Consider the following 57152-nt stretch of genomic DNA (forward strand, 5'->3'; position numbering starts at 1 on the left):
ATTTGTGATGCATGAAGTTCCACTGGAACATGCGCGGATGCGGCACGACTTCGAAGACGAGGTCGGTTTCCTGGTGCTGGGGCTCAAGGCCGAACACGGCGGCAAAGGTGAACTCCGCCTTGATGCCCGCAGCCTGGATGCGGGCGCGTGCGTCACGCATGGCGTTGCCGCCAGCGACGCTGTCGTCGATCACCAGCACCTTGCGCATCTCGGAAACCTTGCGGTCGAGAGCGGCACGGCGCTTGGTGACGCCAGACGTATAGATACGCCCTTCCAGGAAGCTGTCGAGATCGGTCATCGGGATGTTCGCGGCAAGGCTGACCAGCGTCGCTGCCAAAACGCCGCTTCTCGGCACACCGACCACCAGGTCGATGTCGCGTGGCAGCCGGTGCAGGCCCCTGACAATGGCGTCGTTCATATCGGAGATCGATCGGTAGTGCATGGTTCAGACCTGGTCCTGGAGGAGATGTCCGTAGCAGTCGAAGACGCCCAAATTATTGCGCTTCGCGCGCCGCCGCCGCAGGCAGCCTTGCCGGCAGCATCTTGAGGGCCTCGCGCAAGGCTTCGCGGCCGGAGGCGAATGCCAGTGCGATGACGATGGTGATGAGGTAGGCGAGCACGGCGCCGCTGGCCAGGGCGACGACATGCTGCTGCGGCAGCGCTGGCTTGATGAACCAGATGCCGGCCAGTGCCAGATGGGCGCCAAGCACGAACGGCGTTGCCGCGCGAAGTACATGGTGCGCCTGAAGCGGCCCGCTCTTGCCGACATAGAGCCACAGGAACGGCGTCCGCAGATATTCGCTGATCGCATAGGCGATCGCCACGCCCAGCGCGCCATAGGGCAGGCCGAGCATGAAGGCCAGCACCGACGTCACGGCCGTTATGATGCCCCAGCGCATGAAATCGCCGGAGCGGCCCTGGCTGACGAAAAGCCACCCCGCCGGATTGTTGAGCGGCTGCAGCAGCCCGGCAAAGCCGAGCGCCAGGAAAATCGAGGCGCTTGCGCGCCATTGCTCGCCGAGCACGAAGGGGATCAGCACATCCGACATCGCCGTGGCGAAGGCGACGCCGGGAAGCGCCACCAGCAGGATCAGCGGCATGACGCGCAGGTAGGCGCTGCGGTAGCGATCCGGCTCATCCTTCAGCCTCGAAAGCGCCGGAACCATCACCTTCGACAGCGGGTTGGTGATCTGGCTCAGCGGAAACAGAAGCAGCTTGTAGGCGCGGTCATAGAGGCCGAGTTGCGCCTCGCCCCAATATTTGCCGATCAGCACATTGTCGAGGTTGCGGGCAAAGAAATTGGCGAAGTTGAAGCCGGTGATGCCGGCGCCGAAATTGATCAGCTCGCCGATGCCGGCGACCTTGCGCGGCAGGCCCGGACGCCAGCGCGAGCTCGCCCAATAGCAGAGCGTCGGCAAAACGGCACCGGTCAGCGTGCCGGCAAACAGGGCCCAATAGGAGCGATCGATAAAGGTCCAGGCGATCGACACCGCAAGCCCGGCAATGGCGCTGGCGACGTCGATGACGGCCAGCCGGCCGAACTGCATGCGGCGTGTCAAGAGCGCCAGATGCTGGGCGCCCAGCCCATAGGCCATGATCTGCAGCCCGAACGCAGCCACCAGGCCCGTCACGCGCGGCTCGCCGTAGAAGGCGGCAACCAGCGGCGCCGCACCCGCAAGCACGCAAGCCAGGATCGCGCTGACCGCGACATTGATCCAGAAGAGGTAGTTCACCTCCTCATGCCGGATGCCCGACTTCTGGATCGTCGCCTGGGTCAGGCCGAAATCCTGGAACAGGGCGATAAAGGCAAGCACCGGCGCGCACATCGCCACGACGCCGAAATCCTGTGGCGACAACAACCGCGACAAGACGATAACGGACAGGATCTGTGTCGCGACCCGCACCGATTGCGCCATGGCCGTGACAACCGCGCCGCGCCCAACCGATTTGCGCAAGGAGCCTTCTGGCGGATCGAATGCATTGGCTTCCAAATTCAGGATTCCTGATTTTTTACGTTGATTTCCGAGCCCGAAAATCCACGACCGCCGCCGACCACAAACTACGGCAATAATTTTGCAGTGCAACAGAAAACGTGGACCGCCGCACCAAAAATGTTGCGATGCAGCAAGACCTGTACTAGCATTCCCTCGGGTGGGCCAACAGCGGTCGAGTTTTTATGCTGCATGTCTTGTACCTTGTGCACGACGTTTCCGACCCGGCGGTGCGCCGGCGGATCACGATGCTCAGGGCAGGTGGGGCCCAGGTCACTTTGGCCGGCTTCCGTCGCACCGCGAATCCGATTGCGGATATCGAGGGACTGCGGCCGATCGACCTCGGCGCGACGCGTGACGGGCGATTCGGCCAACGCCTCGCGGCCGTCGCCAAAGCAGCCGTTTCGATAGGCTCGAAGCTTGGCGGTATGCCAAAACCGGATCTCATCATCGCACGCAACCTGGAAATGCTGGCGCTTGCCCGCCGCGCCAGGTCAGCCTTCGGTGCATCGGTTCCGATCGTATACGAGTGCCTCGACATTCATCGGCTTGTGCTGCGCAACGATGTCCTGGGCAAGGCGCTGCGCGCCACCGAGCGCTTTCTGGCCAGGGATGTGAAGCTGCTGGTGACCAGTTCTCCTGCCTTTATCGCCAATTATTTCAAGCCGTTCGGCCAGGTTGCGGCACCCATCGAGCTGGTCGAAAACAAATATTTCGAGGCCGCGACGATCTTGCCCGGCGCTCCGGAGACTGAAGAGAGCCCGGTCGGTCCGCCATGGCGGATCGGCTGGTTCGGTGCGCTGCGCTGCCGACGCTCACTCGAGCTGCTGGCCGATTTCTCCCGCCGCATGGAGGGCCGCTTCGAGATCGTGCTGCGCGGACGTCCGGCTTTGTCGGAATTCCCTGACTTTCACGGCTTTGTCGAAGCCGAGCCGTGGCTGTCGTTTCTCGGGCCCTACCGCAATCCGGAAGACATGGCGGCGATCTACAACGATGTCCATTTTTCGTGGGCGATCGATTTCTTCGAGGCGGGGCAGAACTCCGAATGGCTTCTGCCCAACCGGCTCTATGAAGGCTGCCGTTTCGGAGCGGTGCCGATCTCGATGGGCAACACCGAGACCGGGCGGTTCCTCAAACAGCAGGATATCGGCGTGCTGTTGCCGCAGGCGTCGCCCGAAGCCCTCGAAGCCGTGCTCGGCAAGATGGAAGAGCATCGCTTCGCCAGGCTGAAGGAGCGCGTTCTGGCCCGCAATCCGAGGACCTGGAGCTACGATCGCAGCGATTGCCGGGCGCTTGTCGAGCGGCTGCGCAGCCTGACGGCCGTGCCCGGCTCCTTTGCCGCCGAGGCATTGGCATAGGATGGCCAAGGATGGACAGAGGCAAGATGGACAGAGATTGATGACGCAGACGGACAAACCCTCATCCAGCCTGATCGTCATTCCGTGCCTGAATGAAGCCGCCCATATCGGTGCGCTGCTCGATCAATTGCGGCCCGCGGCCGCCCGGCTTGGCGCCCGGATCATCGTCGCCGATGGCGGCAGCACCGACGGCACGCTTTCCATCGTCGAGGATGTGATTGCCAAGGACCCGCGGGTTATCCTGCTCCACAACAAGCGGCGCATCCAGAGCGCGGCGATCAATCTCGCCGTCGGTACCTTCGGCGATGGTGCCGACTATCTCATCCGCATCGATGCGCATGGCGGTTATCCCGACGATTATTGCGACCGGCTGGTCGAGGAAGCCTTGGCCACGGGCGCGGATTCGGTTGTCGTTTCGATGCTGACCAGAGGCAGCGGTGCCGTGCAGAAGGCGGCCGCCGCGGCGCAGAACTCCAAGCTCGGCACCGGCGGCTCGAAGCATCGGCATCTTTCGCAGGGACAGTGGATCGATCACGGCCATCATGCACTGATGCGGATATCGGCATTCGGCGCCGTCGGCGGCTACGACGAAGCGTTCAGCCATAACGAGGACGCCGAGCTCGATTATCGCCTGCGCAAGGCGGGCTACAAGATCTGGATGAGTGGCAAGACGCAGATGGTCTACTATCCGCGCGCCTCGCTCTCAGGCCTCTATTTCCAGTATCTCGGCTACGGTCGCGGGCGTGCCAAGAATGTGCTGAAGCACCGCGTCATCCCAAAGATCCGGCAGATGGTGCCGCTGGCGGTCTTCCCGGTGGTTCTTCTTGCGGCCTTCTCATTCGTGCATTGGATTGCGGCAGTGCCTTTGTTGCTGTGGGTGTCGGTGTGCCTGGGCTACGGACTGGTGACGGCTATCCGCCAGCGCAAGGCTGACGTTGCGCTGGCCGGTGTCTCGGCCATGGTCATGCATCTTGGCTGGTCGGTTGGCTTCTGGCTGCAGCTTCTCGGCCTCGGCTCGCGACGCGGAGTGGCCTGATGGCGGTGTCGGCAAAGAACCGCAGCATCGACATCGGCGTCTGCACGTTCCGCCGGCCGGAGCTGGCTGACACGCTGCGCTCGCTCGACGCCATGGAGATGCCGGCGGGATTCGATATCCGCATTATCGTCGCCGACAATGACGACACCCCGACGGCCCGTGACCTGGTGGCGGCGCTGTCGCGGGAATTGACGGTGCCGATCCACTATCGGCATGCCCCGGCGCGCAACATCTCGATCGCCCGCAATGCCTGCCTCGATGCGAGCACAGCGGATTTCGTCGCCTTCATTGATGATGACGAAACGGCCACGCCTCAATGGCTCGCTGAATTGGTCGCGATGGCGCAGCAAAGCGGTGTCGCCGTCGTGCTCGGCCCGGTCAGGGCGCGCTATCGCCCGGATGCGCCGGACTGGATGCGGCGCGGCGATTTCCATTCGACCTTGCCCATCTGGGTGCGCGGCGAGATCCGCACCGGCTACACCTGCAATGTTCTGCTGCGGATGGGCTCGGACAGCCTGCGCGGCCGCCGCTTCAGCCTGGCGCGTGGCCAGACCGGCGGCGAGGACACCGAATTCTTCGACCAGATGCACAAGGCCGGCGGCCGCATCGCCTTCGCGCCCAAGGCGTGGGTCGACGAGGTGGTGCCGCGCTCAAGGGCGGCATTCGAATGGCTCGGCCGCCGCCGCTTTCGCGTCGGCCAGACGCATGGCCATCTCCTGGGCAGTAGCGCCAGCAGCATCGGCCTGGTCAAGCAGGTCGGCCTGGCCTCGGCAAAGGCCATCTATTGCTTCGCCTCGGCACTTCCGGTCGTCGTCAGTCCAGTCCGCAGGAACCGCAGCGTGCTGCGCGGCATTATGCATGTTGGTGTCGTCAGCGGCCTCGTCGGCATCCGCGAAATTCGCCTCTATGGCCAGCCGTCGCCACAGGAGGGAGGCAAGCGTGCAGCCTGACGTCAGCTCTGTCCCGGATGTTTCCTTCGTTATTGCCGCCTACAACGCCGAGGCGACCCTTGATCGGGCGATTGCCAGCGCCATCGCCCAGAAGGGTGTCAGCGTCGAAATCATCGTCGTCGACGACAAGTCGCGCGATGCGACGCTCGACGTGGCGCGGGCCTACCCCGGGGATATCGTCCGTGTCGTCGCCCTGGCCAGCAACCGCGGCCCTGGCGGCGCCAGGAATGCCGGCCTCGACGCCGCCCGCGGCAGATGGATCGCGGTTCTCGATTCCGACGACGCGGTCTTTCCCGGCCGGCTCGCGGCCATGATCGCTCGTGCCGAAAGCGCGGATGCCCAGATCGCCGTCGACAATCTGCAGGTCGTTCGCGAGGACGGCGTCATCGAGGACGCGATGTTTCCGCGGCAATATCTGGAAGGCTTGCGCGAGATTTCGCTGGCCACCTACATCGCCGGCAACGTCGTCTTCGAATCCAAGTTCAACCTCGGCTATCTCAAGCCGATCTTCCAGCGCGAGTTCCTGAACGAACACCGGCTTCGCTATGACGAAAAGCTGAGGATCGGCGAAGACTACATCCTGTTTGCCGGCGCCCTGGCCAAGGGCGGAAAATGCGTCGTCGAGCCCGATATCGGCTATGCCTATCATATCCGCAGCGGCTCCATCTCGCGCGTGCTCGAGCTTCACCACGTCGAAGCGATGCGCAGGGCGGATGCCGTGTTCGCTCAAACCCATCGGATGGATGAGGCCGCGCAGGCCGCGTTTGCACGGCGCGGCCGCAGCCTGCGCAAGGCGGCATCGTTTCTGTCACTGGTACAGCACATCAAGGCGCGGTCCCCGCTCAAGGCGATCCGGACTGCGCTCAGCGACCCGGCGGCGGTCAGGCATATGGGCATGCCGATCGCCGTGCGGTTGCGAAGAATGGCGGCACAATTTGCCGTTGGGGCGGGGAGGTGAAGATGCAGGCACATGGAGGGATTTTTCGTGGCCTGTGAATGGACTGAAGTCGATCTCCTCAGAAGGAATTTGCGATGAAGAAAATCAGGAAGGCCGTGATACCGGTGGCGGGGCTTGGAACAAGATTCCTGCCGGCGACCAAGTCGATGCCAAAGGAAATGCTTCCCGTGGTCGACAGGCCTGTCGTGCAATATGCGGTGGACGAGGCCTTCGAGGCGGGCATCGAGCACATCGTCTTCGTGACTGGCCGCAACAAGGCGGTGATCGAGGACTATTTCGACCTGCATCCGGAATTGATCGGCACCCTGGAGCAGACCGGCAAGAAGACCCAGTTGGAGGCGCTCGAAAGCATGCTGCCTGTGGCCGGTGCCACCAGCTTCATCCGCCAGCAATCGCCGCAAGGCCTCGGCCATGCCGTCTGGTGCGCGCGCGAGGTTATCGGCAACGAGCCCTTCGCCTTGCTGCTGCCGGACATGGTGTCCTTCGGCGGGCGCGGATGCCTCGCCGAAACCGTCGAGCTTTATGAGCGCACGGGTGGCAACGTGATCGCCGTCGAGCGTTGCGAACCGAGCGAGACCAACAAATACGGCATCGTTGGCCGTGGCGCCGAGATCGGTGGCGGTTTCGAGGTGACGGCCATGGTCGAGAAGCCGGCGCCGGCCAATGCGCCGTCGAACTTCTACATCAACGGCCGCTACATCCTGCAGCCCGAGATTTTCGCGCTTCTGGGCAATCAGCAGCGCGGCGCCGGCAACGAGATTCAATTGACGGACGCCATGGTTCGTCTGTCGAAGGATCAGTCGTTCTTCGCCCAGCCTTTTAAGGGTCGCATGTTCGACTGCGGTTCCAAGGAAGGGTTCATCCAGGCCAACATCGCCTTCGCGCTGGCGCGCGACGACATGAAGGGTCCGGTTTTCGAGATGCTTCAGGAGTTCGTCCGGTCGCATGAACGCCAGGAAGAAGCCGCATAATGCCCATCTTTCGGGAGCATGGTCAGATGGCCGGCGAAGAGGGGCCGGCAGGTTCTCGCCGTCTGGCACGACGCTTGCTTCGCTTCTGGCGATGCTCCCGATCTTCGAGGCGCCTGCAAGCCAAGGCATGATCCCGGAAAGTGGGTCCCGGTTTCCGGAAAAGATCATGTTGAAACAGTGAGATAGAGTCCATTGCGATGGACCGGCTCTAGAATTGGACCGAAGATGAATTATGCCAACTTTCCTCTCGACAAGAGGATGCCATTGCCGAATTCGGACGCAGGAGACGGCGAAGACTTCATCGATATCGAGCGGCTGCTTGGCATGGCCGCACGGCAGGCCAAGGTGGTTGCCGTGTGTGCCGTCATCGGTCTCTTCCTGGGCTTGCTCTATTTGCAGACGACGCCGCCTAAATATCAGTCGGTCGCCAGCGTGCTGATCGATGAGGGCTTGAACAAAATCGTCGACGACATTTCGGCGACGTCGACAACCATGCAGACCGATTCGGCGATCCTGAGCCAGATCGAGATCCTGACCTCGACGCGGCTTGCCGCCGTGGTCGTCGACAAGCTGAAGCTCGACCAGAACGACACATTCATGAATCCGCCCCAGTCGGCGCTTGCCCAAGGCATAGGCCTCATCCGCGGCCTGATCCAGTATGTCCGCCCCAGCTCTTCCATGCCGGGTGGCACTGACTTCAGCAAGCTCGACCCGGCCGCCCGCGATGCGCTGATCGCCACGTCGCGCCGCGACTACGCGATCCTCAAGCTGCAGAGCGAGGTGCGGGCAACGCGCATCGGGCGAAGCTACGTCATCGCGCTCGGCTATCAGGCGACGGACCCGGCCTTGGCAAACGCCATCACCAAGGCCTACGCCGATGCCTATCTCGCCGATCAGCTCGATGCCAGCTTCGATGCCACCGAGCGGGCTGCGGTCTGGCTCCAGGGCCGGTTGACGGAGCTGCGCCAGAGCTCGCAGGCAGCTTCGCTTGCGGTTGAGAAATTCAGGGCCGAACACGGGCTGGCCGCCAACAGCGACGGCCAGCTGATGAGCGACAAGCAGCTTTCCGACCTCAACGCCCAGCTTATCGTGGCGCAGGCCGACACCGCGCGCGCCAGCGCCCGCTACCAGCAGTACAAAGCCATTGTCGACAGCGGCTCCGAAAACGCCTTCAAGGATGCCGCCATATCGAGCGACCAGCCGAGCAGCTCGGTCATATCGGCGCTCAAGACCCGCTATCTCACGGTGGCCAAGCGTCTGCAGGACGTCGAGGCGAATTTCGGCCCCGAGCACCCGCAGGCGGTGGCTCTCTCCAAGGAGAAGGCCGACATATCGACGCAGATTTTCGGCGAGCTGAAGCAGCTGACCGAAAGCTATCGCAACGAATATGAGGTGGCGCAGGCACGCGAGACCGCGCTCAGGGCCAACGTCGCGGCCGCACAGGGCAAGAGTTCCGTCGACAACCAGACGCAAGTCAAGCTGCGTGAACTCGATCAGCAGGCGACGGCGCTCACCACGCTCTACCAGACATTCCTCGGCCGCTATGAGGAAGCCGCGCAACAGCAATCCTTCCCTGTCGGCAAGATCCGCATCATCTCCGACGCTTCGATGCCGATGGCGGCCTCGAGCCCGCGCACAATCGTCGTGCTCGGGCTTTCGCTGGTGCTTGGCCTGCTGATGGGCGCCGGCTTTGGTGGCCTGAACGAGTTCAACGAACGCTTCTTCAGGACCGGCGAGGACGTGCGCGACCGCGTCAACCTGAAATTCCTCGGCTATCTCCCCACGATCGGCGGCAAGCTCGGCAAGGAAGAAAAGCCGGGCGAGACCCAGGTAGACGCCAAGACCACCCAATCGCTGTCGGCGGCCGAAAGGCGGGCGCGCATGCGGGTCAGCATCGATTCTCCAGCCTCGATGTTCTCCGAAACGCTGCGAAGCGCCAAGATCGCCTTCGACGTCGTGATGGAAGGGCAAGGCAGCCGCGTCATCGGCGTCATCTCGGTGCTTCCCGGCGAAGGCAAGTCGACGGTCGCGGCAAATCTCGCCGGCTTGCTCGCCGCCAATGGCTCCAAGACGCTGCTGATCGACGGCGACTTGCGCAATCCCGGCCTCAGCCGGGGCCTTGGCATGGAAACCGAGCAGGGCTTGATGGAAGCGGTGGTCAGTGGCCAGACCTGGCAGTCCGTCGGCAAGATCGACAGGCAGACGAAGCTGGCGATCATCCCGGCGGTGCTGCGCGGTCATTTCTCGCATACCAGCGAACTTCTCTCCTCGGCCGGCATGCGACGCTTCATCGAGAACGCCAAGGAGACGTTCGAATACATCGTCGTCGATCTGCCGCCGCTCGGACCGGTGGTCGACGCCAAGGCCTTCGCGCCGTTGGTCGACGGTTTTGTACTGGTCACCGAGTGGGGGCGCACCCCACGCGCGATGGTCAGGTCGATGCTGGAATCCGAACCCTATGTCGCCAACAAGATCGTCGGCGCGGTGCTGAACAAGGTCGATTTGAAGAAACTGGCCAAATACGGATCGTTCGGCGGGTCGGAAAAATTCTTTGATAAATATTCGAGCTACTATCTGGAAAAGTCGGAAGTGCGCGGCAAGGCGCCGGTGTGACGTCGACCGTTGCGCGAGTGGACCCTCTCTGAAGTGTATCGATCTTCAGGTCAGCACACCTGAATATCGATGCGCGTCAGGAGAAGATCAGCCTGCCTTGCTTGTCGGCGATCCTGACGGCGGTCAGGCGTCCGCTCTGGAAGGCGGCTGTGTCGATGCCGAGCCGGCGCCCTTCGAGCTTCGGGACGTCCACCGGAGTATGCCCGTGCACCACCCAGCGGTCGAGCAGGTGCGTTGCCTCGAAGAAGTCCGAACGGATGTTGGCCAGGTCGTGGTCGGTTTGCGCCGCAAGGTCGACGCCGGGCCTGATGCCGGCGTGGACGAACACGAACTTCCGCGAACGGACCATGATCGGCAGCCCGCGCAGGAAGCTGACGTGATCGTCTGGAATGATCTCCCTTATGCGTCGGTCGATCTGCGCGCTGCTCCCGTAGAGGCTGGCGAGGCGCGCCGGATCGATGCCATAGGAAAACAGGGTTTGCAGGCCGCCCGTCGCCAGCCAGGGCTTGCGGGACAGATTTCCGTCGAGATAGTTCAGCATCGCCACTTCGTGGTTGCCGGCAAGACAAATGCGCTGAAACCCTTTCGGCGGCGGCGCCACGAGGTGATCCAGCACCCGGGCCGACTGAAGCCCCCGGTCGATGTAGTCGCCAAGCATGACGATGATCTTGCGGCTCTGGAAGCGCAGCGAATCGAGCAGGATCTTCTGCTCCAGGGCACGGAGTTCCTTGTAGCAGCCATGCACGTCACCGATCGCATAGACGACGGCGTCCTGCATGTCGATATCGAGGCGCGCACGCGCCGCGATCCGGGGTTTTCGCTGGAACAGGGTCACGTGCGGGGCGTCTCGAGGCAAGCTCTCATACGGAAGGCATAAGTGCCTGTTATCATGCCCGAAACGGAGAATTCCGCAATCGTGGAAAATGCAGCCCCGCCGGGTCGGGACCGCAAATGCATGTTGCTCAGAAATGAGCTCGGTTTTGGGAGAACGATCTGTGGAAACAAAGGCCTGAAGCGGGCCTGAATCCGCTCAGGCGCGACATGCTTTAGGTCGGCAGCCGGCCCGGTCTGCCGGATCGTCGTCAGGCTGCCTTGAGCCGATAGCGGAAAACGGTGTGGTCGAGCAGCAGCCGGATGCGTGGTTCGGCCTCGATCGCCACCAGCCAGCTTGCCGCGATCATCGTCGCGCCGACGACCGCCATCGAGAACAGATGTGGCAGACCGGCGCGAACCAGGATGCCGAGCAGGGCCGCGCCGACGACATCGTGCAGCAGGTAGAGCGGGTAGGTCATCAGCCCGATCCGGCGCCAGCCGCTCCAAGAGAGGTTGAGCCGCAGAGACCATGCCATCAGCGCGATGCCAATGAGGAAGATGAGGATCGGCGGCGCGAACGGCATATCCCGCCCGACCTTCAGGATATGAACGTCGACCGAACTGGCGATCTGCAGCACACCACCGGCCAGGAACAGGGCGCAGAAGGCAAGTCGGGCGCCTGTCACCGCCTTGAAGCGCATCAGCCACAGCATGACGCCGGTGGCGAAGAAAACGCCGTGATGCACCAGCAGCAGGTCGAGTGTGCGTGTTTCGGCAAGATCGGCCCAGCCGAGCGGGTAGTAGAGGCACCAGAACAACGTGCTGACCAAGCCGATGGCGACGGCCACAATCTCCATCAGATGGAAGCGGCCAAAGCTGAGCAGGATCCAGACGATGGCATAGAAGGCGATCTCGATGCCCAGCGTCCAGTAGACGCTGTCCACCCAAGGCGCGTACGGAACGAACAGGCCGGTGCGTAGGAGCCTGATGACGGCATCGGTCGGCCAACTGAGGCCGACAAGCAGCAGCACCACCGCGGTGACCGGGGCGCAGATCCAAACCGCCGGCGCCAGCCGTTTCACCCTTGCTTCGAAAAACTGCAGGGGTGTCGACCTTTCGGCGCTGAAGGCGATGACGAAACCGCTGATGACGAAGAAGATCTGGACGCCGACCCAGCCGGATTCGACCCAGGCGCCTATTGCCGGCTGCGGGGGAACGCCGCCCGTGGCGCGCGCCGAAACACCGTCCGGATACGCCCACACCCAGAAGCCATAGTGGTAGACCATGACCATGACGGCGGCGAGAAAGCGCAGGATGTCTACGCCACCAAATGTAATCTTCTGCTGAGCCATGCGACCTTTGTCGATGTCCCCCCGCGAACGACTTTAGGGTGCATTGCTGCGTCGCACAATAAAAGTATTGCTTGCCGATCGAAAAGGTCGTCCGCGGCCCACCCTTCAGTGGCTCAAAGTCCGATTCCGCGTTCCTTCAGGGCCTTGGTGATCTCGTCGAGGACGACCGGATCGTCGATCGTCGCCGGCATGGTCCATTCTTCCTTGTCGGCGATCTTCTGCATGGTGCCGCGCAGGATCTTGCCCGAACGCGTCTTGGGCAGGCGCTTGATCGTCACCACCGTCTTGAAGGCGGCGACCGGGCCAATGCGTTCGCGCACCAGACCGACCACCTCGTTCTCGATAGAGCCGATATCGCGGGTCACACCCGCATTCAACACCACGAAGCCCAGCGGAACCTGGCCTTTCATGGCGTCGGCAATGCCGATCACCGCGCATTCGGCGACATCGGGATGGGCCGAAAGCACCTCTTCCATGGCGCCGGTCGACAGCCGGTGGCCGGCGACGTTGATGATGTCATCGGTGCGAGCCATGACGTAGAGATAGCCGTCCTCGTCGACCATGCCGGCATCCGCCGTCTTGTAGAAGCCGGGGAACTCGTCGAGATAGGCCTGGCGGAACCGTTGATCGGCATTCCACAGCGTCGGCAGGCAGCCGGCCGGCAGCGGCAGTTTGATCACCACATTGCCCAGCGTGCCCCGCTGCACCTCATGGCCAGCATCGTCGAGCACGCGGATGTCGTAGCCGGGCATCGGCACGCCGGGCGAGCCGTATTTCACCGGCAGCAGGCCAAGGCCGGCGGGATTGATCGTCATCGGCGAGCCGGTCTCGGTCTGCCACCAATGGTCGACCACAGGCACATTCAGCTTCTGCTCCGCCCATTTGATGGTTTCCGGGTCGGCGCGCTCGCCGGCAAGAAACAGCGTGCGGAACTTCGAGAGGTCGTATTTCGCAATGAACTCGCCCTTCGGGTCCTGCCCCTTGATGGCGCGGAACGCGGTCGGTGCGGTGAAAAGGGCTACGACACCATGCTCCGCTATCACCCGCCAGTAGGTGCCGGCATCGGGCGTGCCCACAGGCTTGCCTTCGAACAGGATGCTTGTGCAGCCATGCAGCAGCGGTCCGTAGACGATGTAGGAATGGCCGACCACCCAGCCGACATCGGACGCCGCCCAGAACACCTCGCCCGGCTTGACGCCGAACTCGTTTTCCATCGTCCATTTCAGCGCGACCATATGGCCGCCATTGTCGCGCACGATGCCCTTGGGCTGGCCGGTCGTGCCCGATGTGTAGATGATGTAGAGCGGATCGGTGGCCAGCACCGGCACGCAATCGACATTGGCGCCCGCTGCCCGTTCGCGGGCGACGGCATCGGCGTAGTCGATGTCGAAATGCTCCTTCAGCTCGCAGCGCAATTGGTCGCGCTGCAGGATCAGGCAGGCGTCCGGCTTGTGGCGGGAAATCTCTATCGCCTTGTCGAGCAACGGCTTGTAGGCGACGACGCGGCCTGGCTCCAGGCCGCAGGATGCCGAAATGATCAGCTTCGGCCTGGCGTCGTCGATGCGGGTGGCAAGCTCATGCGAGGCAAAGCCGCCGAAGACCACCGAATGCACGGCGCCGATGCGGGCACAGGCCAGCATGGCGATGGCCGCCTCGGCCACCATCGGCATGTAGATGATGACGCGGTCACCCTTACGAATACCACGGTTCTTCAGCACCGAGGTGAGTGCAACCACCTCGCGCTTCAACTCGGCATAGGTGAACTTCCTGATCGTTCCTGTGATCGCGCTGTCATGGATCAGCGCGATCTGGTCGGCGCGCCCGCCCGCGACATGGCGGTCGATGGCGTTGTAGCAGGTGTTGCAGGTGGCGCCGGTGAACCAGCGGCCATAGACGCCAGCCGTGGCGTCGAACACCTTGTCCCAGGGCGAATACCAGTCGATGGCGCCGGCTGCGTCCGCCCAGAAGCGTTCCGGGTCGCGTTTCCAGCCTTCATAGACCTCGTGATAGCGTGAAGCCATCCATACCTCCCCAGGAATGATTTTCTTCCCTCCAGATAGCGCGCTCTACCCTTGGCCGCAAATGCACGCCATTGTACGGCCGATATCGACCTGGCGCTTGGGGGCAAGCAGCTATGAAATTGCGATTCCAGATTGGAGTGGGGATGTTTGCTGCTGTGCGGATCATCGGGCGCCTTGCGCTCCCATTGGTCATGGGTGTCGTGCTCGCGATCTCCGCTGGAACCGCTCAGGCTGGCGATGCCGCGGCACGGCACATCATCGGCTTTTCGCCGGATGGCGCTTATTTCGCCTTCGAGCAATATGAACGCTCGACGCCGGCGCCTCGGACTCTGGCTGGTCGCAGATAGACATCATCGATACCCGCACGGATCAGCTCGTTGGCGGTAAGCCGATCCTCGTCGTCGACGAGACGGAGGAGGCGACACTGACGCTGGAGCAGGCGAGGGCGCAGGCCGCCGCTCAGGCGGCGCCCATTCTCGCCCAATATGCCATCACATCCCCAGCCGAGCAGGCGGCTTCCGACAAGTTCACCTTTCCGGGCGAAATGGTTGCCTACAACGACATTTCTCACCTCGAGCAGGTGTCGCAGAAATGGCTGGCGCCGCTCCATGGCGAAACAGGCATTTCGACCATCCAGCTCGACGAAATCCTGGCGGCCAGCACGAGCGATTGTTCGGCGAGTTTCGATGTGACGCGGCAAGGCGACCAGCTACTTCAAGAGGAAAAGCCACTTCAGGGTGAGAAGGCGGGCAAGGCCCTCGGCTTCCGGCTGACGCTGCAAGGCCAGGATGGCAAGCCGTTCAAAATCCTGCACGAGGACAAGACCGTGCCGGGCTCAAGAAACTGCCCGACCTCCTACAGCCTGTCGGAATCCTACGAACTCACCCCGGCCGGCAAGCCGGCGGTGATCGTTGTGCTGGTGCAGCGTTTCAGCCAGGGTTTCGAGGGGCGCGATCGCCGCTTCCTCGCGGTGGCCGGGCAGCCACGCTGAGAGGTTACGCCCAGGCGCCGGCAGCCGCTGTGTCTGAAGGTTGTTTCTAGATCGGCAGGGCCACAAGCATGAGGCCAATGCCGCCAGCGATCAAAATGGCTGTGGCCAGCGCTTTTCTGTGACGTTCGAAGCTCGTCGGAGCCCGCTCCCAATTGTAACGCATACGCTATCTCCCCAATACCCAGACAGGTTTTACCTTACTTAGGGGAAGAAATGCAACGTCCGCTGCCGGCAGGCCCGCTGCTTGTCACATTTCATCGATGACTATTTCTGGGACGAATGCGGCCGGGAAGACGCAACCGAGCAGGTTCTAACGCGACTGGCGCGGAGAATCCGTCAGCAAAGCCGTTGGTCCGTGCACTGGGCTCCCATGATCGGCTGATAGACAGCGCTCCACCTCCGCGCTATCTGATTTCCGGGATGAGCGTGGCTTGGAGGGGCGTGGTGGAAATAGTCTCTGGAACCGTTCTGCGGCTGGCCGAGGATGCCTCGGTGCAGCATGTGGGCGATGGCGCAGTCGTGCTTTTGGCGCGCAGCGGCCAGCTTTATACATGCAACGGCACGACCGAAGCCTTTCTCGGCAAGGTGGACGGCGCGCGCAACCTCGACCAGATCGTCGATCTGCTTTGCGAGGAGTTCGAGGTCGACAAGGGGACGCTCGATCAGGACATGGCGGCACTGGCCGCGGATCTGATCTCTGAAGGTATCCTCGCCGCGCCAGGTGCTTGATGACTGACGGCCCGCTCCTGCGCGCTCTGTTTCGCTGCCATCTCTGGGCAAGCGCGCGGCTGATGCCGGTCTTGGTCATCAACCGGAGCTTCGAGGAGGTGCTCGAATGGGCGCCGCTCGCCTCGTCGACGCCCTATCGCGGTCTGCCGTCCGCCTACATAGTCGCCAGCGTCAACCGCGCCGTCCGCCGTCCCTGGCTGATGCGTGACCGCAGGTGCCTGAGGGAGGGTCTGCTAGGTCATCGTTTCCTGCGCCTGGCCGGCTTCGATCCAGACCTGCGCTTCGGCATCGATCCGCAGTCGATGCAAGCGCAGCGCCTGGCAGCGCATTGCTGGGTCTGCCTCGATGGCAGGCCGGTGGTCAGCGACAAGCTTCCCGGCATGGTCGAAATCTATCGTCATCATGCCGATGCCATAAAGGCGCGTCCCGCTTGACCAGACCTTCAGCCTGCTATGGCCTCAACGGCCTGATCCTTGGCATATCGGCCGAGCGCCCGGAGCTGTGGCAGGATTTCGACCGGATGCTGGGCAGCCTGCGTATCGCGGAACCCGTCGAGCCGGACTTTCGTCTCGAAATCGCCGAGACAGACACCTTGGACGAGGCACCCAACGGATCCCTCGTCTTCGATGGCGAGGTGCCGGAGGATGGTCCCTGCCGGATGTTCGAGGATAGTGGTATCATCCATCTGGTCTTTCCCGAGCGTCAGACCGTTGCCATCAACGGCGTGGCGGGCTGGGCCGAACTCCGGATCCGCCCTGGCGCGAAAGCCGCGTGGACACCGGCAATGCTGGTGCTCGACGCCGCGCTCGACGCCGGTGGCCAGCATATGCTGCACACTGCCGGCTTGACGTTGCCGGACAGCGATGCGGTGGTGCTGATCCATGCTCCGAGCGGCACCGGCAAGACCACGACGTCACTCGCGCTGGCAATACAGGGCTTTGGCCTCTGCTCCGACGACGCCATGATCGTGCATGCCACTTCGGGCAAGGTCGTCGCCTGGGGTCTGCCGCGCGCCGTCAAGATCCATCGGAAGACCGCGGAGATGATCCCGCAGGTGGCGCCCTGCCTTGGCCAGACCTGGGATCGCAATGGCGAACAGCCCATCTCGCTAGAACGGCTGGAGGATATCATCCGGGTGGAAAACGCGTCCGCCCGGCCGGTGGCGGCCCTTCTGCACCTGGCGCGTTCCGCCGGAAGCCAGAGCCGGCTCGTCGCCATGGCCGGCACCGACGCAATGGTGGCACTGGCGGTGGACAACGTCCGCACCGGTATGACCGGGCTGCTGCCGATGCAGAAACGCCGGCTGGCGACCATCGCCGGGGTGGTCAATGCGGTGCCGACCTTCCGGTTGGAGGTGGGCGCGCGCCCGGCTGACGCTGCGGCACTGATCAGCGCCGCTCTGACGACTCGGGACTGAATACCCCAGGCAACGTGGGGCCGCTATTCCTTGTTCCCAAGGGCGTGGGGATAGCGTGTTTCGGAGTGCTTCTACTTCGCAGTTTTGCGCAAAAACAACGATTTCAGCGCAGCGCCGCCTCGTTATCCTTGCTGCGCGAGGTACGGAAGAGCAAGGGTCCGGGAAAACTCGAATGGCGCTACAAAGGTCAGGTTTGGCAGGGCACACCCGAAGCCGCTCATCTCATGGGCCCGACAGCTCCGCCCGCAGTAAGCAACGAGGCAAACATGCGCGCGTAGTTCTCCGCCTGCACGCCCCAATCCCACTCTTGGATCGTCTCGATCATGCGGGCGGCCATCCTCGACCGGAGCGATGGCGTGTCCCGCAACAAGGCTAGCTTGTTCGCAAGCCCCTCCGCAGTTCCATCGAAGAACAGCCCGTTGTCGCCATCCCGAATCAGCTCGGGCATGTTTCCCACACGGGTGGTCACCAAAGGGACACCGCACGCCGCCGCCTCCAAGCAAGGATTGGGAGTGCCTTCGCTGAGGCTGGCGCAGACATAAACGTCGAGATCCCGATAGAAGCCGGGCATCTCGTCATGGCTACGCCAGCGTTGCTCGCGAATCGCCGTCAGTAGGCGCGCGCCCGGCACGGCCGCTACCGCGGGCTCGATGACGTCGTGGAAGCCGCGATGTGCTGGACCATGGTTGCCGAGACTTCCCGCCCATCCGACACGGAGCTCGCCAGAACCGGGTTGTGGCTCTTGTGCGGGACAAAAGAACGTCGTGTCGACTCCATTGGGCGTGTAGTGGACCGGAACACGCAGTAGAGGACCGTATTCGTGCTCGAGCTGCCGATTGTTGACAAAGACAGCGCGCGCCAGCCGGTGCAGGGCGGCGAGCCCGGGCTCGCGGAATTCGCCCTCCAGCTCTCTGTGGCTGCAGATCCCGATGAGCAGCCTGTCAGACCGCCTGGCGAGGGCCGATTCCGGCAGGGGCAGCTTCGAGATCTGGAGCCAATAGAAGATGAGCACGATGTCCGCCGTGTTCACGTCCGACTCAGTCACATCATGTTGAAATCGTTGGACGATCTCGAACCTTCTTTCCAGCACGCGCCGGAGATTTTGGGTCTTGCGATCAATCGCCCAGCCGGGTCGATCCGCGATCGCCAGGACGCGGGGGAGGTGTACCTCATTCACGAGGCGTACCGCTCAAGCCAGTGCGCCGACCATGGATTGGCCTCGTCCAGATCGTCGTCCGTCGCGCTGGCGCGCACCTGGCTGGCGTCCGGCAGCAGAATATCCTCTGATCGCAAGCGGGGTCGCCATCCGTGCCAGCCACGACCAATGACCTCTTCGCTCAGAAACCGGCGGCCAGCATACTTGCATGCGGCGTGCTCTGCGCTAAGGAACAGATAGTGCTTCATGCGAAAACGCTCGGAGTAAAGCCTCACCGGACCCGCGAACCGTACGAGATGGCCGCCTGACCACGCAATCTCCATGGGGCCGTCCTGTTTCTTGTAGGCACGGACGCAGTGTGGGGAGGTTGGCCGGAACGGGTAGTAGGTGCGCAGCGTGTGTTGATAATCGGGATTGTCGTGATCGGGAGCTTCTCTGGTAGGAATGAACGTAAACTCGGAAGATTCGATCGCATTGAAGCCGAGTGCGTCGGCTGCCGCAATGGCGGAGACCAACGATGAGTACGAAGTCGGCGGAAGGTGGATCTCGTCAGCGTCAACATGCATGAACCAGTCTGCTTCGAGCGACTGAAACAGTTCCTCTTTGCGACGAAGAAGGTGCTCCCAGCAATACCAGCCGTTATGCGGGATGGTTTCGAATCCTATCAATCCGGCTCCGCAGTAGCGCTGGGCAATCTCAAGCGTTCGGTCCGTCGACTGATTGTCGCAGATGTAGACCTGTACGCCTTGACGAAAGAGGTTCTCGAGACATCCGGCGACGAACCGTTCTTCGTTCCGTGTCGTAAGGACCGCGACGACTCGCGGGGAACTCCGATCACGCGCAGCATTCGCAATGTGGGTATTGAGATCGGCCAAATTCCTCAATCCTTCGTCGTGTGCTTCCCGACGCAGGCTAAAGACTCAAAGCGGCCAAGCCAAGAGCGCCATCACTTTCCGACCTGAGGTGATGGCGCGACGCTTTTCCGGGAGAGAACGTCTCACACTTTTCCTGGAATTGCTCTCGCCCTGGCCAGCCGTTGGATCCAGCGGAAGGCGTCGCGGCGTAGGCGCGAACCAAGCTTATCCCTGGAATTGACGCCGAGCAGCGTATTCGTGGTGATCAACCGCCTGGCCAGCCGTATGGAGAGATCGGGTTTGATGCGGCCGGCGAGTTCGAGCGCGCGGCTTTCGTCGAACAACCGGCCGGTCACATCGAGCACGATTGCCAACTCGAGCTCGATGCCGGTGGTACGGGCAGCGTCGAAGAGGCGTGCTTCCGCTTCGGGTGATTGCAGCGCCCGCACGCCCTGCAGCACGTCGACGCAAAGCTGCAGCCGGTGGAATTTATGGCCGCCGGCGGCGTGCACGATGGCGATCGTGAGAAGAGCCGCCGGCGTGTCTGTCGCGTCGCCGTCGATGGCGCGCAATTCAGGGAAACCCAGCGACAGGCGCCGCCGCATGCCGATGTCATGCACGAGGTCGCCATGCAGTTCGACCAGCAGGCTGGAATTCTCCTTTTCGAGCCATTTGAATTCCTGCAATTCGTAGGATTCGGCCTCGTTGCTGCCAAGCTCGAAGCCGCATGCCGTGATCACCTGGTTTGCCCGCGCCAGGTTGGCGGGTTCGACCAGGATATCGATGTCGGTGAACGGCCTGTCGGCGACGTTGCGGTAGAGCTTGCGCGCGAAGACGGGTCCCTTGACGATCCGCGCCGGAATATTGTCCGCCGCCAGTCCCTTCATGATGCGGTCGCCATGATACTTCAACAGCATAGACTGGCCGGTGGCGATCGTTGCCTTCTGGCGCAGATTTTCCAGCTTGCCGTGCAGGTCCGCATCCGCTGGCAGCCGCGCGTCCCCGCTGAGCTTGCGCAGCATGATCGGCAGGACGCCATGGAATTCGGCGTTGTCGAGCAGCGACATCAGCGTCTTTGCCGGCAAATTATCGACGTCGACAGTCGGCGCCTCCGGATCTGCGTAGCGCAGCAGCAGCTTTTCTTCGGCAGGGGTAAGCGGTGGCAGCATCAACCTGGACAATGTTGCGATTGCAGGGAAAGATGTCGCAGAAAAGCAGGGTGGAAGCCAGGGTTACATGCCCCAGCGTAGCGCCGCCGTGTGTACAGGCGCGTCCCAGAATGCGGTCGTCTCATCGTCGAGCATGGTGAGTGTGATCGAGCAGCCGGCCATGTCGAGCGAGGTGACATAGGAGCCGACCAGCGAACGGGCCACCGTCACGCCATGCTTCTCGAAAATCGCCCGCGCGCTGTTGTACATCAGGTAGAGTTCCATCAGCGGCGTGCCGCCGAAACCGTTGACGAACAACAGCGCTGGACCCTTCGCCCGGTCGCCGAGATCGCCCAGGATTGCGGCACAGATCTCCTGCGCGATAGCATCGGCGCTTTTCAGCGTGTCGCGCCGGCGGCCGGGCTCGCCATGGATGCCGACGCCGAATTCCATCTCGCCATCGCCGATGTCGAAAGTCGGCCTGCCCGCCGCCGGTACGGTGCAGCTGGTCAGCGCCACGCCCATCGAGCGGGTAGCAGCGTTGACGCCGTCGCCCAGCGCCTTCAGCGGCGCCAGTGCCAGGCCATGTTCGGCAGCGGCTCCGACGATCTTTTCCACCACCAGCGTGCCGGCGACGCCGCGCCGGCCCGTCGTATAGGAAGAATTCTCGACGGCGACATCGTCATTGGTCACGATCTGCTGGACGCCTTCAGACATCTCGGCCGCCATGTCGAAGTTCATGACGTCGCCCTCATAGTTCTTGACGATGAACAGGCAACCGCCGCCGGTGTCGACGGCCTCCGCCGCCGCCAGCATCTGGTCCGGCGTCGGCGAGGTGAACACCTGGCCGGGGCAGGCGGCGTCGAGCATACCGTGCCCGACAAAGCCGCCATGCAGCGGCTCGTGGCCGGAGCCTCCGCCGGAGATCAACGCCACCTTGCCCGGCCGCAAGGTCTTGCGGCGGACAAATTTGTGCTCGTCGCCGAGCACGAGGATGTCGGCATGGGCGGCGACGAAGCCGTCGAGGCTTTCGGTCAGCGCCGTGTCCACCGAATTGATAAACTTCTTCACGGCCGTCTCCTCCCGAAATAGGCCTTCCAAAGCAATTCCAGGGAAAGTGTGTCGCGGTTTTCCGTCCGGAATTGCGTAAAACAAAGAGTTCGATCAGCCACCCTTGCCGGTGATGCTGGTGATCTTCTGGATAAAATCGTTCACCGCCTTATCGAGCGCGGCGTTCTGCTTGTCGTCGCCGAAATCCGGCACGATCAGCGAGACATGCCGCGTCTTGCGCATGCCTGATGCGATCGACATTTTTCCCGGATGCGCCTGATGGTAGGCGGCGAGAAACTGGTCGCGCTCGGCCGGGCTGAAATGGCACACCGAAAATATAGCCGGCAAATGTTTTGACGGAATCGGGATCGAATAGGCAGGACTGGAAATCTGGGTGACGAAGCTTCGGTGTTTGCCGAGCGCATCGGCCAGGCGCTGGCGCATGCCGGATGGGCGCTGGTCGATGACCTGCGACAGGATCGTCTTGTAGGCGCGGATCGCCTCTTCGGAACCGGGTTCGGATGCCCTGTCGACCATGCCGGCCGCGCCTAGACAGAAACGTCCGCGATGGCCGCCTTGGCCATGGCGAGTTGCGCCGGAGCGACGGAAAGATCGCGCAGGCCGGCCTTGAGCAGTGACGGGATCGAGGCGGGATCGCCGCCTGCATCGCCGCACAGGCTGACCGGGATTTTTTCCCGCTGGCCAAACGCGGTCACGGCAGCGATCAGCCGTAGCACGGCCGGATGACGGACCGAATTGAGATGTGCCACGGCAGCGTCATCGCGGGCGGCCGCCATGACATATTGGGTGAGGTCGTTGGAGCCGATCGAGAAGAAGGCGGCCTCGGTAAAGGCTTCCGGCACGATCGCCACCGACGGCACCTCGACCATGATACCGAGCGGCGGCATCTTGTTCGCGATGCCGCGCGCGGCAAGTGCGGTCTGCTCCTCGGCGAACATCGCCGCTGCCTGTCGGTATTCCTCCACAATGGCGATCATCGGAAACATCACTTTCAGATTGCCGTGCACCGCGGCGCGCAGCAGTGCCCGGATCTGTACACGAAACACCTCCGGTCTTGCCAGCGACAGCCTGATTCCGCGCAGGCCGAGGAACGGATTGCTCTCCTCGACGGTGAAGCCGGGCACCGGCTTGTCGCCGCCGGCATCGACGGTGCGGATCGTCACCGGTTTTTCACCAGCCCATTCCAGCACCTTGCGATAGGCGCGATACTGTGTCCCCTCGTCCGGCAGCGTCTTGCCGAACAGGAATTCGGTGCGCATCAGCCCGACCCCGTCGCAGGTGGCGATATCGATGCCGTCGACCTCGGACGGGTCGGCGATGTTGACCTGCATCCGCACCGCCGTGCCGGCCTTGGTCACCGCCGGTCGCGCCAGGAAGGTCCCGGCCCGATCGCGGCGCGCCCGGAATGATGAGGAGGATTGCCGAAAGGCAGCGATTTGGGCCTTCGAGGGCGAAAGCACGATGCCGCCATGTTCGGCGTCGAGCAGGGCGAGGGCGGCAAGGTGAGCCGGCGAATCACCGAGCCCGACCACCATGGGCACGCCGCGCGAGCGCGCCAGCATGGCGACGTGGCTGGCGGTGCTGCCCGCCTTCAGTGCGATGCCGCCGCCGCAGCTCCAGTCGGTTTCGAGAAAACGCGTCGGCGCGATATCCTCGCCATAGAGGATGGCGCCGGCGGGCGGCTCGACGTTGCCAACCTCCGACAGAGCCCGCAGCACCTGGTCCCTGATATCGCGGATGTCGGCGGCGCGCGCGCGGAAATAATCCTGCTCCGAAGCATCGTAGCCGGCGATTTCAGCGTTAAGCGCCTGCCGCCACGCCGTGTCGGCCGGCAGGCCGGTGCGGATCGCGGCAAAGGCCGGGCTGCTCAGCGCATCGTCTTGCAGCATGGCGATCTGAAACTCGAGAATGTCGGCGGCATCGCCCTCGGCCATCCCGATCATTGCAGTGAGACGGCCCGTGGCGATGCCGATTGCGGCTTCGAGCGCGGCCTTCTCATCGTCGGCTGTTTCTTTGCCGACATAGGAGCCGACAGTCTGGTCGAGGTCGAACAGCGGCCCTTCGGCATAACCGGCCGAAGCCGAAATACCTTGCAGCCTAAGCGGTTCGGGCATGGTCCGCGCCTTCGTCGAAATCGCGCCGCACCAGTTCGACCAGCGCGTCGACGGCATCATTGGCGCCGTCTCCGCTGGCCCTGATGTGCAACAGCGTACCCTTCGGCGCCTTGGTCGCCATCACCTTGACGATGCTCTTGGCGTCGAACCAGGGGCCGTTGGCGGCAAGCGCGATTTCCACCTCGGCGGCAAAGCTCTTGGCCAGCTTGGTGAACTTCACCGAAGGACGCGCGTGCAGGCCCACCTCGTGGGTGATCACAACGGTCGCTTCGGCGGATGCGGACATGTCTTCAAACTTCCCGTTCACTCACGACGGCGACAATTCATGTGCCGTCGCCACCACTTCCCGGAGCGAGGCGCCGCCGGAGGCCTCGGTCGCCGCCATCACCGCGCCTTCGACGATCGGCGCGTTGCAGACGATGATCTTGTGCGAGCGTGGCTCGCCGATCATCTCCACCGCCATTTCCGAGTTGGTCTCGGCACCGCCGAGATCGACCAGAATGGCGACACCGGCTTCCGACCAGGCCTTGTCGATGGCGCCCATGATCGCCTCGACATTGGTGCCGAGCCCGCCATGGCCGTTTCCGCCGCACCATGCAAGCGGCACTTCGTCGCCCACCATCTGCCGCACCATGTCGGCCGTGCCCTCGGCAACCAGCGGCGAATGCGAAACGATGACGATGCCGACATTGCTCATGGCTGACCTTCCAGCGTTTCGACGATCGTGCGCACCAGAAGCGCGGTCGAGCGTGCACCGGCATCCATGTGGCCGATCGACCGGTCGCCAAGGAACGACGCACGGCCGCGCCGGGCCTTCATCGGCACGGTCGCCTCGGCGGCCGCACCGGCGATACCTGCGATTTCCGGCGCCGTCTTTCCCTGCAGCAACGCGTCATGCACCGGCTGCAGCACGTCGAGCATGGTTTTTTGTCCAACCTGCGACTTGCCCCGTGCTGCCACCGCTTCGATCGCCTTGCCGAACGCCGCCGTCAGATTGGCGCGATCAGGCGCCGCTGAAATCTCCTTGCCGAGTGCCAGGAAAAGGGTGCCGAATAGCGGGCCGGAGGCGCCGCCGACCGTCATCACCAGCTTGGTGCCGATTGCCTTCAAGGCATCGGGCAGCGGTTTGGCCGAAAATGCTTCGGCTTCCGCGCGCACGGCCTCGAAGCCGCGCTTCATGTTCAGCCCGTGGTCGCCGTCGCCGATCGCCTGGTCGAGCGCCGTCAACTCCTCGGCGTGAGCGGCAATGGTATCCGCAGCGGCCGCGATCAGCCTGGCAAGGTTCAACGCCGCCATGTCACCCGCATTTCCGGTTTCTATCTTGCCGGCAGTATCGAAAGAACGATCATTCGACAACTGGAGCATGAATCAGGCCGCTTCGTGCAGTGCGGCGGCGGCCGCGAAGACTTCGGCCACCGCGTGAGCGCCGGGGTCGACCACACCCTGCAATTTGCTGCCGACATAGGCGGACCGTCCGGCCTTAGCTTTGTCCATGGCGGAGGTGGCTTCGGCACCGCGTCGAGCCGCCACAGCCGCTTCGTCCACGCTCTTGGCATCGAGCGCTCTGAGGGCTGGCTCGAGGGCATCGACCATGGTGCGATCCCCCATCCTGGCCCCGCCATAGAAAGTCATTCGGTCGAGGCCGGCAAGCAGCGCCTTGGCTAAGCTCGCGCCGCTCTCCAGAGCTTGCGCTGCGGCGGTGAAGAAGATCGACAGCAGCACGCCGCTGGAGCCGCCCATCGACGCGCTCAGAATGTCACCTATCGCGCCAAGGGTCGCCGCCGGCTCGGCAAGCGGCAGCGCATCAAGCCGCTCGAGAACACTGCGCGCGCCGGTCGCCACCGTCGAGCCGGTGTCGCCGTCGCCTGTCTTGGCGTCGAGCCCGTTCAACGTGGTTTCCAGCGCGATCAGCCGTTCGCAGATGGTGACGAGAAGAGAGCGGGTCCGCGCATCCTGGCTGGGCTTGCGTGCCGCGCTCTGTCCGGCCGCTTTCGCCATCGGCACGACGGCAGGTGAAACAACCGGCTTTGCCGGCATCCAGGCGTGCGGACCGACCGGCGCCTGCAAGGCGGTTTCGCGCGCCGCATCCAGCCGGATCAGCGACAGCGAGAAGCCGTTCATGTTGAGCGCCGTCATCAGCGGGCCCGGGCCGATCGTCAGCTTGATGGTTTTGGCCAGCGGCGATGCAAGCACCGCATTGGCGACGACAGACATTTCGAGCGGCGGCACGGAGCCGAGATTGTTGATCAGCAAGGCGTAGGTGGCCTCGGGATCAAGCCGTGCCGCGAGGCGCTCCACCATGATCGCCACCAGCCTGTCGGCGCTCTGCACCGCAATCCTTTCGACGCCCGGCTCGCCATGAATGCCAAGGCCGAGCTCACCATCATTCTCGCCAAACCTGTCTTCGTGCGGTTGGCCGGGGATCGAGCAGGACGACAGCGACATGCCGAGCGAAACGATATCCTTCGCCGCCGCGCGAGCGGCCGTTGCGACGAATGCCAGATCGTGGCCGGCTTCCGACAAATGACCAGCGATCTTGTGCACGAACAAGGTGCCGGCAACGCCGCGCGGCTGGGTGATATCAGGCAGCGCGATGTCGTCGGCGACGATCACCATCTCGACGCGAAACCCTTCGGCGCGCGCCTTCTCGGCCGCCAGGCCGAAATTGAGGCGGTCGCCGGTGTAGTTCTTGACGATCAGCAGGCAGCCGGCCGGACCGGTGACCGCCCGGATGGCCGCCAGCACGGCTTCGACGCTTGGCGAGGCAAAGATCTCGCCTGAGACCGCCGCCGTCAGCATGCCTTTGCCGACGAAGCCGGCATGGGACGGCTCGTGCCCGGCCCCGCCGCCGGAGACGACACTGACTTTCGTCTTGTCCCAGTCGGCGCGCAGGATGACCTTGATCTCGGGATAGCCGTCGAGGCGCGCGAGATCGCCTGATCCGATGGTCCGTAACAGACCGTCGAGCGCCTCGGTGACGATCGTTTCCCTGCGATTGAAAAAGTGCTTCATCGAATTCGTCCCGTACTGGCAAAGTCAAAACCGGTGCTGAATCACCGAAAACCGCTCACATCAATCGCTGTCCATCGGCGCCGAAATACAGCGGTGACCGGTAGCGGATCACCACTCTGTCGCCCTGCGCCAAATCCGTGTCGGGGTCCGTCAGCGTCACCAGCTTCTTAGGGCCAACCGTCACATGCAAATGGTTCTGGTCACCGAGATGCTCGACCCAGTCGACAACGCCGTCGGCGTGACCATTCGCGGCCTTCGCGATCGTCAGATGCTCGGTGCGCGCGCCGATCGTCTTGGTGCCGGCCGGTGCACCGCCGTCAGGCAGCAGTCCGGTCGGCAGAAGATTGATCGCCGGCTGGCCGAGCCTTGCCGCGACATGCAGGTTTGCCGGCTCTGAATAGATGGTGCGCGGCGAGCCGATCTGCACCAGCACGCCCTCGGTGAGGATGCCGATGCGGTCTGCCATCGTCATCGCCTCGATCTGGTCGTGGGTGACGTAGAGCATAGTGGCGCCGAGCTCGGTCTGGATGCGCTTCAGCTCGAGCCTGAGATCGCCGCGCAGCTTGGCGTCGAGCGATGATAGCGGCTCGTCCATCAGATAGATCGAGGGCTTGCGCACCAGCGCGCGGCCGATGGCGACGCGCTGCATTTCGCCGCCCGAAAGTTTGGTCGAGCGGTTGGCGAGCTTGTGATGGATGCGCACCATCTTCGCCACCTCCTCGACCCGGCGGCGGATCTGGTCCTCCGGCATTTTCCGCGCCGGCGAGCGCAGCGGGAAGGCGAGGTTGTCGAATACCGACAGATGCGGATAGAGCGAATATTGCTGGAAGACGAAGGCCGTGTCGCGCTCAGCCGGCGACAGTGTCGTGGCATTGTGTCCGCCGATCTCGATCGTGCCGGAATCCGGCCGTTCCAGCCCGGCGATCAGCCGCAGCGTCGTTGTCTTGCCGGCCCCGGTCGGCCCGAGCAGCACGACGAATTCACCATCTGCTATGTGCAGGTCGAGGCCGTCGACGGCGACATGGTCGCCGAAACTCTTGGTCACGTTCTTGATGTGCACCTCAGCCATGCTGGGCCCTCCGCTCCGAGGCGACATCGTGGATCGCGGTTCTCACCGCGCGGCCCGATCCCTTCTCGAACAGCGACAGGCGCGCGCTGCTCAGCGTCAGGCCGACATGGTCGCCGGTGGAGAGCCGGATTTCGGCCGGCACGCGTGCCTTGATGATACCGTCCGCCGTTTCGACCGCGACGATCTGCGTGGTGCCGAGATATTCGGTGCCATAGATGGCGCCGCGCAGCTTGGAGGCGTCGTCGAAGCGTATGTGCTCCGGGCGGATGCCAAGGGCCATGTCGCTGGGTGCGATGTCCTCTCGTACCTCCGGCACCGCGACCTTCGCACCTTGCACGATGATCTCCCTGGCGCCTTTGGCCAGCCCGCCGCCAAAACCCAGAAAATTCATCGGCGGGGAGCCGATGAAGTCGGCGACGAACATGGTTGCCGGGCGGTCGTAGATTTCGCGTGGGCTTCCGAACTGTTCGATGACGCCATGGTTCATCACCGCGATCTTGTCGGCCATCGACATCGCTTCCATCTGGTCGTGCGTGACATAGACCGTCGTGGCACGGATGCGGTTGTGCAGTTCGCGCAGTTCATGGACCATCAAATCGCGGAATTCGGTGTCGAGCGTGCCGAGCGGCTCATCCATCAGGAAGCACTTCGGCCGCCGCACGATGGCGCGGCCGAGCGCGACCCGCTGGCGGTCACCACCGGCAAGTCCGGAGACGGATTTGTTGAGCAGATGATCGATGCGCAGCAGTTTTGCCGTTTCCTCGACACGGGTGCGGATCTCGGGCGATGGCATGCCTTGCGCCAGCAAGGGGAAGCCGATGTTCTTGCGCACATTCATGTGCGGATAGAGCGCGAACAGCTGGAAGACGAAAGCGATGTCGCGCTCGCGGGCCCGCAGCATGGTGACGTCGTCGCCGCCGAGCAGGATCTGGCCGCCGGTCGGCAATTCGAGCCCCGCGATCATGCGCAACGTCGTCGTCTTGCCGCAGCCCGACGGCCCGAGCATGACGAAGAACTCGCCATCCTCGACGACGAAGTTAGAATCCTGCACGGCGACGAAATCGCCGAAGGCCTTTCTCAGGTGCTGGACGCGGATTTCGGCCATGATTATTCCGGGAACTTGGAGACGATGATGAACATCACGGTGCCGGCGAGCATGGTGATGAAGGAGTAGGTGTAGAGCGACAGCGCGAAGGGCTGGAACAGCATCAGGAAGCCGATGGCGATCAGTGCCGTGGCGATGTTCTCCATCAGCCCGCGCCTGGCCCAGGCCGGCCAGCGCGATTTGCGTTTCTCAGGCTTGGTCATGCTCATTTACGCACCGCGCCGAAGGTGATGCCGCGCAGCAATTGCTTGCGGAGCAGAATGGTGAAGACCAGGATCGGCACCAGGAAGATCGTCGTGCCGGCCGCGACCGCCGGCCAGTCCTGGCCGCCTTCGCCGATGATGGTCGGGATGAAGGGCGGCGCGGTCTGCGCGGTGCCCGAGGTCAGGAGTGCCGCGAACGCGTACTCGTTCCAGGCGAAGATCAGGCAGAAGATCGCGGTCGCTGCAATGCCGGTCGTCGCTTGCGGCAGCACGGTGCGCCAGAAGGCCTGCAGCCGCGTATAGCCGTCGATCATCGCCGCCTCTTCGTACTCGCGCGGGATTTCGTCGATGAAGCCTTTCAGCAGCCACACCGCCAGCGACACGTTGACGGCCGTGTAGAGCAGGATCATGCCGAGCGCGGTGTCCGACAGGCCAAGCTCGCGGTACATCAGGTAGATCGGAATGGCGACGGCGATCGGCGGCATGAAGCGCGTCGACAGGATGAAGAACAAAAGGTCGTCGGCGAGCGGCACCTTGAAGCGCGAGAAGCCATAGGCCGACAGCGTGCCGAGGAACACGGCGCAGAAGGTCGAGCCGAAGGCGATGATCAGCGAATTGACGAAGCGCGGCAGGAAGTTGGACGGGCCGGCGATCACCATGTTGCGCTTGCGCGTGGTCTCGTCGCAGAAGCCTGTCGCCGGCCCCAGCGAGTTGATGTATTCCGGCGTCTGACGGGTCCGCGTCGTGAACAGATTGCAGTAGCCTTCGAGGCTGGGCTGGAACAGGATCTTGGGCGGATAGGCGATCGAATCCGGCGGCGTCTTGAAGCTGGTGGCGAAGATCCACAGCAGCGGCACGATCGAGATCAGTGCGTAAAGCACGATGATCGTGCCGGCGATCCGTTTCGAGTTGCTGCTCGGTGCGACGACCGAATGGGCTGTGGTCAGGCTCATCTCTGCTTCACCTTGTTCAGCGCCTTGACGTAGATGTTGGCGAGGCCGAACACCGCCACGAAAAGAATGATTGCGAAGGCCGAGGAATAGCCGGTGCGCCAGCTCTCGAAAGCCTGCCTTTTCAGCGTGATCGAGGCGACCTCGGTGGTCGAGCCCGGCCCGCCGCCGGTCAACAGATTGACCATGTCGAACATCTTGAAGTTCTCGATGCCGCGAAACAGCACAGCCAGCATGATGAAGGGCAGCGCCATCGGCAGCGTGATCGACCAGAATTGCCGCCAGTTGGAGGCGCGGTCGACCTCGGCCGCCTCGTAGATGTATTCGGGGATGGAGCGCAGGCCCGCGAGGCAGATCAGCATCACGTAGGGTGTCCACATCCAGGTGTCGACGATGATGATCGACCAGGGCGCCAGCGACACGTTGGAGAGCATCTGGATATCGGTCGGCGGGATCCTCGTGACGAAGGATATGGCGTAGGCGAACAGGCCGATCTGCGGCTCGTAGAGGAAGCGCCAGAAATTACCGACCACCGCCGGCGACAGCATCATGGGCACCAGGATCAGCGTCGTCCAGAAGGCGTGGCCGCGGAACTTCCTGTCGATCAGCCAGGCCAGGGTGAAGCCGATCAGCGTCTGCAACAGGATGGTCCAGAACACGAAATGCGCCGTCGTCTGCATGGCGATCCAGATATCCTTGTCGCCGAGGATGCGCTGGTAGTTGGCAAAGCCGAGGTTCTTCACCACCTCGTTCGGGCGGTTGGCGCGGTAGTTGGTGAACGACAGATAGATCGCCCAGAACAGCGGAAAGATGTTGATGGCCAGCAGCAACAGGATCGTCGGCGAGATGAACAGCCAGGCGAGGCCCTTGTCGCTGATGCCCCGGACCTTGCGGGCCAACGGCTCCGGAGTCGCCTGGGCAACGTTCTCCGCGGTCCGATTGAGCATGGTGAGTCCTGCTTCGGTCACTTGGTCGTCTCTGTCATGGAATTTATCTGAACTGCGTCCCGTGCCAAGGGCGGCACGGGACGCATGGGTCGAGCTCGGGAGGAGCCGGGTTACATCTTGCCCCAGTTACATCTTACCGTCGTCCTGGAAGACCTGCGTCCAGTCCTTGACCAGGCCGTCCAGCGCATCCTTGGCCGAACCTTGGCCGGCGACGACATAGTCGTGGAAACGCTTCTGCGAGGCCTGCAGCAGCGGGGCGTAGCTCGGCTCGGCCCAGAAGTCCTTCACGATGGCCATCGAGTCGAGGAAGGTCTGCGCGTAGGGCTGGCTGGCCGGGAAGCCCGGGTCCTTGACCACCGCGTTGAGGCAGGAATAACCGCCGAGCGACCACCATTTGGCCTGCACCTCCTTGTTGGCGAACCACTTGATGTATTTCAGCGCCGATTCCTGCTTGTCGGAATAGGACACCACTGAGATACCCTGGCCGCCGAGCTGGGCGAACTGCTCGCCGTCAGGCCCCTTCGGGTTGACGAAGTAGCCGATCTTGTCGCCGCCGACATTCTCGTCCTTCTGCAGGCCTGGCCATGTGAAGGCGAAGTTCATGTGCATCGCCACCTGGCCGGATTTGAAGGCGTCGACCCCTTCGCCCATATAGCTGTTCGAGGCACCCGGAGGCGTGCAGCAATCATAGAGCGCCTTGTAGAACTCCAGCCCCTTTACCGATTTGTCGGAGTTGACGAAGCCTTCCATTTCGTAGGGCTTTTTGGGGTTTTCGTACTGGAAGCCATAGCTGTAGAGCACGTCCATGGCGCCCATGGTGATGCCTTCCGAGCCGCGCTCGGTGTAGATCGAGGCGCCGTAGACGGTCTTGCCGTCGATCTCACGCTTCTGGAAGAACTCGGCGACCTGCTTCAACTGGTCGAAAGTGGTCGGCGGGCCGAGATCCCAACCGTACTTCTCCTTGAATTCCTTCTGCAGTTCCGGCTTGGAGAACCAGTCCTTGCGATAGGTCCAGCCGACGACGTCGCCCATGGCCGGCAGCGCCCAGTAGTTCGGCGTGTTCTTCGGCCATTCCGAATAGCCGACGACGGTTGCCGGCACGAAATCGTCCATGCTGATCTTCTCCTTGTCGAAGAAGTCGTTCAGCTTGACGTAGTGGCCGTTCTCGGCAGCGCCGCCGATCCACTGGCTGTCGCCGATGATCAGGTCGCACAATTTGCCGTGCGAGTTCAGCTCGTTGAGGAAACGGTCGGCATAGTTGGTCCATGGCACGAACTCGAATTTCATGCCGATGCCGGTTTCCTTGGTAAAATCCTTGGACAGTTCGACAAGCGCGTTGGCCGGGTCCCAGGCGGCCCAGCACAGCGTCAGGTCTTCAGCGTGCGCGACGTTCGAGACGGCTGTCGACGCTGTGATCGCCGAGGTCAGTCCCAACGCCAGTTTCAAGCTCGATTTCATGACTTCCTCCCATTTGCGAAACGCGCCCGGATGACGGTTTCAAAAAGCCCTCAACCCCTCTCCTCAGGGGCCCAAACATGGCTGCGCGGTTATGCTGCGGATGTTTAGTAATTTGTTTAGTGATGCAATTTTTACTAAACAAAGCAAGCGAATTCGTTGCTGCGCCGCAGCATGCTTATCGCGATGTCTGAAAACGTTGGAGAAGCGCGGCTCGCTGGTCGGCTTACCGAAGCTGTTCAGGCCGATTGTGACCAGGACGTGGGGTCGCCTCGGCTTCTCAACCGACCCTTCTGGTGCTCACCATCACCTTCCGGATCGGCGGTGCCGGCGGCAGCAGCATACGGATATCGGCGAACGGGAACGACGGTTCGAAGCGGAAGGCTTCGGCCGAGGAGCCTTGCGCGCCGTTGCACTGGCCGGCGCGAAAGGCGTTCTGTGTCCGCGCGATGTCGACGAAGCGGTCGGGATCCTGCGACTGATGCATTCGGATCGCCTCGGCCTTGACGTCGGCATGGGCGGAAATGTCGACATAGTGCGTCGGCGAAAAACCGGTGCCGCCCATCGTGTCGGCATGCAGCACCGGGACGGCGAAAGACGCCGCGATGCGCACGCCGTCCGACAACGCGCGATGGTCGGCGTGATAGTCGTTGGGCGCATGCGTGATCACCAGATCCGGGCCGGTTTGACCAATCAGTGCTTTCAGAGCTCCGATCAGCGCTGCATCGGCCACCAACTCGCCGTCCGGGAAGTCGAGGAAGCGTGGCATTGCGCCTACCAGCGCAGCCGCGGCCGTTGCTTCATCGCGACGGACACGAGCGAGAACAGCGGGATCACTCGTGCCGCCCCTGGCACCATCCGTGGCCATGGCAAAAGTGAGCTCTGCGCCTTGCGCGGCATAGGCGGCCATCGTACCGAACATGAAGATCTCGATGTCGTCCGGATGGGCACCGAGCGCCAGGATTTTCAAATCACTCTCTCCCCGGAACTGGAACAACGTGACGAACGGAATCCTGCTCGCCCTGATCGCCTACGCAAGCTATTCGGGCAGCGATGCCGTTGTCAAAAGCCTGGGCGGTCAACTCACGATCTTCGAGATCGGCTTTTTCATAACTTTGTTCGCGGGCTTCTTCCTATTCTTCACGCGACCTGCGGGCGAACGCTGGCGCGATTTCTGGCGCACCAAAAGACCATGGGCGGTGCAGGCGCGCGCCTGGGCGGGCATCGCTTCCGGCGTGCTCAGCGTCTACGCCTTCACCACCATTCCTCTGGCCGAGTCCTATGCGCTGATCTTCCTGGCGCCGCTCTGCGTCACCATTCTCTCCACGGTGATCCTCAAGGAGAAGGTCGGCCCCTGGCGCTGGCTGGCGGTGGTCGCCGGTTTTGCCGGCGTCATGCTGGTGGTGCGGCCTGGCTTTCGCGAACTCAATCTCGGCCATCTTGCCGCCTTCGGCGTTGCTTTCCTCGCGGCCACCAGCGTCATCCTGATGCGCTCGCTGGCGCAGCAGGAAAAGCGCACCACCATGCTCGGCGTGCTGGTCGGTTGCGGCCTGCTGTTCAACGGCATCGGTGCCGCCGCCACCGCCTTTACTGTTCCCAGCGGAAAGCAGTTGCTGTGGCTGGCAATGGCCGGTGCCTTCACCGCGGGTGGACAATTCCTGCAGCTGCTGGCCATGAAATACGCGCCCGCCAACCGCGTCGCGCCGACGCATTATTCGCAGATCGCCTGGGCGGTGATCCTCGGCGCGTTGTTCTTCCGGGAATATCCGGACGGGCTGTCGCTGGTTGGCCTGGCGGTCGTTGGCGGCGCCGGCCTTTTGACCATGGTTCGTGAGGAAGCGCGGCTGGGCACCGTGCGCTGGAACCCGTTTTCGCGCACCCGGCTTTAAACCGACTCTGGTTGCGCCTTGGCCGTAACCGCTGATATGCGGGCGCCATGACCACAAAACCCCTGCCGGAGCTTCCTGTATCCGCCGTGCTGCCGGCGCTGACGGAAGCGCTCGGCGATGGCAACAGCGCCGTGCTGGTGGCGCCGCCGGGCGCCGGCAAGACGACGCTGGTGCCGCTGGCGCTGCTTGACGCGCCTTGGCTCGGCGCCGGCAAGATCATCCTGCTTGAACCGCGCCGGCTCGCCGCCCGCGCCGCCGCCCGCCGGATGGCTGAATTGCTTGGTGAGGAACCTGGCGCCACCGTCGGCTATGCCATGCGCATGGAAAACCGCATGTCGGCAAAGACCAGGATCGTGGTCGTCACCGAAGGCGTGCTGGCGCGCATGATCCTCGACGATCCCGAACTGCCCGGTGTTTCGGCTGTCATTTTCGACGAATTCCACGAGCGCTCGCTCGACGGCGATTTTGGTCTCGCTCTGGCGCTCGACGTCCGAGGGGCGCTCAGGCCGGATCTGCGCTTGGCAGTGATGTCGGCGACGCTCGACGGCGCGCGTGTCGCCAAACTCATGTCGGGCGCGCCGGTCGTCGAAAGCGAGGGTCGCGCCTTCCCCGTAGACATCCGGTATGACGAACGCCCCGCCGGCATCGCCATCGAGGACGCGATGGCCAAGGCGATCCGCGCTGCCCTTGCCGACGAGAGCGGCAGCGTGCTTGCCTTCCTGCCCGGCCAGCGCGAGATCGAGCGCACCGCCGAACGGCTGGCCGGCAAGGTCGGCACCGATACCGACATCGTCCCGCTCTACGGCATGCTCGACGGCAAGGCGCAGGACGCGGCGATCAAGCCGCCGCCGGCCGGCCGCCGCAAGGTGGTGCTGGCCACCTCGATCGCCGAAACCTCGATCACCATCGACGGCGTGCGCGTCGTCATCGATTCGGGCCTGTCGCGGCTGCCGCGCTATGAGCCGGCCAGCGGCCTCACCCGGTTGGAGACCGTGCGCGTCAGCAAGGCTTCCGCCGACCAGCGCGCCGGCCGTGCCGGGCGCACGCAGCCAGGCGTCGCCATCCGGTTGTGGCGGGCCGAGCAGACGGCTGCACTCCCCGCCTTCACGCCGCCGGAAATCCTTGAGGCCGATCTGTCCGGACTGCTGCTCGATTGCGCTGCCTTCGGCGTTGCCGATCCGGCAGGGCTCGCTTTTCTCGATCCGCCGCCTGTTCCGGCCCTTAATGAGGCAAGGGGGCTACTACGCGCGCTGGATGCCATCGACGACACGGGGCGCCTGACGGACGCGGGTGCAGCGATGCGCAAGCTCGCCCTGCCGGTGCGGTTGGCGCACATGGTTGCCGAGGCAGCCGGCAGCGGCCATGCCTTCGAGGCGGCGATGCTTGCCGTGCTGCTCACCGAACGCGGCCTTGGTGGCGACGGCGCCGATCTGGAGCGGCGGCTGATGCGTTTTCGCGGGGAAAAATCGCCACGCGCTACAGCCGCCAAGCAGCTCGCCGAACGGCTGGCGAGGCAGGCTGGCGAGGCGAAGGGCAGCGAAGCTGCGGCAGCCGGTCCCCTGCTCGTCCACGCCTGGCCGGATCGGGTGGCGAAGGCGCGCGGCGAGCGTGGCCGTTTCGTGCTGGCCAACGGCTCCGGCGCCATGCTCGACGCCGCCGATCCGCTGGCGGGCGAGCCGTTTCTGGTCGTCGCCGACCTGCAGGGCAAGGCACAGAATGCACGCATCACGGCGGCGGCAGCGATCGGCGAGGACGATGTCCGCGCCGCGCTGGCGGACAGGATCGAGGTCCGCCGTGAAACGAGCTTCGACCGCGACAAGCGCGCCGTGCGCGTCCGCGAAACCGTGCGCCTTGGCGCCATCACGCTTGCCGAGCGCATGCTGCCGCCGCCAATCGGTGCTGACGCCGACCGCGACGTCCTCGATGCGGTGCGCCAGCACGGGCTGTCGCTGCTGACCTGGAGCAAGGAGGCGCAAACGCTGCGCCAGCGGCTTGGCTGGTTGCATCGAGGCCTTGGCGCGCCCTGGCCCGACATGGCGGATGACGCCCTCATCGAGCGCCTCGACGACTGGCTGCTGCCTTACCTGTCCGGCGCGGCATCCTTTGCCGCCATCGATGCGGGCGTTGTCTCGGCCGGGCTGGCCAGCCTCGTGCCACACGATCTGCAGCGCAGGATCGATACGCTGGCGCCGACCCATTTCGGTGCTCCGTCGGGCAGCCATGTGCCGATCCGCTATGACGGCGAATGGCCGGTGCTGGCGATTCGCGTGCAGGAGCTGTTCGGCCTCGACCGCCATCCTTCGATCGCCAATGGCGCCGTGCCGCTGACGCTCGAACTCCTGTCGCCGGCACACCGGCCGATCCAGACGACGCGCGACCTGCCCGGCTTCTGGCGGGGCTCCTGGGCCGATGTGCGCGCCGACATGCGCGGCCGCTATCCCAAGCATGTCTGGCCGGAAAACCCGCTGCTCGCGACCGCCACCGCCCGCGCCAAACCCAGAGCATGATCCCAAAAAGTGGAAGCCGGTTTTTGGAAAAGATCATGCTCAAACAAGAAGTAGAGCCCCGTTCCGACTCCTCGGATTGGGGCGGTACCTAGCGTTTGCCGCTTCGCGGCTGTAACTCATGGCCATGATCAACGTTTTGCGTTCGCCCGATTTCCAGCAGAGCCAGAGATTGCGCCTCAACACGCTGATCCGGTTGCGCTGGCTTGCCATTGTCGGTCAGAGCCTGACGGTGCTCGTCGTCGCCTATGGGCTGAAGTTTCCGCTGCCGGTCAGCCTCTGCTTTGCCCTGATCGCCTGTTCGGCATGGATGAACCTGTTTCTCGCCTTCCGCTTTCCGGCGGCGCACCGGCTCACGCCGCTTGCCGCCTTCGGCATCCTCATCTTCGACAGCCTGCAGCTTGCCGGCCTGCTCTATATGACCGGTGGCCTCACCAACCCGTTCTCGCTGCTCATGACCGTGCCTGTCGTCATTTCGGCGACATCGCTGCCCCTGCGCCTGACCGCCATCCTCGGCGGGCTGGTCATGTCGGCGGCGACCTTTCTGGTCTTTGTCCATCTGCCGCTGCCCTGGCATGAGGACGCGCCGCTGGCGATGCCTTTTCTCTACGTCGCCGGCATGTGGATGGCGGTGCTGTCCTCGATCGCCTTCACCGCCATATATGCCTTCCGGGTGGCCGCCGAAGCCCGGCTTCTGGCCAATGCGCTCGCTGCAACGGAGCTGGTGCTGCAGCGCGAGCAGCACCTTTCGGCACTCGACGGGCTGGCCGCCGCGGCCGCGCATGAGCTCGGCACGCCGCTCGCCACCATCGCGCTTGTCGCCAAGGAGATGGAAAAGGCGCTCGGCAAGGATGCGAAATATGGGGAAGACGTAACGCTGTTGCGTTCGCAGAGCGAGCGCTGCCGCGAGATTCTCAAGCGGCTGACCAGCCTGTCCTCCGAGGGCGAGGCGCATCTTTCTCGGCTGCCATTGACCTCGCTGGTCGAGGAGGTCACCGCGCCGCACCGGGACTTCGGCATCTCGATCAAGCTTCGGCCCGGCGAACGCATCGGCCCCGAGCCGGTCGGGCGGCGCAATCCGGGCGTCATCTACGGCCTCGGCAATTTGGTCGAGAACGCCGTCGATTTCGCCCGCAAAAGCGTCACCGTGCACTGGAGCTGGGACGAGGCCACCGTCACCTTCTCGATCATCGATGACGGCCCCGGCTTTCCGGCCGAGATCATCGACCGCATCGGCGAGCCCTATATGTCGACGCGCCAGGGCAATGAAACCGGCGGCGGTCTGGGCCTCGGCCTGTTCATCGCCAAGACCCTGCTCGAACGCTCCGGTGCCGTGCTCGATTTCCGCAATTCCAGCGGCCTGGGCGAGGGCGCCATGGTACAGATATCGTGGCCGCGTGGTGTGTTCCTCAATCCGGAAATCACTTCGGCCAGCATGTTCGACACCGCCTGAGAGCCTTGAAGGACCTCTAAAAATTGGACAATCGGGCTCAGGAACTATATTTGCGTAAAATTAAGGCAGCAGGAATTTTGAGACTATGACAGGCGACGAGAATATTGGCGCAATGGTTGAAGGCGAGGACACCTCGCTGCTTGTCGTCGATGACGACAAGCCGTTCCTCACGCGTCTGGCCCGCGCCATGGAAGCCAGGGGCTTCGTGGTCGAGACGGCCGAGAGCGTCGAGGAGGCGGTTGCCAAGGCGCGCGCCAATCCACCCGCCTACGCTGTAGTCGACATGCGGCTCGGCGACGGCAACGGCCTCGACGTGGTCGCGGCCATCCGCGAAAAGCGCGAGGATTCCCGCACCATCATCCTGACCGGCTATGGCAACATCGCCACCGCGGTGACCGCGGTGAAGCTCGGTGCGGTCGATTATCTCTCCAAGCCCGCCGACGCCGATGATATCTTCGCTGCACTCACCCGCACCGCCGGCGAGCGCGCGGCGCCGCCTGAAAACCCGATGTCGGCCGACCGCGTCCGTTGGGAGCATATCCAGCGCGTCTATGAGATGTGCGAGCGCAACGTCTCCGAGACAGCGCGCCGGCTCAACATGCACCGCCGCACCTTGCAGCGCATACTGGCCAAGCGCGCGCCGCGTTAGGATCGCAGGGTGTCGCTTGGGGCCAAGTTTGTAACCAGCGGCGGAGAGAGCCCAATCGCCGAAGTCAGCGCCGCCCCTCATCGCCCTGCCGGGCACTTCTCCCCGTATAGTGACGGGGAGAAGTGGCTAGCCGCACCTAGGCGTAATTTCTGTAACGTTGGTGATTGGCGAAATCATAAATGACAGCGTCCCTCTCCCCGTCACTATACGGGGAGAGGATGCCGGCAGGCAGGTGAGGGGCGGCGCTAGCGCTTGGACAATGAAGCCCGCCAAACAGGCGGCTTAACGGAGGCGACATGCAGGATCTGAAGCAGCGGCCGGTTTCCGTCTTCCGCGAATTCCTCGATAGCGAAGCGGCCGGCGGCATCATCCTGATGGTGGCGGCGGCACTGGCCCTGATCGTCGCCAATTCGCCGCTCGCCGAAACCTATTTCTCCGCCCTCCACGCCTATCTCGGCCCGCTCAGTGTCTCGCATTGGGTCAATGACGGGCTGATGGCGGTGTTCTTCCTGCTCGTCGGACTGGAGATCAAGCGCGAGATGCTGGACGGCCAGCTCTCCACCTGGCCCCGGCGCGTGCTGCCCGGCATCGCCGCCGCCGGCGGCATGCTGGTTCCGGCACTCGTCTATGTCGCCGTCAACCGCAACAATGCGGCCGCCCTGTCCGGCTGGGCGATCCCGACCGCCACCGATATCGCTTTCGCGCTCGGCGTGCTGTCGCTGCTCGGCAGCCGCGTGCCGGCTTCGCTGAAGGTGTTCCTCACAGCCCTTGCCATCATCGACGACCTCGGTGCCGTCATTATCATCGCCATCTTCTACACCAGCGGCCTTTCGCTGGCTTATCTGGGTGCTGCCTTCGCCGTCATTGCCGCGCTTGTCGTGCTCAACCGCATGCGGGTGATGACGCTGGTTCCCTATCTCGTGCTCGGCGTCATCCTGTGGGTGCTGGTTCTGAAATCCGGCGTCCATGCCACGCTCGCCGGCGTGGCGCTGGCGCTGACCATCCCGCTTGAGCGTTCCGCCGGGATCGGCCACGATCTCGACCGTTCGCCCCTGCACCGGCTCGAGCACGGCCTGCACAAGATTGTGGCCTTCGTCGTCATCCCGATCTTTGGCTTTGCCAATGCCGGCGTTTCGCTCGCCGGTCTCAGCGTCAGTGCGCTGATCGAGCCGTTGACGCTGGGTGTCGCCGCCGGCCTGGTGGTCGGCAAGTTGGTCGGCGTGTTCGGCTCCTCGGCCCTTGCCATCCGGCTCGGTCTTGCCGACCTGCCAGCCAATGCAGGCTGGACGCACATGATCGGCATATCGCTGCTGTGCGGCATCGGCTTCACCATGAGCCTGTTCATCGGCCTGCTCGCCTTCGCCGGCGACGTGGCGCTGCAGGACGCGGTCAAGGTCGGCATCCTCGCCGGTTCCTTCATCGCCGCTATCCTGGGCGCTGCCGTGCTGCTCATGGCGCCCGCCAGGGGTGGCGTGGAGGACGGTGAAGAGTAGAGGCAGTCTTAGGACTTGGGGGACAATCGCTACTCGCTCTCACCCTCCAGCGCCGGCACCGACACGCCGGCAAGCTCTGCCGCCAGCAGCCGCGAAGCGCCGGCCCGCGCGATCCGCAGCATCAGCGCTTTGCGCGTTGCCGCTGCCATGCGGTGCTCGGGCGCATCGCGCAGGATCTCGGCGCCGTAGCCGTCGGAGAGGATGAAGCCGCACTCCTGGGGAAATATCTCCGAGGGCACGCCGGGATGGGTGGCGAAGAAGAAGCGGTCGGAATGCAGCCGGTAGTCGGGCCATTTGCGGTCGACCCTGAAATCCTCGATCGAGGATTTGATCTCGATGATCCAGATATCGCCCTGCCGGGTCAGCGCGACGAGGTCGGCGCGGCGGCCCGTGGCCAGCGACAGTTCGGGCAACACATGTGCGCCCATATCCATGAGCAGCCGCTGTACGCCGCGCCGCACCAGCATGGCGCGTTCGGACTGGCGGCCGTCGATGAGAGGATTGATGAGGATGGGGGAGATGATCGGCATGCCAGGCACCATGCCAGATTTTGTTCACGGTTTGAACCTGTTTTATGCAGACGATTGTATATTCGATATACCCGGATATACCCAAAAGAAGTCAGGCATTGATCCTTGAAAGATTGAGTTTGCGGTGCGTACCGTCGCTTCCATGGGGACGGGTGACGCAAAATCGAACACTAAAGAAGGCCAACAAGTATGGGCCTTTGACCTTGACGCTCTGCGCAAGGCTTTCAGAAAGTCCGTTCGGGAGCATAAAGTCACGGCGGCTGATTGGGCGGAACACGCCAAGCAGTTCCTCGAAAAACAAAGAGATCGTCAGCGCGAATCGACTTGATATGCCGCGCCGATCAATTTCCATTTAGTAACCCTAAGATAGCAGAAAAAAGTCTTTGCGCGTTACCAACCAAAGTCAGATGCAACCGCTTCAGTTCCGCGAATGTCGAATTGCATAAGCAGGGAGACGTCACTTCGACATTTCCGTGAAGGCGCAACCCATCTGCGGGTGGCGCATGGCTTTCTGTAAATTAGCTAAAGCTAATTTAAGTGAAAGGTGATATTTTGGAAGCAGCCGGGGCTCCCCCAATACACCCCGCTCCGGTCAGGCCCGGTGGCGGTCCACCCAAAGGAAGGCTACCGGGCCGATCCCTGCAACCAACCGGTGATCCGCTCGTTGATCCCATGCCGGGTTGATCCCCCGGCACTCCAGGACCTGCCCGCTGCCGAGGGGCGGCGGGCCTTTTTTGCCGATTGGATTCAAGCCCGCAGCGATAGCGAAGGCTCCGGCGGATGCCGGAGCCTTCGCGTTTGGTGATCCCGTCAGAAGTGGATCCAGAAGGATCTGCGGAAACATCTGCGGCGCCAAGAACCATTGCGCCAATAGCGACGGCAAACCCGCCTCCACCCGCGTCGGCGACGGCGGCGGTGCCATCTGCGGTGCCGCACGAACTCGACGCCGTCCTGAACATCGGGACCATCCGGGCCGAGAATGTCGTCGGATGGTTTGTCGAGCTCATCGAGAATGCCGGGCCCCGTATCAGGGATGCCGGCCAGGGCGGTGGCAGGACGCGCGATTGCGACGACGGTCGCAGCCCCTGCAAGCCCAAGCATTCCAGTCAGAAACAATCGCCGATCCATGCCAACCTCCATCGTTGATCATTGCGACAAGGGAAGACATAGAGCGGCAGATTGACGCGCCCAGATGCCGAAGAAAATTGGGTCAATCCCCCTGCCGTGCCGGCGGCGGATCTTTTTAGCGGTCTCTGACAATCCACGCGGCCAAATGCGCCTGTTCCCAGGGATCATTCCTCCGACAAGCCGGTCGCCGTTGCGTCCGTTTCAATGCTCACCGGCACGCCCTGGCGCAGGGAGTTGCTGACCGTGGAAATCGCCGCGGCCCTTGTGATGATCTCCGCCGGGTCGGAGCCGTCCAGTGTCGTGCATGAAACCTTCATGATTGACGAGGTCGCGAGCAAAGGCTTGCCTTCGAGGTTCAGCGTGACGGTCACCGCGATCTTGTTGAGCGTTACACCCATTTCCTCGGCGACGTAGCGAAGGTCGTTGCAGAAGCAGCCGCCGATCGCCAGGGCGAGCAGTTGGCCGCCATTGAAGCACAGGCCCATGCCGCCGGCCTTGCCTTCGGGCCGGTCGACGATGATCGTGTGGCCGCCGGCCCAGCCCATGGCGGCTTGCGTGTCCTCCACATTGCGCAGTTCGACGGTCATCGAGACCATTGCGGATGTCCTCCCGGCAGGAGTCGACCAGGCGTCGGGCCTCGTCGACGTAGAGTCATTATGCAGGCGCAGAGGCGACCTTGTCGCTGGGCAACGCCGCCCCCGCCATGTCATCAAGGATCGGACAATCCGGCCTTTCGTCGCCGTGGCAGGCATGGATCAGTTTCTGCAGCGTCGAGCGCATCGACTGCAGCTCGCGCACTTTCTCCTCGATCGCCGTGACATGGGCGGCGGCAATTTCGCGCACGTTCTGGCTGGCGCGGCTGCGATCCTGGTAAAGCGCCATCAACTGGCGGCAATCGTCGATGGAAAAGCCGAGATTGCGCGCGCGGCGCAGGAAGGCCAGCCGGTGGATGTCGTCTCCGGAATAATCGCGGTAGCCGTTGGCGGCGCGCGCCGGGGCGATCAGGCCGATCTCTTCATAGTAGCGGATGGTCTTGGCCGGCAGGCCGGAGCGGTGGGCGGCGTCACCGACATTCATGACGGTTCTCCTCGATTTCCAGGAGCCCATGGAGCAGGCCCCTTGAATTTGCTTCACAATCCTGTGAGTCCTGTTGCCAAAATGCCATAGTGATACGCTTACCGGTACGTCAAGGCAGGCATATAGGCATCGCGCGCTTGGCAAGCAAAGCAAATGCCAGCATGAATGATGATGAGAGAGCGGCCGACTCGTGCCGCCGAAGTTGGGCGGGGCACCGGATCACCTGATGCGCATGAAGTCGTTTGCAATCATCGCCGCACTGGCGCTCTCCACTGCTATCGCCGGTTGCAGCACCATCGGCTCGCAGATATTCTCCAACAACTACGGCGCGGTCACCGACGCAGGTTATCAGCTGCCGCGCATCCCGATCGAGAAAGTGCCGATGAAGTACCATCGGCAGGAAGTGAACTACGACAGCCCGGAAAAGCCGGGCACGATCATCGTCGATACGCAGAACAAGTTCCTCTACTTCATCGAGGGCGACGGAAGGGCCATTCGCTACGGCATCGGCGTCGGCCGCGAGGGCTTCGAGTGGCATGGCACCGCCCACATTGCGCTCAAGCGCGAATGGCCGACCTGGACGCCGCCGAGGCAGATGATCCAGCGCCAGCCGGAATTGGAAAAGTTTGCCGGCGGCATGCAGCCGGGCCTGAAGAACCCGCTCGGCGCGCGCGCCATGTACCTGTTCAACAAGGGCGGTGATTCAGGCTATCGCCTGCATGGCAGCCCGGAGTGGAATTCGATCGGCAAGGCGATGTCGTCTGGCTGCATCCGCCTGATGAATCAGGACATTATCGACCTCTATGACCGCGCCTCGGTCGGCGCCAAGGTCATCGTTCTCTAGAGGCAGTTTTCGTACGCGGACCGTCTAGGCAACAACGGACGTCCCAAGCAGAAAACCGGGCAATTCGGCCCGGTTTTTTGTTGTTTGCGCGATGCGACGCCTGCTCGGTGGTCAGGACACCGCCGAGAACGAGGTGGGAGCCAAGATTTGGTTGGTGATTGTCTCGGTGATCTGGCCGTCACGCTCGGAATCTTCCCGCGCCTGTGTCCAGGCCGGGTCCTTCACGAACGCCGTCCAGCGCTCTTCGCGTTCGGCCAGCGATTCCCATGCCAGCATGTAGGTCAGGTCGTTGTTCGAAGCACCGATCAGCGTGGTAAAGAAACCCGCTTGGCGGATACCGTGCTTTTCCCATAATTTGAGGGTGATCTTGTCGAAGCGATCAAGAAGCGCCGGCAAGCGTCCCGGCAAAGCCCGGTAAACCCGAAGTTCGTAGATCACTTTGGAGTTCCTTCTGATCGATGCGCCGGAAGCGAAGAAATCGGACCAGATGGTCAGTGGGGTAGAATCATCAAAGGGGCGTCAGGAGACCTGTTCGACCTGCTGCACTTCCGGCACGAAATGGCGCAGAAGGTTCTGGATGCCGTGCTTCAGCGTCGCCGTCGATGACGGGCAGCCGGCGCATGCGCCCTTCATGTGCAGGAACACCGTGCCATTCTCGAAGCCGCGGAAGGTGATGTCGCCGCCATCCTGGGCGACCGCCGGACGCACCCGTGTATCGAGCAGTTCCTTGATGGTGATGACCAGCTCCTCGTCGGCTTTGTCGTAGAACTCACCGGTCTGGCTGGTCTCGGCGGCCGGGCCGGCCTTGGCCATGACGGGCGCGCCGGACATGAAATGCTCCATGATGGCGCCGAGGATCGCCGGCTTCAAATGCTGCCAGTCGGGGCCATCCTTGGTCACGGTGATGAAGTCATAGCCGAAGAAAACGCCGGTGACGCCAGGAATTTCGAACAGCCGGCCGGCCAGCGGCGAGGCAACGGCGGCGCTGTCGGCATCGCGGAAATCGGCGGTGCCTTCCAGAAGCACTTCCTTGCCGGGCAGGAATTTCAGCGTCGCCGGGTTTGGCGTCGATTCGGTCTGGATGAACATGGCCGTCTCCGTGCCCGTTTGGGCATCTAGTTTGGAACAATTCTAAATAGGCTCAATTGGCTGGACATTCAAGCGAAACGCATCGTCGGAACAGCTGGCTGGCGGAATGTTTTTCCGCGCCCATCATCGGACCGGCATCACCTGAAGAGCAGAATCTCAGGCCAGGCTGTCGATTTCCTCGTCCGACAGGTTCTGCGGCACGACAGTCACCGGGATCGGGAAGGCGGCACCCTTGCCGGCCACGGCGCCGACCAGTGGCCCCGGGCCTTCCTTGCCCGCACCGGCGGCCAGCACCAGGATGGCGATGTCCTGGTCTTCCTCGATCAATTTGTGGATCTCTTCCGTCGGCTTGCCTTCGCGCACCACCATCTCGGGCTCGATGCCGAGCTTCTGGCGCACCTTGTTGGCATAGCTGTCGAGCGCGGCGCGCGCCGTGGCGTTGGCTTCCTCGCGCATGATCTTCTCGACACCCAGCCAATGCTGGAAATCGTCCGGCACGATGACATAGAGCAGCACCAGCGTGCCGCTGGTGCTCTGCGCCCGTTTCGAGGCGTAGGCGACGGCGCGCTCGCATTCCGGCGTGTCGTCGATGATCGTCAGGAATTTCCTGCGATGGCCGGCTTCGCGGCTGAGGCGTTTGGAGACCATGTCTATCTACTCGGTGTCTTGCGGCGCAATCTGCCACTGCGGGGGACCGGCGGCAAGCCGCCGGCCTTGTGCCAGTGCACCCGATGTCGCGATCAGCCCTGCAGCAGGCCGATAATGTCGCGCACCGTCTTCATCGTCGCTTCGGCCAGCACGCCGGCGCGCTCGCCGCCATCCTTGAGCACCGCGTCGACATAGGCGCGGTCATCCGAAATGCGGCGCATCTCGCTGGCGATCGGCGCCAGTTTTTCCACTGCAAGATCGGCCAAGGCCGGCTTGAACACGGAAAACTGCTGGCCGGCGAATTCCTTGAGTACATCCGCCTTCGATATCTCGGCGAGACCCGCATAGATGCCGACCAGGTTCTCCGCCTCGGGCCGGCCGGCCAGGCCGTCCAGCTCGCTCGGCAACGCTTCCGGGTCGGTCTTGGCCTTGCGGATCTTCTTCGAGATGTCGTCGGCATCGTCGGTCAGGTTGATGCGCGACAAATCCGACGGGTCCGATTTGGACATTTTCTTGGAGCCGTCGCGCAGCGACATGATGCGCGCCGCCGGCCCGCCGATGACCGGCTCGGTCAGCGGGAAATAGCCGTTGACGGTCTCTTCGCCGACCTGCATCTCGACGCCGACGCCAAGGGCCGCGATGCGGTCGGAGAAGTCGTTGTTGAATTTCTGCGCGATGTCGCGGGTGAGTTCCAGATGCTGCTTCTGGTCCTCGCCCACCGGCACGTGGGTGGCACGGTAGAGCAGGATGTCGGCAGCCATCAGCGAAGGATAGGCAAGCAGGCCGAGCGAGGCGTTCTCGCGATCCTTGCCGGCCTTGTCCTTGAACTGCGTCATGCGGTTCATCCAGCCGATGCGCGCCACGCAATTGAAGATCCAGGCGAGCTCGGCGTGCTGCATGACCCGCGACTGGTTGAAGACGATGTGCTTCTTCGGGTCGATGCCCGAGGCCAGGAACGCAGCGGTGATCGACCGCGTCTGATCGGCTAGGTCTTCATAAACGAGTTGGGCTGTCAGCGAATGCAGGTCGACGACGCAATAGATGCAATCGGAGGTGTCCTGCAGGGCAACGAATTTCTTGATGGCGCCGAGATAGTTGCCGAGATGCAGATTGCCGGTCGGCTGGACACCGGAAAAGACGAGTGGCTTGAAGGCGGTCATGATTGTCCTCATGGCTTGTGGAGGGCCGTATAAGCGTGATTCCGAAAAGTTGCAGACTTTTCGGAGCCAATCGCGCGGCTGGAAACCGCGCGCGGCGAAAGTCTTGCGACGGCGCGCTTATGGACGAAGACGGCGCTGCGATCAAGACGGCGCTGCGGGCGTGTCGGGCGCTCTACTCGTCCAGGTCGGTCTTTGCGACCGGTGGCGCCGACTTGCCCGATCCCCGCTTGACGTTGCGTCGGATCATGCCGAAATCGGCACCGCCTGTGGCGAAGGCGGTGATGAAATAAAGCAGCGCTCCGCCGGCAACCAGCGACAGCAGCGTCGTCGCCTTGACCACCAGCGGCGAGCCCGGCCCTAGCCTGACGGCGAACCAGTGCTCGGCAAAATAGAGTGCCGCCCCCATTACGGCCGCCGACAGCACCAGCCGTGGAATGCGCTTCATCAGCGGCACGTCGCGCCCCCAATGGCCGCGCCGGATCAAGACGCCGAGCAGCATCACCGCGTTGACCCAGCCGGCGACGGCCGAGGCCACCGCGATGCCGGGCGCGCCCATCCGTGGAAACAGCGTCAGCGCCGTGGTGACGTTCACCGCCACCGAGATGGCGGCAAAGATCATCGGCGTGCGCGTGTCCTCGCGGGCGAAATAGCCTGGGGTGAACGCCTTGATCAGGACGAAGGCCGGCAGGCCGAGGCCGAAGATCGCCAGGATCGCCGCCACCGTCGGCGTCGAGCCGTTGGCGGCGAATGCGCCGCGCTCATAGACCAGCCGCACGATCGGCTCCGACATCACCCAGAGTGCCGCGGCTGCCGGCAGGGTAAGGAACAGCGTGAACTCGACCGAGCGGTTCTGCAGATTGGCCGCCTCGATCAGATTGCCCGACTTCAGCGCCCGCGACAATTCGGGCAACAGCACGATCGCCACCGCAACACCGACCACGCCGAGCGGCAACTGGTAGATGCGGTCGGCATAGGCGAGCGAGGATACCGCGCTGTTCTGCGCCGAGGCGATCGCCGTGCCGATCAGCTGGTTGATCTGGGTGATGCCGCCGGTGATGGCCGCCGGCAGCGCCAGGATCAGCAGCCGCTTGACCGCGGGCGTCATTTTCGGCCGGCGGAAGCCGATCGAGATGCCGGCGTGGCGCACCGCCACCCAGACGATCGCCAGTTGCACCAGTCCGGCGGCAAGCACGCCCCAGGACAGCCCGTAGCCGACGGTGAGGGCATCCGAGCCCTTATACCAGGCATAGGCGAGCACGCCGATCAGGATGATGTTGAGGAACACCGGTGCCACCGCGGCGGCGAAATAGCGGCGCAGCGAATTCAGCATGCCCGCCATCATCGCGCCCAGCGACATGCAGATCAGATAGGGAAACATGATCGTCGCCAGCGTCACCGTGGTGTCGAACTTCCCCGGCGTGCCGGCAAAACCCGGCGCCACCAGATAGCGCACGATCAGCGGCATCGACAGTTCCATGATGATCGTCAGCGCCAGCAGCGCCGTGAACAGCACGCCGAACACTTCCTCGGAAAAGCGCTTGGCGCCTTCGGTACCGTGGGTCTCGATCTCCTTGGCGAACAGCGGCACGAAGGCGGCGTTGAAGGCGCCTTCGGCAAACAGCCGGCGAAAGGTGTTGGGAAACTGGAAAGCGGCGTTGAAGGCATCGGCGACCGGTCCGGTACCGAGTGCGGCGGCCATCAGCATCTCGCGGCCGAAACCGAGCGCGCGGCTCATCAGCGTGCCGGAAGCGACCGTTGCGAATTTCTTGACGAGGCTCATGCTTTTGGGAACTGCCTGCGAAATTGGGACGAAGTGATGGTCGTTGTCACTCGGCCGCCGCCCTGGACTTGCCGCCGCGTTCGGGCACGATGCCTTCGAGCGTTGCCATCAGCCGATTGCGGATGGTGGCGATGCGGGCCGGGCTGTCTATCTTCTGGCCAGTGAGATCGGTGACATAGAAAGTGTCGATGACCTTTTCGCCGAAGGTGGTGATGTGGGCCGATGCGATGTCGAGCGACAGGTCGGAAAGCGTTCCGGTGATCTCCGACAGCAGTCCCGGCCGGTCGAGGCCCTCGACCTCGATGACCGAAAAACGGTTCGACAGCGTGTTGCGGATTTCGGCGCGCGGCGGGATCTTGAACACCTTGGAGCCGCGCCGCGGCTTGGTGCGCTTCTCGATCATTTCCGGCAGCCAGCTCTTGCCCGACAGCACGTCCTCGATCAGCCGGCCGACACGCTCGGCACGCCGGCGCTCATCCTCGTCGCGATCGAATTCTCTGCTGATCAGGATCGTGTCGAGGGCGCGGCCATCCGACGTCGTGAAGATCTGCGCGTCGACAATGTTGCCGCCGGCTCCGGCGCAAGCCCCGGCGATGACCGAGAGCAGACGGGGGTGGTCCTGCGCCAGCACGGTGATTTCGGTCACCGCCTCGAACTGGTGGGTCTTGACCATGGTGGCAAGCTTGTTGCCTGACACGTCGGCTTCGCGGATGAACTCGGCATGGCGCAACTGGTCTGCGAGATCGACGGTCAAAAGGTAATTCTCGTAGTGTTGGCCGACATAGCGCTTGCGGGCTTTGTCCGGCCAGTCGGCAAGCGCCTCGGCCAGGCGCTCGCGCGCCGCCGCCGTGCGCTGCGCGCGCGACACTTCCGAAAACCCGCCGGTCAGCAGCAATTCGGTCTCGTAGTAGAGCGTGCGCAGCAGCTGGCCCTTCCAGCCGTTCCAGACACCGGGTCCGACGCCCCTGATGTCGCAGACGGTGAGGATCAAAAGCAGCTTCAGCCGCTCGACCGACTGCACGATCGCGGCAAAATCCTCGATGGTCTTGCGGTCGTTGAGGTCGCGGGTCTGCGCCGTCATCGACATCACGAGGTGGTTCTCGACCAGCCAGGCCACGGTTTCGGTATCGGCAGGCGACAGCCCCATATGCGGGCAGATGCGACGGGCGATCCTGGCCCCGGCCTCGGAATGGTCCTCCGGCCTGCCTTTGGCGATGTCGTGCAGCAGTACGGCGACATAGAGCGCCTCGCGGCTCTTCTTCAGGCCCGGCATCAGCGTGTGCGACAAGGGGTGGACCTTTTCGCCGTCGCCGCGCTCGATCTCGGCCAGCACGCCGATGCAGCGGATCAGATGCTCGTCCACCGTGTAGTGGTGGTACATCGAGAACTGCATCATGGCGACGATCTTGCCGAAATCCGGGATCAGCCTGCCGAGCAGTCCGGCTTCGTTCATGCGACGCAGATTGAGTTCGGCATTGCGATCCGAGGTCAATATGTCGAGGAACAGCCGGTTGGCCTCCTCGTCGCGCCGCAGCGACTTGTTGACCAGGCCGAGCGAACGGGTCAGCAGCTTCAGCGCGTCAGGGTGGAATTCCAGACCGTGCTTGTCGGCGAACCAGAACAGCCTGAGCAGATTGACCGGATCGCGCTCGAACACCTGGTCGTCGGCGATGTTGATGCGGTGGTTGTCGACAATGAAGTCGGAAGTACCGGCCAGCTTGCGCTTGCGCCTGGAGAAAGTCAGGAAGATGCGGTTGAAGCCAGGTACGTGCTTGGCCTGCTCCTCCTCGAGCGCGGCGCAGAAGATGCGGGTCAGGTCGCCGACGTCCTTGGCAACGAGAAAGTAGTGCTTCATGAAGCGCTCGACCGCCGACAGGCCGGGGTGTGTGGTGTAGCCGAGCCGTTCGGCGATCTCGCGCTGGATGTCGAAATGCAACCGCTCTTCGGCCTTGCCGGTGAGGAAATGCATGTGGCAGCGTACCGCCCACAGGAAATCCTCGGCCTTCTGGAACTCGCGGTATTCGCCCTCGGTGAAGACGCCCTTGTCGACCAGTTCCTCACCGGTGCGCACCCGATAGAAATATTTGCCGATCCAAAACAGCGTCTGCAGGTCGCGCAGGCCGCCCTTGCCGTCCTTGACGTTGGGCTCGACCAGATAGCGGCTTTCGCCGGCCTTGGCATGGCGGTCATCGCGTTCGGCAAGCTTGGCCTGGACATATTCGGGGCCGGTCGTGCGCACCACCTCATGGTCGAACCGCAGCATCAGTTCATCATAGAGCTTTTCCTCGCCCCACAGGAAACGTGCTTCGAGGATCGAGGTGCGAATGGTGACATCGGTGCGCGACAGGCGCAGGCATTCGTCGATGTTACGGGTGGCGTGGCCGACCTTCAGCCCCAGGTCCCACAGCATGTAGAGCATGTATTCGACTGTCTGTTCGCCCCACGGCGTCTGCTTGTAGGGCAGCAGGAACAGAAGGTCGATGTCGGATCCGGGCGCCAGCGTTCCACGGCCGTAGCCGCCGACAGCGACAACGGCCATGCGCTCCGCCGAAGACGGGTTCTTGACCCGGTAGACATGGGTGACGGCGAAATCGTAAAGCGCCCGGATGATCTCGTCCATGAGGTGCGACAGCCGCGCCGCGCAGGCGCTGCCGCCGCCATCGTCCATCAGCATGCGTTCGGCAATGGCGCGCCCTTCCGCCAGTCGTCCCTTGAGCAGTTGGAGCACGCCATTGCGCGCGACCTGCCCGGAGCCGTCGCCCGCCGTGGCCGCGGTCAGCGCGGTCATCTCGCGGCGCAAGGCTTCGCCGTCGATCAATTCGTCGAGCTTCAGGGAGATTCTTGCCATATACCCAGCCGGCCTTGCCGTTTCGGCGGCGTCTATAGCGCGTTTTCGCGGCGCTGGGTATGGGGCGTTGAAAGCCGGTTCAAGACCCGGCTGAGCTCTGGCTCGGATAAGTAAATGGAATGACCATTCTCCGCTTCAGTCGACAGAAATCGGCAATGCGCTTGCCTATTCGCCGAGCCTCGGCTTTTACCTTCGCTATGGCTGTCTTTCTGCGTCTCCCGGTCCCGGCGGCGCACTGGATATCGCGCTTTTCCCTGAGCAGGCTTGGCAATTGGAGCGCCCTGTCGCCAAGGAACTGATCTTGTGCGCAGAGCGCAGGAACAAGCTGATAGATCGTCTCGCCTCGCAAAACCGAAAACTCGGGGTTGAAGACAAGGTCGTCGACAGCGATGCCGATCTCCTCTGTGGCCTTGATCAGGTCGAGCGCGGTTTGCCTGGAGATGATGTAGCCGGCGGTTCCTATATGTCCGGCGTCGAGTTTGGATGTGGAAAAGCCGTGACCGATGGCAATGCGCTTGCGTCGGATCACGGTCTTGCAAAAATAGCTTTCGAGCTTGACGACTTCGGCATCGGCTGGAATCCAGTCGCTGTCGCGAAGCAATGCGCCGGCTTTCGCGGCAAAGACGATGTCGTCCTCGAAGATTGCCCCGTAGCGAGCGTCGCCTTGCGCGATGGCGGCCCAGCAGGCCCGGTGACTGAGCAGGCAGGCGATCTCGCCGTCAGTCAATGGCAGCCTGTTCCGATATCCGACATTTTGTGGCAGCTGGTCCAGGTCCGGCCGATCCCGTGCGTCGATGGCCTGAACGCGTTCGAATGGGACGCCGATGCGGACAAACTCCGCCGTCACACGGGCAAGGCGATCGGGAGACCGATCGAGATTGATGACCAGACGCTTCATTGCCAAAGAAAATCTCACCCCCGGGACGCTCGCTCTCTAGCAGGCGTGGTGTTGCCGCGTGATACTTTTTTTGGGGAGGATGGACGCGCCGTCGACCGGAAAAGAAAGTCGAAACAGCCCTTGACCTTCCAGTTACTGGAAGCCCTATCTCCGCGTCACACACCGACCCATCGAGGCATTTTCGAATGACGCATTCCGATCACGATCATCACGCGCATGGTAGCTGCTGCTCGACAAAAGGCGCCGTGCCCACCACGAAGAGCGTCGTCCGCGACCCGGTCTGCGGCATGACTGTCGATCCGGTCGCCGGCAAGCCGACGGCCGAGCATGATGGCCATCCCTATCATTTCTGCAGCCAGGGCTGCCGCGCGAAATTCGTCGCCGAGCCGGAAAAATTCCTGACGGCCACCGATCCGGTTTGCGGTATGAGCGTCGACCGCGCGACAGCCAGGCACTTTGCCCGCCACGAAGGCCAGGGCTTTTACTTCTGCTCGGCCGCCTGCCAGGCGAAATTCGAGGCGGAGCCGCAAAAATATCTCGGCGACAGGCCGGCACCGCAGCCGATGCCCAAAGGCACGCAATACACCTGCCCGATGCATCCCGAAATCATCCGCGACAAGCCAGGATCCTGCCCGATCTGTGGCATGGCGCTGGAGCCGATGGGCGTACCAACGGGCGATGAAGGGCCAAATCCCGAGCTGGTCGATTTCACCAGGCGGTTCTGGGTGAGCGCTGCCTTGTCGATCCCCCTTCTGATCATCGCCATGGCACCCATGATCGGCCTGACGTTTGAAGGTCTGGTCGAGGACCGGGCAAAAGTCTGGATCGAACTGGTCCTGGCAAGTCCGGTGGTGCTTTGGGCCGCCTTCCCCTTCTTCCACCGCGGCTGGGACTCGCTCGTCAACCGCAGCCCCAACATGTGGACGCTGATCTCGCTCGGCGTTGGTGCTGCCTATCTCTACAGCGTCGTCGCCACGCTGTTTCCGGATATCTTTCCGCATCAGTTCCGCGGCCATGGCGGTGCGGTACCGGTCTATTTCGAGGCTGCTGCCGTCATCGTTGCGCTGGTCTTCCTTGGCCAGGTGCTGGAGCTCCGCGCCCGTGAAAAGACCGGCTCGGCAATCCGCGCATTGCTTGATCTCGCGCCGAAGACCGCGCGGCTGATCGCCGCCGACGGTTCCGAAAGCGATGTGCCGCTCGATGCGGTCAAAGCCGGCGATCGCCTGCGCATACGCCCCGGTGACGCCGTGCCGGTCGATGGCACGGTGCTGGAAGGGCGATCCTCGATCGACGAATCGATGATCACGGGCGAGCCGTTGCCGGTCGAGAAGGTCGAGGGCGATGCGCTGACCGGCGGCACCCTCAACAAGAATGGTGCGCTGATCATGCGCGCTGAGAAGGTCGGCGCCGAGACGACGCTGGCGCGCATCGTCGATCTCGTCGCCAAGGCGCAGCGCTCGCGCGCCCCGATTCAAGGGTTGGCCGATCGCGTTTCTTTCTACTTTGTCCCGGCCGTCGTCCTTGTCGCGATTGTCGCTTTCATCGCCTGGGCCGTGTTTGGACCCGAGCCCAGCCTGATCTTTGCCATCGTCTCCGCGGTGTCGGTGCTGATCATCGCTTGCCCCTGTGCGCTCGGCCTCGCCACGCCGATGTCGATCATGACCGCAACCGGGCGCGGAGCGCATGCCGGCGTGCTGATCAAGGAGGCCGCAGCACTCGAACGCTTCGCTTCCGTCGACAAGCTGATCGTCGACAAAACGGGTACGCTGACCGAAGGCCGGCCGAAACTGACCGATGTCGTCACGGCAAACGGCTTCTCCGAAGAGGAATTGCTGGCGCTTGCCGCCGGTCTGGAGAAGGGGTCGGAGCATCCGCTGGCTGAAGCCATCGTCGACGGCGCTGCTACACGCGGCGTGACCGTTGCCGAGGCCAGCGCCTTCGAGGCGGTCACCGGCAAGGGCGTGTCCGGTTCGGTCTCGGGAAAGACGGTCGCGCTCGGCAATGCTGCGATGATGGCGGACCTTGGCGTCGACATCGCATCCATCTCGGCCAAGGCCGAGGCGCTGCAGCTCGAAGGCAAGACGGCGATGTTCGTCGCTGTCGACAAGAAGCTGGCCGGCATCGTCGCCGTCGCCGACCCTATCAAGGCAACGACGGCCGAGGCGATCAAGGCTCTGCATGAAAGCGGCTTGCGCATCATCATGGCGACCGGCGACAATGAACGCACGGCCAACGCGATCGCCAGAAGCCTCGGCATCGACGAGGTCCGCGCCGGCCTGCTGCCGGAACAGAAGGCAGCCCTTGTCGAGGAACTGCGCGCAACAGGCGCCGGTGTTGCCATGGCCGGCGACGGCGTCAACGATGCACCAGCGCTTGCAGCTGCCGATGTCGGCATCGCCATGGGCACTGGCGCCGATGTCGCTGTCGAAAGCGCCGGTATCACTCTGGTCAAGGGCGACCTCAACGGTATCGTGCGCGCCCGCACGCTGGCGCAGGCGACGATCCGCAACATCCGCCAGAACCTGTTCTTTGCCTTCCTCTACAATGTGCTTGGCGTGCCGGTCGCCGCCGGCGTGCTCTATCCGCTCACCGGCACGCTTCTGTCGCCGATGCTGGCGGCGGCGGCGATGAGCCTGTCTTCGGTGTCGGTGATCGCAAACGCGTTGCGGCTGAGAACATTGAAACTCTGATCCAAGCCCCCAAATACGAAACCCATCCAACAGGAGACCATGAATGACCTTCGCCAAAAAACTCGTTCTGCTGCTGATGGCGGCCGGAATGCTGGTTACCGTCTTCCTCGAAAGCGTTCCGGCGCAAAGCGAAGAGATGAAACACGACATGGGCGCCATGGCGGCGGATGCGACCAGCCCTTCGACGGAAGGCTACAAGGCGGCGATGGACAAGATGCATGCCGACATGATGGCGTCCGACTATACCGGCAATGCCGATGTCGATTTCGTCAGAGGCATGATCCCGCACCATCAGGGTGCGATCGACATGGCCAAGGTCGAACTCGCCAATGGCAAGGATCCGGAAATCCGCAAGCTGGCCGAAGGCGTCATCGCCGCGCAGGAAGCCGAGATCAAGCAGATGCAGGCCTGGCTCGCCGCCCATCCGGTGAAGTAAGTCTTCAGCCATCGTCAGCGCGGCGAGAACGCCTCTGGATTTCTCGTCCAGCCTGTGATGCGATCGGCCTAAATGGAGCCCGCAATGCCGTCGACCATCAGAACCACCAAACTGCCCTCAGGCGAAGCCGTTCAGGTGCTTGGCCAGGGCACATGGAAGATGGGCGAAGATATCAGTCGCCGCGCCGATGAGGTGAATGCCCTCAAGCTCGGCCTCGACCTCGGCATCACGCTGATCGACACCGCTGAAATGTATGCCGGCGGCGGCGCCGAGGAGGTGGTGGCCGAGGCCATTGCCGGGCGCCGCGACGAGACCTTCCTGGTCTCGAAAGTTCTGCCATCGAACGCTTCGCGCGTGGGCGTGCAGCGCGCCTGCGAAAACAGCCTGAAACGCCTGCGCACCGACCGCATCGATCTCTATCTGCTGCATTGGCCCGGCAGCGTGCCTCTGGCCGAAACGGTCGCGGCTTTCGAGACCCTGAAAAAGGCCGGCAAGATCCGCCACTGGGGCGTCAGCAATTTCGACACCGACGAGATGGAAGAGCTGACCGGCCTGCCCGACGGCAACAATGTCCAGACCAACCAGGTGCTCTACAATCTGGTCCGGCGCGGCCTCGAATTCGACCTGGCACCCTGGAGCCTGCAACGCGGCATTCCGCTGACGGCCTATTCGCCAGTCGAGCAAGGCGCGCTGGCGCGCAATGCCAGGCTCGACGCCGTCGCTGCCCGCCACAATGCGACCCCGGCGCAAATCGCCCTGGCCTGGGTGATGCAACAGGAGGGCATCATCGCCATCCCCAAGGCCAGCAGCCAGGAACATGTCCGCCAGAATGTCGCCGCGCTCGACATCAAGCTGACGCCGCAGGACATCACCGATCTCGACCGCGCCTTCCCTCCACCAGCGCGCAAGCGCGGGTTGGAGATGATCTGACTATGTCCCCGCCAGCCCCTTCAGCCGGTAGAGCGCTTCCAGCGCCTCCCGTGGCGTCATCTCGTCGGGATTGATCTCGCCCAGCGCCGCCCCCAGCACATCACTTTTCACCGGCTTCGACGCTTCCCGCTTCACCGCCACCGAAAACAGCGGCAAATCGTCCACCAGCCGGTTCGTCTTGCCCGAAACCTCACCTTCCTCAAGCTGGTGCAGCACTTCCTTGGCGCGGTCGACCACCGCCTCCGGCAGGCCGGCCAGCCGTGCCACCTGCACCCCGTAGGAGCGGTCGGCGGCCCCCTTGCCGACCTCGTGCAGGAAGACGACGTCGTTCTCCCATTCCTTGACCCGCATGGTCACGTTGGAGAGCCGCGCCAGCTTGCCGGCCAGCGAGGTCATTTCGTGAAAGTGAGTGGCGAAGATCGCCCGGCAGCGGTTCTTCTCATGCAGATACTCGACTGCCGCCCACGCGATCGACAGGCCGTCGAAAGTGGCGGTGCCGCGGCCGATCTCGTCGAGGATCACCAGTGCGCGCTCGCCGGCCTGGTTGAGGATCGCCGCCGTCTCGACCATCTCGACCATGAAGGTCGAGCGGCCGCGCGCCAGATCGTCCGAGGCGCCGACCCGCGAGAACAGCCGGTCGACGACGCCGATATGGGCCGATGTCGCCGGCACGAAGGAGCCGGTCTGGGCCAGGATGGCGATCAGTGCGTTCTGCCGCAGGAACGTCGACTTGCCGCCCATGTTCGGGCCGGTCAGGAGCCAGATCGCACCGTTCTTGGCGCTGCCCTCCGGCGACAGGTCGCAATCATTGGCGACGAACGG

General features: G+C 63.4%; 55 protein-coding genes (2 of these 55 cut by a window edge). 21 read left to right on the top strand and 34 right to left on the bottom strand.

Going from position 1 to position 57152, the window contains the following annotated elements; translation table 11 throughout:
• Both NP503_RS29250 and NP503_RS29255 read right to left on the bottom strand, forming a co-directional pair.
• Positions 1-442: the 5' end (the start) of a phosphoribosyltransferase family protein gene (locus tag NP503_RS29250; RefSeq protein WP_127267653.1), read on the bottom strand. Its footprint begins 581 nt before the window's first position; only the first 442 of its 1023 coding nucleotides appear in the window; it begins with the start codon at positions 440-442; its stop codon lies off the left edge, out of view.
• A 52-nt stretch (positions 443-494) separates the two neighbouring features.
• Positions 495-1991, bottom strand: coding sequence for a lipopolysaccharide biosynthesis protein (locus tag NP503_RS29255; protein WP_127267652.1), 1497 nt, complete (start codon positions 1989-1991; stop codon positions 495-497).
• Positions 1992-2176: 185 nt separating this feature from the next.
• Here NP503_RS29255 and NP503_RS29260 point away from each other — a divergent pair, with 185 nt between their 5' ends.
• The 6 genes from NP503_RS29260 to NP503_RS29285 all read left to right on the top strand — a co-directional run bounded on the left by NP503_RS29260 (position 2177) and on the right by NP503_RS29285 (position 9877).
• Positions 2177-3349, top strand: a complete 1173-nt coding sequence (locus NP503_RS29260) for a glycosyltransferase (RefSeq protein ID WP_127270877.1) — start codon at positions 2177-2179, stop codon at positions 3347-3349.
• Between the two features lie 40 nt (positions 3350-3389).
• Positions 3390-4385 carry a glycosyltransferase family 2 protein gene (locus NP503_RS29265; protein ID WP_127270879.1) on the top strand — a complete coding sequence of 332 codons (996 nt, stop codon included), beginning with the start codon at positions 3390-3392 and terminating at the stop codon, positions 4383-4385.
• Positions 4385-5335 (top strand): glycosyltransferase family 2 protein, encoded by a 951-nt coding sequence (locus NP503_RS29270; RefSeq protein WP_127270881.1) that lies wholly within the window; start codon positions 4385-4387, stop codon positions 5333-5335. The genes NP503_RS29265 and NP503_RS29270 overlap by 1 nt, the downstream gene beginning before the upstream one ends.
• A complete protein-coding gene (locus NP503_RS29275; RefSeq protein WP_127269744.1) occupies positions 5325-6293 on the top strand; it encodes a glycosyltransferase family 2 protein in 969 nt (322 codons plus the stop codon). The genes NP503_RS29270 and NP503_RS29275 overlap by 11 nt, the downstream gene beginning before the upstream one ends.
• 74 nt (positions 6294-6367) lie before the next feature.
• Positions 6368-7264, top strand: a complete 897-nt coding sequence (locus tag NP503_RS29280; RefSeq protein ID WP_127269746.1) for a UTP--glucose-1-phosphate uridylyltransferase — start codon at positions 6368-6370, stop codon at positions 7262-7264.
• A 225-nt stretch (positions 7265-7489) separates the two neighbouring features.
• Positions 7490-9877, top strand: a complete 2388-nt coding sequence (locus tag NP503_RS29285) for a polysaccharide biosynthesis tyrosine autokinase (RefSeq protein WP_127272247.1) — start codon at positions 7490-7492, stop codon at positions 9875-9877.
• Positions 9878-9953: 76 nt separating this feature from the next.
• Here NP503_RS29285 and NP503_RS29290 read toward each other — a convergent pair whose 3' ends face one another.
• The 3 genes from NP503_RS29290 to NP503_RS29300 all read right to left on the bottom strand — a co-directional run bounded on the left by NP503_RS29290 (position 9954) and on the right by NP503_RS29300 (position 14063).
• On the bottom strand, positions 9954-10712 hold the full coding sequence (locus NP503_RS29290) for a metallophosphoesterase family protein (protein ID WP_127269154.1): 759 nt from the start codon (positions 10710-10712) through the stop codon (positions 9954-9956).
• Positions 10713-10959: 247 nt separating this feature from the next.
• On the bottom strand, positions 10960-12042 hold the full coding sequence (locus NP503_RS29295; protein ID WP_127269155.1) for an acyltransferase: 1083 nt from the start codon (positions 12040-12042) through the stop codon (positions 10960-10962).
• Positions 12043-12155: 113 nt separating this feature from the next.
• Positions 12156-14063 (bottom strand): propionyl-CoA synthetase, encoded by a 1908-nt coding sequence (locus tag NP503_RS29300; RefSeq protein WP_127269156.1) that lies wholly within the window; start codon positions 14061-14063, stop codon positions 12156-12158.
• Between the two features lie 143 nt (positions 14064-14206).
• Between NP503_RS29300 and NP503_RS29305 the strand changes: the two genes are divergently transcribed.
• From NP503_RS29305 to NP503_RS29325, 5 genes are all read left to right on the top strand, one after another.
• Positions 14207-14410: a hypothetical protein gene (locus NP503_RS29305; protein WP_236383301.1), complete on the top strand. Its 204-nt coding sequence runs from the start codon at positions 14207-14209 to the stop codon at positions 14408-14410.
• A gap of 5 nt (positions 14411-14415) precedes the next feature.
• Entirely contained in the window at positions 14416-15054 is a 639-nt protein-coding gene (locus NP503_RS29310; RefSeq protein ID WP_236383307.1) for a DUF2259 domain-containing protein, read from the top strand.
• A gap of 441 nt (positions 15055-15495) precedes the next feature.
• A complete protein-coding gene (locus NP503_RS29315; RefSeq protein WP_164748961.1) occupies positions 15496-15783 on the top strand; it encodes a PqqD family protein in 288 nt (95 codons plus the stop codon).
• On the top strand, positions 15783-16217 hold the full coding sequence (locus tag NP503_RS29320; RefSeq protein ID WP_127269700.1) for a lasso peptide biosynthesis B2 protein: 435 nt from the start codon (positions 15783-15785) through the stop codon (positions 16215-16217). The genes NP503_RS29315 and NP503_RS29320 overlap by 1 nt, the downstream gene beginning before the upstream one ends.
• Positions 16214-17200, top strand: coding sequence for a serine kinase (locus tag NP503_RS29325; protein WP_127269702.1), 987 nt, complete (start codon positions 16214-16216; stop codon positions 17198-17200). Before NP503_RS29320 ends, NP503_RS29325 begins: the two co-directional genes overlap by 4 nt.
• A 217-nt stretch (positions 17201-17417) precedes the next feature.
• On the opposite strand, the gene NP503_RS33475 is transcribed toward NP503_RS29325, so the two are convergent.
• From NP503_RS33475 to NP503_RS29410, 17 genes are all read right to left on the bottom strand, one after another.
• A complete protein-coding gene (locus NP503_RS33475; RefSeq protein ID WP_127269704.1) occupies positions 17418-18377 on the bottom strand; it encodes a glycosyltransferase family 4 protein in 960 nt (319 codons plus the stop codon).
• Positions 18374-19231: a glycosyltransferase family 2 protein gene (locus tag NP503_RS29335; protein ID WP_236383302.1), complete on the bottom strand. Its 858-nt coding sequence runs from the start codon at positions 19229-19231 to the stop codon at positions 18374-18376. Before NP503_RS29335 ends, NP503_RS33475 begins: the two co-directional genes overlap by 4 nt.
• Positions 19232-19353: 122 nt before the next feature.
• Complete coding sequence (locus NP503_RS29340) at positions 19354-20379, bottom strand: nucleotidyltransferase family protein (RefSeq protein WP_127272248.1); 1026 nt, start codon at positions 20377-20379, stop codon at positions 19354-19356.
• A 63-nt stretch (positions 20380-20442) separates the two neighbouring features.
• Positions 20443-21429 (bottom strand): dihydroxyacetone kinase subunit DhaK, encoded by a 987-nt coding sequence (gene dhaK / locus NP503_RS29345; RefSeq protein WP_127272249.1) that lies wholly within the window; start codon positions 21427-21429, stop codon positions 20443-20445.
• A gap of 93 nt (positions 21430-21522) precedes the next feature.
• A complete protein-coding gene (locus NP503_RS29350; RefSeq protein WP_127271698.1) occupies positions 21523-21945 on the bottom strand; it encodes a hypothetical protein in 423 nt (140 codons plus the stop codon).
• A gap of 11 nt (positions 21946-21956) precedes the next feature.
• Positions 21957-23543 (bottom strand): phosphoenolpyruvate--protein phosphotransferase, encoded by a 1587-nt coding sequence (ptsP, locus tag NP503_RS29355; protein ID WP_127372960.1) that lies wholly within the window; start codon positions 23541-23543, stop codon positions 21957-21959.
• Positions 23527-23829: an HPr family phosphocarrier protein gene (locus NP503_RS29360; RefSeq protein WP_127271907.1), complete on the bottom strand. Its 303-nt coding sequence runs from the start codon at positions 23827-23829 to the stop codon at positions 23527-23529. The genes ptsP and NP503_RS29360 overlap by 17 nt, the downstream gene beginning before the upstream one ends.
• Before the next feature lie 21 nt (positions 23830-23850).
• Entirely contained in the window at positions 23851-24240 is a 390-nt protein-coding gene (gene dhaM / locus NP503_RS29365; protein WP_013528085.1) for a dihydroxyacetone kinase phosphoryl donor subunit DhaM, read from the bottom strand.
• Complete coding sequence (gene dhaL / locus NP503_RS29370) at positions 24237-24839, bottom strand: dihydroxyacetone kinase subunit DhaL (RefSeq protein WP_127272513.1); 603 nt, start codon at positions 24837-24839, stop codon at positions 24237-24239. The genes dhaM and dhaL overlap by 4 nt, the downstream gene beginning before the upstream one ends.
• Positions 24840-24911: 72 nt before the next feature.
• Positions 24912-26555, bottom strand: coding sequence for a dihydroxyacetone kinase subunit DhaK (locus NP503_RS29375; protein ID WP_127272512.1), 1644 nt, complete (start codon positions 26553-26555; stop codon positions 24912-24914).
• 55 nt (positions 26556-26610) lie between these two features.
• On the bottom strand, positions 26611-27624 hold the full coding sequence (locus tag NP503_RS29380; RefSeq protein WP_127272511.1) for an ABC transporter ATP-binding protein: 1014 nt from the start codon (positions 27622-27624) through the stop codon (positions 26611-26613).
• Positions 27617-28729, bottom strand: coding sequence for an ABC transporter ATP-binding protein (locus NP503_RS29385; protein WP_127269192.1), 1113 nt, complete (start codon positions 28727-28729; stop codon positions 27617-27619). The genes NP503_RS29380 and NP503_RS29385 overlap by 8 nt, the downstream gene beginning before the upstream one ends.
• Before the next feature lie 2 nt (positions 28730-28731).
• The gene (locus NP503_RS29390; protein ID WP_127269191.1) at positions 28732-28938 is read right to left on the bottom strand and encodes a hypothetical protein; all 207 of its coding nucleotides are present in this window, start codon (positions 28936-28938) and stop codon (positions 28732-28734) included.
• A complete protein-coding gene (locus NP503_RS29395; protein ID WP_013528079.1) occupies positions 28935-29885 on the bottom strand; it encodes a carbohydrate ABC transporter permease in 951 nt (316 codons plus the stop codon). The genes NP503_RS29390 and NP503_RS29395 overlap by 4 nt, the downstream gene beginning before the upstream one ends.
• The gene (locus tag NP503_RS29400; protein ID WP_127269190.1) at positions 29882-30829 is read right to left on the bottom strand and encodes a carbohydrate ABC transporter permease; all 948 of its coding nucleotides are present in this window, start codon (positions 30827-30829) and stop codon (positions 29882-29884) included. Before NP503_RS29400 ends, NP503_RS29395 begins: the two co-directional genes overlap by 4 nt.
• A 126-nt stretch (positions 30830-30955) precedes the next feature.
• The gene (locus NP503_RS29405; RefSeq protein WP_127269189.1) at positions 30956-32287 is read right to left on the bottom strand and encodes an ABC transporter substrate-binding protein; all 1332 of its coding nucleotides are present in this window, start codon (positions 32285-32287) and stop codon (positions 30956-30958) included.
• A 277-nt stretch (positions 32288-32564) separates the two neighbouring features.
• Positions 32565-33254: a PIG-L deacetylase family protein gene (locus NP503_RS29410; RefSeq protein WP_127273168.1), complete on the bottom strand. Its 690-nt coding sequence runs from the start codon at positions 33252-33254 to the stop codon at positions 32565-32567.
• A 28-nt stretch (positions 33255-33282) separates the two neighbouring features.
• Between NP503_RS29410 and NP503_RS29415 the strand changes: the two genes are divergently transcribed.
• The 5 genes from NP503_RS29415 to nhaA all read left to right on the top strand — a co-directional run bounded on the left by NP503_RS29415 (position 33283) and on the right by nhaA (position 40272).
• Positions 33283-34173, top strand: a complete 891-nt coding sequence (locus NP503_RS29415) for a DMT family transporter (RefSeq protein WP_127271454.1) — start codon at positions 33283-33285, stop codon at positions 34171-34173.
• 47 nt (positions 34174-34220) lie between these two features.
• On the top strand, positions 34221-36680 hold the full coding sequence (hrpB, locus tag NP503_RS29420) for an ATP-dependent helicase HrpB (RefSeq protein WP_127271567.1): 2460 nt from the start codon (positions 34221-34223) through the stop codon (positions 36678-36680).
• A gap of 118 nt (positions 36681-36798) precedes the next feature.
• Entirely contained in the window at positions 36799-38130 is a 1332-nt protein-coding gene (locus NP503_RS29425; RefSeq protein WP_127269931.1) for an ActS/PrrB/RegB family redox-sensitive histidine kinase, read from the top strand.
• Positions 38131-38215: 85 nt separating this feature from the next.
• The gene (locus NP503_RS29430; protein ID WP_013528072.1) at positions 38216-38779 is read left to right on the top strand and encodes an ActR/PrrA/RegA family redox response regulator transcription factor; all 564 of its coding nucleotides are present in this window, start codon (positions 38216-38218) and stop codon (positions 38777-38779) included.
• 296 nt (positions 38780-39075) lie between these two features.
• The gene (nhaA, locus tag NP503_RS29435) at positions 39076-40272 is read left to right on the top strand and encodes a Na+/H+ antiporter NhaA (protein ID WP_127271565.1); all 1197 of its coding nucleotides are present in this window, start codon (positions 39076-39078) and stop codon (positions 40270-40272) included.
• A 29-nt stretch (positions 40273-40301) separates the two neighbouring features.
• On the opposite strand, the gene NP503_RS29440 is transcribed toward nhaA, so the two are convergent.
• Together NP503_RS29440 and NP503_RS29445 are read right to left on the bottom strand one after the other, a co-directional pair.
• Complete coding sequence (locus NP503_RS29440) at positions 40302-40802, bottom strand: MmcB family DNA repair protein (protein WP_050596738.1); 501 nt, start codon at positions 40800-40802, stop codon at positions 40302-40304.
• Positions 40803-40893: 91 nt separating this feature from the next.
• On the bottom strand, positions 40894-41154 hold the full coding sequence (locus NP503_RS29445) for a hypothetical protein (RefSeq protein WP_127271563.1): 261 nt from the start codon (positions 41152-41154) through the stop codon (positions 40894-40896).
• Positions 41155-41582: 428 nt separating this feature from the next.
• On the opposite strand from NP503_RS29445, the gene NP503_RS29450 reads away from it, so the two are divergent.
• Positions 41583-41948 carry a hypothetical protein gene (locus NP503_RS29450; protein ID WP_164752309.1) on the top strand — a complete coding sequence of 122 codons (366 nt, stop codon included), beginning with the start codon at positions 41583-41585 and terminating at the stop codon, positions 41946-41948.
• A gap of 146 nt (positions 41949-42094) precedes the next feature.
• Here the strand turns inward: NP503_RS29450 and NP503_RS29455 are convergent, their stop codons facing one another.
• Both NP503_RS29455 and cueR read right to left on the bottom strand, forming a co-directional pair.
• Positions 42095-42526, bottom strand: a complete 432-nt coding sequence (locus tag NP503_RS29455; RefSeq protein WP_127269478.1) for an OsmC family protein — start codon at positions 42524-42526, stop codon at positions 42095-42097.
• 58 nt (positions 42527-42584) lie between these two features.
• Positions 42585-43007: a Cu(I)-responsive transcriptional regulator gene (gene cueR, locus NP503_RS29460; protein WP_127269477.1), complete on the bottom strand. Its 423-nt coding sequence runs from the start codon at positions 43005-43007 to the stop codon at positions 42585-42587.
• Between the two features lie 226 nt (positions 43008-43233).
• Between cueR and NP503_RS29465 the strand changes: the two genes are divergently transcribed.
• Positions 43234-43851, top strand: a complete 618-nt coding sequence (locus tag NP503_RS29465; protein ID WP_127269476.1) for a L,D-transpeptidase — start codon at positions 43234-43236, stop codon at positions 43849-43851.
• A gap of 111 nt (positions 43852-43962) precedes the next feature.
• On the opposite strand, the gene NP503_RS29470 is transcribed toward NP503_RS29465, so the two are convergent.
• The 7 genes from NP503_RS29470 to NP503_RS29500 all read right to left on the bottom strand — a co-directional run bounded on the left by NP503_RS29470 (position 43963) and on the right by NP503_RS29500 (position 52223).
• Positions 43963-44289 carry an NIPSNAP family protein gene (locus NP503_RS29470; RefSeq protein WP_127269475.1) on the bottom strand — a complete coding sequence of 109 codons (327 nt, stop codon included), beginning with the start codon at positions 44287-44289 and terminating at the stop codon, positions 43963-43965.
• Between the two features lie 81 nt (positions 44290-44370).
• Positions 44371-44940 carry a NifU family protein gene (locus tag NP503_RS29475; RefSeq protein ID WP_023811631.1) on the bottom strand — a complete coding sequence of 190 codons (570 nt, stop codon included), beginning with the start codon at positions 44938-44940 and terminating at the stop codon, positions 44371-44373.
• Positions 44941-45096: 156 nt separating this feature from the next.
• A complete protein-coding gene (locus NP503_RS29480) occupies positions 45097-45588 on the bottom strand; it encodes a universal stress protein (protein WP_013528063.1) in 492 nt (163 codons plus the stop codon).
• A gap of 92 nt (positions 45589-45680) precedes the next feature.
• Positions 45681-46748 carry a tryptophan--tRNA ligase gene (gene trpS / locus NP503_RS29485; RefSeq protein ID WP_127256391.1) on the bottom strand — a complete coding sequence of 356 codons (1068 nt, stop codon included), beginning with the start codon at positions 46746-46748 and terminating at the stop codon, positions 45681-45683.
• A gap of 172 nt (positions 46749-46920) precedes the next feature.
• Positions 46921-48528 (bottom strand): murein biosynthesis integral membrane protein MurJ, encoded by a 1608-nt coding sequence (murJ, locus tag NP503_RS29490; protein WP_127271141.1) that lies wholly within the window; start codon positions 48526-48528, stop codon positions 46921-46923.
• Positions 48529-48574: 46 nt separating this feature from the next.
• Positions 48575-51376: a [protein-PII] uridylyltransferase gene (locus NP503_RS29495; protein ID WP_127271558.1), complete on the bottom strand. Its 2802-nt coding sequence runs from the start codon at positions 51374-51376 to the stop codon at positions 48575-48577.
• Positions 51377-51455: 79 nt separating this feature from the next.
• A complete protein-coding gene (locus tag NP503_RS29500; protein ID WP_372958893.1) occupies positions 51456-52223 on the bottom strand; it encodes a glycosyltransferase family 25 protein in 768 nt (255 codons plus the stop codon).
• Between the two features lie 236 nt (positions 52224-52459).
• Here NP503_RS29500 and NP503_RS29505 point away from each other — a divergent pair, with 236 nt between their 5' ends.
• From NP503_RS29505 to NP503_RS29515, 3 genes are all read left to right on the top strand, one after another.
• A complete protein-coding gene (locus NP503_RS29505) occupies positions 52460-54964 on the top strand; it encodes a heavy metal translocating P-type ATPase (protein WP_127276217.1) in 2505 nt (834 codons plus the stop codon).
• Positions 54965-55007: 43 nt separating this feature from the next.
• Positions 55008-55400: a DUF305 domain-containing protein gene (locus NP503_RS29510; protein ID WP_127271334.1), complete on the top strand. Its 393-nt coding sequence runs from the start codon at positions 55008-55010 to the stop codon at positions 55398-55400.
• An 84-nt stretch (positions 55401-55484) separates the two neighbouring features.
• On the top strand, positions 55485-56330 hold the full coding sequence (locus NP503_RS29515; protein WP_127271333.1) for an aldo/keto reductase: 846 nt from the start codon (positions 55485-55487) through the stop codon (positions 56328-56330).
• Here NP503_RS29515 and mutS read toward each other — a convergent pair whose 3' ends face one another.
• A protein-coding gene (gene mutS / locus NP503_RS29520; RefSeq protein ID WP_127273353.1) for a DNA mismatch repair protein MutS crosses the window boundary here: on the bottom strand, positions 56331-57152 show its 3' portion. The gene runs 1908 nt beyond the window's last position; 822 of the gene's 2730 nt are visible here — the last part of the coding sequence; its start codon lies beyond the right edge, outside the window; its stop codon occupies positions 56331-56333.

This window comes from Mesorhizobium sp. SEMIA396 (assembly GCF_024518615.1).
Taxonomy (GTDB): Bacteria; Pseudomonadota; Alphaproteobacteria; order Rhizobiales; family Rhizobiaceae; genus Mesorhizobium.

What these genes read in the sequence shown, in the direction of transcription:
- NP503_RS29320 (WP_127269700.1), top strand. Translation starts at nt 15,783, where the DNA reads ATGACTGACGGCCCGCTCCTGCGCGCTCTGTTTCGCTGCCATCTCTGG.
- dhaM (WP_013528085.1), bottom strand. Translation starts at nt 24,240, where the DNA reads ATGAGCAATGTCGGCATCGTCATCGTTTCGCATTCGCCGCTGGTTGCC.
- NP503_RS29360 (WP_127271907.1), bottom strand. Translation starts at nt 23,829, where the DNA reads ATGTCCGCATCCGCCGAAGCGACCGTTGTGATCACCCACGAGGTGGGC.
- NP503_RS29380 (WP_127272511.1), bottom strand. Translation starts at nt 27,624, where the DNA reads ATGGCTGAGGTGCACATCAAGAACGTGACCAAGAGTTTCGGCGACCAT.
- NP503_RS29510 (WP_127271334.1), top strand. Translation starts at nt 55,008, where the DNA reads ATGACCTTCGCCAAAAAACTCGTTCTGCTGCTGATGGCGGCCGGAATG.
- NP503_RS29480 (WP_013528063.1), bottom strand. Translation starts at nt 45,588, where the DNA reads ATGGTCTCCAAACGCCTCAGCCGCGAAGCCGGCCATCGCAGGAAATTC.
- murJ (WP_127271141.1), bottom strand. Translation starts at nt 48,528, where the DNA reads ATGAGCCTCGTCAAGAAATTCGCAACGGTCGCTTCCGGCACGCTGATG.
- NP503_RS29495 (WP_127271558.1), bottom strand. Translation starts at nt 51,376, where the DNA reads ATGGCAAGAATCTCCCTGAAGCTCGACGAATTGATCGACGGCGAAGCC.
- NP503_RS29425 (WP_127269931.1), top strand. Translation starts at nt 36,799, where the DNA reads ATGGCCATGATCAACGTTTTGCGTTCGCCCGATTTCCAGCAGAGCCAG.
- NP503_RS29385 (WP_127269192.1), bottom strand. Translation starts at nt 28,729, where the DNA reads ATGGCCGAAATCCGCGTCCAGCACCTGAGAAAGGCCTTCGGCGATTTC.
- NP503_RS29300 (WP_127269156.1), bottom strand. Translation starts at nt 14,063, where the DNA reads ATGGCTTCACGCTATCACGAGGTCTATGAAGGCTGGAAACGCGACCCG.
- hrpB (WP_127271567.1), top strand. Translation starts at nt 34,221, where the DNA reads ATGACCACAAAACCCCTGCCGGAGCTTCCTGTATCCGCCGTGCTGCCG.
- NP503_RS29450 (WP_164752309.1), top strand. Translation starts at nt 41,583, where the DNA reads ATGCCGGAGCCTTCGCGTTTGGTGATCCCGTCAGAAGTGGATCCAGAA.
- NP503_RS29465 (WP_127269476.1), top strand. Translation starts at nt 43,234, where the DNA reads ATGCGCATGAAGTCGTTTGCAATCATCGCCGCACTGGCGCTCTCCACT.
- NP503_RS29505 (WP_127276217.1), top strand. Translation starts at nt 52,460, where the DNA reads ATGACGCATTCCGATCACGATCATCACGCGCATGGTAGCTGCTGCTCG.
- NP503_RS29305 (WP_236383301.1), top strand. Translation starts at nt 14,207, where the DNA reads ATGTTTGCTGCTGTGCGGATCATCGGGCGCCTTGCGCTCCCATTGGTC.
- NP503_RS29515 (WP_127271333.1), top strand. Translation starts at nt 55,485, where the DNA reads ATGCCGTCGACCATCAGAACCACCAAACTGCCCTCAGGCGAAGCCGTT.
- NP503_RS29455 (WP_127269478.1), bottom strand. Translation starts at nt 42,526, where the DNA reads ATGGTCTCGATGACCGTCGAACTGCGCAATGTGGAGGACACGCAAGCC.
- NP503_RS29295 (WP_127269155.1), bottom strand. Translation starts at nt 12,042, where the DNA reads ATGGCTCAGCAGAAGATTACATTTGGTGGCGTAGACATCCTGCGCTTT.
- NP503_RS29445 (WP_127271563.1), bottom strand. Translation starts at nt 41,154, where the DNA reads ATGGAAATTGATCGGCGCGGCATATCAAGTCGATTCGCGCTGACGATC.
- dhaL (WP_127272513.1), bottom strand. Translation starts at nt 24,839, where the DNA reads ATGGCGGCGTTGAACCTTGCCAGGCTGATCGCGGCCGCTGCGGATACC.
- NP503_RS29395 (WP_013528079.1), bottom strand. Translation starts at nt 29,885, where the DNA reads ATGAGCCTGACCACAGCCCATTCGGTCGTCGCACCGAGCAGCAACTCG.
- NP503_RS29440 (WP_050596738.1), bottom strand. Translation starts at nt 40,802, where the DNA reads ATGCCGATCATCTCCCCCATCCTCATCAATCCTCTCATCGACGGCCGC.
- NP503_RS29260 (WP_127270877.1), top strand. Translation starts at nt 2,177, where the DNA reads ATGCTGCATGTCTTGTACCTTGTGCACGACGTTTCCGACCCGGCGGTG.
- NP503_RS29285 (WP_127272247.1), top strand. Translation starts at nt 7,490, where the DNA reads ATGAATTATGCCAACTTTCCTCTCGACAAGAGGATGCCATTGCCGAAT.
- NP503_RS29270 (WP_127270881.1), top strand. Translation starts at nt 4,385, where the DNA reads ATGGCGGTGTCGGCAAAGAACCGCAGCATCGACATCGGCGTCTGCACG.
- NP503_RS29340 (WP_127272248.1), bottom strand. Translation starts at nt 20,379, where the DNA reads ATGCTGCCACCGCTTACCCCTGCCGAAGAAAAGCTGCTGCTGCGCTAC.
- NP503_RS29405 (WP_127269189.1), bottom strand. Translation starts at nt 32,287, where the DNA reads ATGAAATCGAGCTTGAAACTGGCGTTGGGACTGACCTCGGCGATCACA.
- NP503_RS29350 (WP_127271698.1), bottom strand. Translation starts at nt 21,945, where the DNA reads ATGGTCGACAGGGCATCCGAACCCGGTTCCGAAGAGGCGATCCGCGCC.
- NP503_RS29375 (WP_127272512.1), bottom strand. Translation starts at nt 26,555, where the DNA reads ATGAAGCACTTTTTCAATCGCAGGGAAACGATCGTCACCGAGGCGCTC.
- nhaA (WP_127271565.1), top strand. Translation starts at nt 39,076, where the DNA reads ATGCAGGATCTGAAGCAGCGGCCGGTTTCCGTCTTCCGCGAATTCCTC.
- NP503_RS29475 (WP_023811631.1), bottom strand. Translation starts at nt 44,940, where the DNA reads ATGTTCATCCAGACCGAATCGACGCCAAACCCGGCGACGCTGAAATTC.
- trpS (WP_127256391.1), bottom strand. Translation starts at nt 46,748, where the DNA reads ATGACCGCCTTCAAGCCACTCGTCTTTTCCGGTGTCCAGCCGACCGGC.
- NP503_RS29265 (WP_127270879.1), top strand. Translation starts at nt 3,390, where the DNA reads ATGACGCAGACGGACAAACCCTCATCCAGCCTGATCGTCATTCCGTGC.
- NP503_RS29400 (WP_127269190.1), bottom strand. Translation starts at nt 30,829, where the DNA reads ATGCTCAATCGGACCGCGGAGAACGTTGCCCAGGCGACTCCGGAGCCG.
- cueR (WP_127269477.1), bottom strand. Translation starts at nt 43,007, where the DNA reads ATGAATGTCGGTGACGCCGCCCACCGCTCCGGCCTGCCGGCCAAGACC.
- NP503_RS29430 (WP_013528072.1), top strand. Translation starts at nt 38,216, where the DNA reads ATGACAGGCGACGAGAATATTGGCGCAATGGTTGAAGGCGAGGACACC.
- NP503_RS29390 (WP_127269191.1), bottom strand. Translation starts at nt 28,938, where the DNA reads ATGAGCATGACCAAGCCTGAGAAACGCAAATCGCGCTGGCCGGCCTGG.
- ptsP (WP_127372960.1), bottom strand. Translation starts at nt 23,543, where the DNA reads ATGCCCGAACCGCTTAGGCTGCAAGGTATTTCGGCTTCGGCCGGTTAT.
- NP503_RS29280 (WP_127269746.1), top strand. Translation starts at nt 6,368, where the DNA reads ATGAAGAAAATCAGGAAGGCCGTGATACCGGTGGCGGGGCTTGGAACA.